The sequence below is a fragment of the Polaromonas sp. P1_A2 genome (assembly GCF_056406895.1).
In genome coordinates this window covers 110,865-165,051 of sequence record NZ_JBFTZI010000005.1, presented here as the reverse complement: position 1 = coordinate 165,051, position 54,187 = coordinate 110,865, and the positions used below count along the sequence as shown (strand labels likewise).

The 54,187-nt window shown below is 65.0% G+C and carries 59 protein-coding genes (2 of these 59 only partly in view); 31 read left to right on the top strand and 28 right to left on the bottom strand.

Annotation, left to right across the window (positions count from 1 at the left end):
* Positions 1 to 461, top strand: the 3' portion of a protein-coding gene (locus AC1D09_RS19360; protein WP_477662489.1) for a J domain-containing protein. The gene continues 271 nt to the left of window position 1, outside the view; only the last 461 of its 732 coding nucleotides appear in the window; its start codon lies off the left edge, out of view; it ends in the stop codon at positions 459 to 461.
* Positions 462 to 485: 24 nt separating this feature from the next.
* Here AC1D09_RS19360 and AC1D09_RS19355 read toward each other — a convergent pair whose 3' ends face one another.
* A complete protein-coding gene (locus AC1D09_RS19355; protein WP_477662490.1) occupies positions 486 to 839 on the bottom strand; it encodes a hypothetical protein in 354 nt (117 codons plus the stop codon).
* Between the two features lie 44 nt (positions 840 to 883).
* Positions 884 to 1,936, bottom strand: a complete 1,053-nt coding sequence (gene queG, locus AC1D09_RS19350) for a tRNA epoxyqueuosine(34) reductase QueG (RefSeq protein WP_477662570.1) — start codon at positions 1,934 to 1,936, stop codon at positions 884 to 886.
* 15 nt (positions 1,937 to 1,951) lie between these two features.
* On the opposite strand from queG, the gene tsaE reads away from it, so the two are divergent.
* The 3 genes from tsaE to AC1D09_RS19335 all read left to right on the top strand — a co-directional run bounded on the left by tsaE (position 1,952) and on the right by AC1D09_RS19335 (position 4,266).
* Positions 1,952 to 2,470, top strand: coding sequence for a tRNA (adenosine(37)-N6)-threonylcarbamoyltransferase complex ATPase subunit type 1 TsaE (tsaE, locus tag AC1D09_RS19345; protein WP_477662491.1), 519 nt, complete (start codon positions 1,952 to 1,954; stop codon positions 2,468 to 2,470).
* A complete protein-coding gene (locus tag AC1D09_RS19340; protein ID WP_477662492.1) occupies positions 2,467 to 3,855 on the top strand; it encodes an N-acetylmuramoyl-L-alanine amidase in 1,389 nt (462 codons plus the stop codon). The genes tsaE and AC1D09_RS19340 overlap by 4 nt, the downstream gene beginning before the upstream one ends.
* Before the next feature lie 198 nt (positions 3,856 to 4,053).
* Positions 4,054 to 4,266 carry a glycine zipper 2TM domain-containing protein gene (locus tag AC1D09_RS19335; RefSeq protein WP_477662493.1) on the top strand — a complete coding sequence of 71 codons (213 nt, stop codon included), beginning with the start codon at positions 4,054 to 4,056 and terminating at the stop codon, positions 4,264 to 4,266.
* Between the two features lie 47 nt (positions 4,267 to 4,313).
* On the opposite strand, the gene AC1D09_RS19330 is transcribed toward AC1D09_RS19335, so the two are convergent.
* From AC1D09_RS19330 to AC1D09_RS19310, 5 genes are read right to left on the bottom strand one after another with little or no spacing between them, the layout of a single operon-like run.
* Positions 4,314 to 4,787 carry an aromatic-ring-hydroxylating dioxygenase subunit beta gene (locus tag AC1D09_RS19330; RefSeq protein ID WP_477662571.1) on the bottom strand — a complete coding sequence of 158 codons (474 nt, stop codon included), beginning with the start codon at positions 4,785 to 4,787 and terminating at the stop codon, positions 4,314 to 4,316.
* 14 nt (positions 4,788 to 4,801) lie between these two features.
* Positions 4,802 to 6,121 carry an SRPBCC family protein gene (locus AC1D09_RS19325; RefSeq protein WP_477662494.1) on the bottom strand — a complete coding sequence of 440 codons (1,320 nt, stop codon included), beginning with the start codon at positions 6,119 to 6,121 and terminating at the stop codon, positions 4,802 to 4,804.
* Positions 6,122 to 6,178: 57 nt separating this feature from the next.
* Entirely contained in the window at positions 6,179 to 7,186 is a 1,008-nt protein-coding gene (locus AC1D09_RS19320; RefSeq protein ID WP_477662495.1) for a PfkB family carbohydrate kinase, read from the bottom strand.
* Positions 7,187 to 7,219: 33 nt separating this feature from the next.
* Positions 7,220 to 7,873 (bottom strand): VTT domain-containing protein, encoded by a 654-nt coding sequence (locus AC1D09_RS19315; protein WP_477662496.1) that lies wholly within the window; start codon positions 7,871 to 7,873, stop codon positions 7,220 to 7,222.
* A 40-nt stretch (positions 7,874 to 7,913) separates the two neighbouring features.
* Positions 7,914 to 8,552, bottom strand: coding sequence for a hypothetical protein (locus AC1D09_RS19310; RefSeq protein WP_477662497.1), 639 nt, complete (start codon positions 8,550 to 8,552; stop codon positions 7,914 to 7,916).
* 108 nt (positions 8,553 to 8,660) lie between these two features.
* On the opposite strand from AC1D09_RS19310, the gene mutL reads away from it, so the two are divergent.
* From mutL to AC1D09_RS19270, 8 genes are all read left to right on the top strand, one after another.
* Positions 8,661 to 10,622, top strand: coding sequence for a DNA mismatch repair endonuclease MutL (mutL, locus tag AC1D09_RS19305; protein ID WP_477662498.1), 1,962 nt, complete (start codon positions 8,661 to 8,663; stop codon positions 10,620 to 10,622).
* Between the two features lie 95 nt (positions 10,623 to 10,717).
* Complete coding sequence (locus AC1D09_RS19300) at positions 10,718 to 11,569, top strand: alpha/beta hydrolase (RefSeq protein ID WP_477662499.1); 852 nt, start codon at positions 10,718 to 10,720, stop codon at positions 11,567 to 11,569.
* 334 nt (positions 11,570 to 11,903) lie between these two features.
* Entirely contained in the window at positions 11,904 to 13,082 is a 1,179-nt protein-coding gene (locus AC1D09_RS19295) for an ammonium transporter (protein WP_477662500.1), read from the top strand.
* A gap of 24 nt (positions 13,083 to 13,106) precedes the next feature.
* Positions 13,107 to 13,460: a hypothetical protein gene (locus tag AC1D09_RS19290; protein ID WP_477662501.1), complete on the top strand. Its 354-nt coding sequence runs from the start codon at positions 13,107 to 13,109 to the stop codon at positions 13,458 to 13,460.
* 54 nt (positions 13,461 to 13,514) lie between these two features.
* Positions 13,515 to 14,759, top strand: coding sequence for a multidrug effflux MFS transporter (locus AC1D09_RS19285; RefSeq protein WP_477662502.1), 1,245 nt, complete (start codon positions 13,515 to 13,517; stop codon positions 14,757 to 14,759).
* Positions 14,756 to 15,718: a tRNA (adenosine(37)-N6)-dimethylallyltransferase MiaA gene (gene miaA / locus AC1D09_RS19280; RefSeq protein ID WP_477662503.1), complete on the top strand. Its 963-nt coding sequence runs from the start codon at positions 14,756 to 14,758 to the stop codon at positions 15,716 to 15,718. The genes AC1D09_RS19285 and miaA overlap by 4 nt, the downstream gene beginning before the upstream one ends.
* 105 nt (positions 15,719 to 15,823) lie before the next feature.
* Positions 15,824 to 17,284 carry a mechanosensitive ion channel gene (locus AC1D09_RS19275; protein ID WP_477662504.1) on the top strand — a complete coding sequence of 487 codons (1,461 nt, stop codon included), beginning with the start codon at positions 15,824 to 15,826 and terminating at the stop codon, positions 17,282 to 17,284.
* Between the two features lie 317 nt (positions 17,285 to 17,601).
* Positions 17,602 to 18,249: an ABC transporter ATP-binding protein gene (locus tag AC1D09_RS19270; RefSeq protein WP_477662505.1), complete on the top strand. Its 648-nt coding sequence runs from the start codon at positions 17,602 to 17,604 to the stop codon at positions 18,247 to 18,249.
* Between the two features lie 19 nt (positions 18,250 to 18,268).
* Here the strand turns inward: AC1D09_RS19270 and AC1D09_RS19265 are convergent, their stop codons facing one another.
* The gene (locus AC1D09_RS19265) at positions 18,269 to 18,805 is read right to left on the bottom strand and encodes a hypothetical protein (protein ID WP_477662506.1); all 537 of its coding nucleotides are present in this window, start codon (positions 18,803 to 18,805) and stop codon (positions 18,269 to 18,271) included.
* Positions 18,806 to 19,119: 314 nt separating this feature from the next.
* Positions 19,120 to 20,091, bottom strand: coding sequence for a threo-3-hydroxy-L-aspartate ammonia-lyase (locus AC1D09_RS19260; protein WP_477662507.1), 972 nt, complete (start codon positions 20,089 to 20,091; stop codon positions 19,120 to 19,122).
* 151 nt (positions 20,092 to 20,242) lie between these two features.
* On the opposite strand from AC1D09_RS19260, the gene AC1D09_RS19255 reads away from it, so the two are divergent.
* The 3 genes from AC1D09_RS19255 to AC1D09_RS19245 all read left to right on the top strand — a co-directional run bounded on the left by AC1D09_RS19255 (position 20,243) and on the right by AC1D09_RS19245 (position 23,881).
* Positions 20,243 to 22,792 (top strand): FtsX-like permease family protein, encoded by a 2,550-nt coding sequence (locus AC1D09_RS19255; protein ID WP_477701180.1) that lies wholly within the window; start codon positions 20,243 to 20,245, stop codon positions 22,790 to 22,792.
* Positions 22,793 to 22,975: 183 nt separating this feature from the next.
* Complete coding sequence (locus AC1D09_RS19250) at positions 22,976 to 23,440, top strand: hypothetical protein (RefSeq protein ID WP_477662509.1); 465 nt, start codon at positions 22,976 to 22,978, stop codon at positions 23,438 to 23,440.
* Positions 23,441 to 23,641: 201 nt separating this feature from the next.
* Complete coding sequence (locus tag AC1D09_RS19245) at positions 23,642 to 23,881, top strand: hypothetical protein (RefSeq protein WP_413329346.1); 240 nt, start codon at positions 23,642 to 23,644, stop codon at positions 23,879 to 23,881.
* A 13-nt stretch (positions 23,882 to 23,894) separates the two neighbouring features.
* Here the strand turns inward: AC1D09_RS19245 and AC1D09_RS19240 are convergent, their stop codons facing one another.
* Positions 23,895 to 24,806, bottom strand: coding sequence for a LysR family transcriptional regulator (locus tag AC1D09_RS19240; protein WP_477662510.1), 912 nt, complete (start codon positions 24,804 to 24,806; stop codon positions 23,895 to 23,897).
* A gap of 79 nt (positions 24,807 to 24,885) precedes the next feature.
* Between AC1D09_RS19240 and AC1D09_RS19235 the strand changes: the two genes are divergently transcribed.
* The 6 genes from AC1D09_RS19235 to AC1D09_RS19210 all read left to right on the top strand — a co-directional run bounded on the left by AC1D09_RS19235 (position 24,886) and on the right by AC1D09_RS19210 (position 28,627).
* On the top strand, positions 24,886 to 25,311 hold the full coding sequence (locus AC1D09_RS19235) for a DoxX family protein (RefSeq protein WP_477662511.1): 426 nt from the start codon (positions 24,886 to 24,888) through the stop codon (positions 25,309 to 25,311).
* An 18-nt stretch (positions 25,312 to 25,329) separates the two neighbouring features.
* Positions 25,330 to 26,001, top strand: coding sequence for a glutathione S-transferase family protein (locus AC1D09_RS19230; protein WP_477662512.1), 672 nt, complete (start codon positions 25,330 to 25,332; stop codon positions 25,999 to 26,001).
* A 54-nt stretch (positions 26,002 to 26,055) separates the two neighbouring features.
* On the top strand, positions 26,056 to 26,289 hold the full coding sequence (locus AC1D09_RS19225; protein WP_477662513.1) for a ribosomal protein L7/L12: 234 nt from the start codon (positions 26,056 to 26,058) through the stop codon (positions 26,287 to 26,289).
* Positions 26,290 to 26,298: 9 nt separating this feature from the next.
* A complete protein-coding gene (locus tag AC1D09_RS19220; RefSeq protein WP_477662514.1) occupies positions 26,299 to 27,333 on the top strand; it encodes a WD40 repeat domain-containing protein in 1,035 nt (344 codons plus the stop codon).
* Positions 27,330 to 28,214, top strand: coding sequence for a hypothetical protein (locus AC1D09_RS19215; RefSeq protein WP_477662515.1), 885 nt, complete (start codon positions 27,330 to 27,332; stop codon positions 28,212 to 28,214). The genes AC1D09_RS19220 and AC1D09_RS19215 overlap by 4 nt, the downstream gene beginning before the upstream one ends.
* A gap of 92 nt (positions 28,215 to 28,306) precedes the next feature.
* Positions 28,307 to 28,627 carry a hypothetical protein gene (locus AC1D09_RS19210; RefSeq protein WP_477662516.1) on the top strand — a complete coding sequence of 107 codons (321 nt, stop codon included), beginning with the start codon at positions 28,307 to 28,309 and terminating at the stop codon, positions 28,625 to 28,627.
* Between the two features lie 105 nt (positions 28,628 to 28,732).
* Here AC1D09_RS19210 and AC1D09_RS19205 read toward each other — a convergent pair whose 3' ends face one another.
* Complete coding sequence (locus AC1D09_RS19205) at positions 28,733 to 29,626, bottom strand: LysR family transcriptional regulator (RefSeq protein WP_477662517.1); 894 nt, start codon at positions 29,624 to 29,626, stop codon at positions 28,733 to 28,735.
* A gap of 135 nt (positions 29,627 to 29,761) precedes the next feature.
* Here AC1D09_RS19205 and AC1D09_RS19200 point away from each other — a divergent pair, with 135 nt between their 5' ends.
* From AC1D09_RS19200 to AC1D09_RS19170, 7 genes are all read left to right on the top strand, one after another.
* A complete protein-coding gene (locus tag AC1D09_RS19200; protein WP_477662518.1) occupies positions 29,762 to 30,028 on the top strand; it encodes a DUF1127 domain-containing protein in 267 nt (88 codons plus the stop codon).
* Between the two features lie 42 nt (positions 30,029 to 30,070).
* The gene (locus AC1D09_RS19195; protein WP_477662519.1) at positions 30,071 to 31,153 is read left to right on the top strand and encodes a PLP-dependent cysteine synthase family protein; all 1,083 of its coding nucleotides are present in this window, start codon (positions 30,071 to 30,073) and stop codon (positions 31,151 to 31,153) included.
* A gap of 8 nt (positions 31,154 to 31,161) precedes the next feature.
* A complete protein-coding gene (locus AC1D09_RS19190; RefSeq protein WP_477662520.1) occupies positions 31,162 to 32,268 on the top strand; it encodes a lipocalin-like domain-containing protein in 1,107 nt (368 codons plus the stop codon).
* 39 nt (positions 32,269 to 32,307) lie between these two features.
* Complete coding sequence (locus tag AC1D09_RS19185) at positions 32,308 to 32,601, top strand: YciI family protein (protein WP_477662521.1); 294 nt, start codon at positions 32,308 to 32,310, stop codon at positions 32,599 to 32,601.
* Positions 32,598 to 33,263, top strand: coding sequence for a hypothetical protein (locus tag AC1D09_RS19180; RefSeq protein ID WP_477662522.1), 666 nt, complete (start codon positions 32,598 to 32,600; stop codon positions 33,261 to 33,263). The genes AC1D09_RS19185 and AC1D09_RS19180 overlap by 4 nt, the downstream gene beginning before the upstream one ends.
* A gap of 83 nt (positions 33,264 to 33,346) precedes the next feature.
* A complete protein-coding gene (locus tag AC1D09_RS19175) occupies positions 33,347 to 33,952 on the top strand; it encodes a hypothetical protein (RefSeq protein ID WP_477662523.1) in 606 nt (201 codons plus the stop codon).
* 68 nt (positions 33,953 to 34,020) lie between these two features.
* A complete protein-coding gene (locus tag AC1D09_RS19170; protein ID WP_477662524.1) occupies positions 34,021 to 34,467 on the top strand; it encodes a PaaI family thioesterase in 447 nt (148 codons plus the stop codon).
* A gap of 92 nt (positions 34,468 to 34,559) precedes the next feature.
* Here AC1D09_RS19170 and AC1D09_RS19165 read toward each other — a convergent pair whose 3' ends face one another.
* From AC1D09_RS19165 to AC1D09_RS19130, 8 genes are all read right to left on the bottom strand, one after another.
* The gene (locus AC1D09_RS19165; RefSeq protein ID WP_477662525.1) at positions 34,560 to 35,465 is read right to left on the bottom strand and encodes a hypothetical protein; all 906 of its coding nucleotides are present in this window, start codon (positions 35,463 to 35,465) and stop codon (positions 34,560 to 34,562) included.
* Positions 35,466 to 35,504: 39 nt separating this feature from the next.
* Positions 35,505 to 36,164, bottom strand: coding sequence for a DUF1281 family ferredoxin-like fold protein (locus tag AC1D09_RS19160; RefSeq protein ID WP_477662526.1), 660 nt, complete (start codon positions 36,162 to 36,164; stop codon positions 35,505 to 35,507).
* 52 nt (positions 36,165 to 36,216) lie between these two features.
* Positions 36,217 to 36,672: a hypothetical protein gene (locus tag AC1D09_RS19155; protein WP_477662527.1), complete on the bottom strand. Its 456-nt coding sequence runs from the start codon at positions 36,670 to 36,672 to the stop codon at positions 36,217 to 36,219.
* A 201-nt stretch (positions 36,673 to 36,873) separates the two neighbouring features.
* Positions 36,874 to 37,323, bottom strand: a complete 450-nt coding sequence (locus AC1D09_RS19150) for an SRPBCC family protein (protein WP_477662528.1) — start codon at positions 37,321 to 37,323, stop codon at positions 36,874 to 36,876.
* A gap of 14 nt (positions 37,324 to 37,337) precedes the next feature.
* Positions 37,338 to 38,906 (bottom strand): DHA2 family efflux MFS transporter permease subunit, encoded by a 1,569-nt coding sequence (locus tag AC1D09_RS19145; protein ID WP_477662529.1) that lies wholly within the window; start codon positions 38,904 to 38,906, stop codon positions 37,338 to 37,340.
* Between the two features lie 77 nt (positions 38,907 to 38,983).
* Positions 38,984 to 40,381 carry an EmrA/EmrK family multidrug efflux transporter periplasmic adaptor subunit gene (locus AC1D09_RS19140; protein ID WP_477662530.1) on the bottom strand — a complete coding sequence of 466 codons (1,398 nt, stop codon included), beginning with the start codon at positions 40,379 to 40,381 and terminating at the stop codon, positions 38,984 to 38,986.
* 60 nt (positions 40,382 to 40,441) lie between these two features.
* The gene (locus AC1D09_RS19135; protein ID WP_477662572.1) at positions 40,442 to 41,914 is read right to left on the bottom strand and encodes an efflux transporter outer membrane subunit; all 1,473 of its coding nucleotides are present in this window, start codon (positions 41,912 to 41,914) and stop codon (positions 40,442 to 40,444) included.
* Positions 41,915 to 41,996: 82 nt separating this feature from the next.
* Positions 41,997 to 42,530, bottom strand: a complete 534-nt coding sequence (locus AC1D09_RS19130; RefSeq protein ID WP_477662531.1) for a MarR family winged helix-turn-helix transcriptional regulator — start codon at positions 42,528 to 42,530, stop codon at positions 41,997 to 41,999.
* Between the two features lie 89 nt (positions 42,531 to 42,619).
* Here AC1D09_RS19130 and AC1D09_RS19125 point away from each other — a divergent pair, with 89 nt between their 5' ends.
* The 3 genes from AC1D09_RS19125 to AC1D09_RS19115 all read left to right on the top strand — a co-directional run bounded on the left by AC1D09_RS19125 (position 42,620) and on the right by AC1D09_RS19115 (position 46,363).
* Complete coding sequence (locus tag AC1D09_RS19125; protein WP_477662532.1) at positions 42,620 to 44,404, top strand: ABC transporter transmembrane domain-containing protein; 1,785 nt, start codon at positions 42,620 to 42,622, stop codon at positions 44,402 to 44,404.
* Positions 44,405 to 44,564: 160 nt separating this feature from the next.
* Entirely contained in the window at positions 44,565 to 45,875 is a 1,311-nt protein-coding gene (locus tag AC1D09_RS19120) for a Glu/Leu/Phe/Val family dehydrogenase (protein WP_477701179.1), read from the top strand.
* Positions 45,875 to 46,363, top strand: a complete 489-nt coding sequence (locus AC1D09_RS19115; RefSeq protein WP_477662534.1) for a hypothetical protein — start codon at positions 45,875 to 45,877, stop codon at positions 46,361 to 46,363. The genes AC1D09_RS19120 and AC1D09_RS19115 overlap by 1 nt, the downstream gene beginning before the upstream one ends.
* Before the next feature lie 9 nt (positions 46,364 to 46,372).
* On the opposite strand, the gene AC1D09_RS19110 is transcribed toward AC1D09_RS19115, so the two are convergent.
* The 9 genes in view from AC1D09_RS19110 to nuoI are tightly spaced (at most 38 nt apart) and all read right to left on the bottom strand, a layout consistent with a single transcriptional unit that may run on beyond the window.
* Entirely contained in the window at positions 46,373 to 46,888 is a 516-nt protein-coding gene (locus AC1D09_RS19110; protein ID WP_477662535.1) for a DUF1178 family protein, read from the bottom strand.
* Between the two features lie 21 nt (positions 46,889 to 46,909).
* The gene (locus AC1D09_RS19105; protein ID WP_477662536.1) at positions 46,910 to 47,530 is read right to left on the bottom strand and encodes an NUDIX domain-containing protein; all 621 of its coding nucleotides are present in this window, start codon (positions 47,528 to 47,530) and stop codon (positions 46,910 to 46,912) included.
* Positions 47,527 to 47,829: a DUF2818 family protein gene (locus AC1D09_RS19100; RefSeq protein WP_477662537.1), complete on the bottom strand. Its 303-nt coding sequence runs from the start codon at positions 47,827 to 47,829 to the stop codon at positions 47,527 to 47,529. Before AC1D09_RS19100 ends, AC1D09_RS19105 begins: the two co-directional genes overlap by 4 nt.
* Positions 47,826 to 49,328, bottom strand: a complete 1,503-nt coding sequence (gene nuoN / locus AC1D09_RS19095) for an NADH-quinone oxidoreductase subunit NuoN (protein WP_477662538.1) — start codon at positions 49,326 to 49,328, stop codon at positions 47,826 to 47,828. Before nuoN ends, AC1D09_RS19100 begins: the two co-directional genes overlap by 4 nt.
* 29 nt (positions 49,329 to 49,357) lie before the next feature.
* Entirely contained in the window at positions 49,358 to 50,833 is a 1,476-nt protein-coding gene (locus AC1D09_RS19090) for an NADH-quinone oxidoreductase subunit M (protein ID WP_477662539.1), read from the bottom strand.
* 30 nt (positions 50,834 to 50,863) lie between these two features.
* Positions 50,864 to 52,888 (bottom strand): NADH-quinone oxidoreductase subunit L, encoded by a 2,025-nt coding sequence (gene nuoL, locus AC1D09_RS19085; RefSeq protein ID WP_477662540.1) that lies wholly within the window; start codon positions 52,886 to 52,888, stop codon positions 50,864 to 50,866.
* 7 nt (positions 52,889 to 52,895) lie between these two features.
* Entirely contained in the window at positions 52,896 to 53,204 is a 309-nt protein-coding gene (gene nuoK / locus AC1D09_RS19080; RefSeq protein WP_007864437.1) for an NADH-quinone oxidoreductase subunit NuoK, read from the bottom strand.
* On the bottom strand, positions 53,201 to 53,851 hold the full coding sequence (locus tag AC1D09_RS19075) for an NADH-quinone oxidoreductase subunit J (protein ID WP_074577072.1): 651 nt from the start codon (positions 53,849 to 53,851) through the stop codon (positions 53,201 to 53,203). The genes nuoK and AC1D09_RS19075 overlap by 4 nt, the downstream gene beginning before the upstream one ends.
* Positions 53,852 to 53,889: 38 nt before the next feature.
* Positions 53,890 to 54,187, bottom strand: the 3' portion of a protein-coding gene (gene nuoI, locus AC1D09_RS19070; RefSeq protein ID WP_477662541.1) for an NADH-quinone oxidoreductase subunit NuoI. The gene runs 200 nt beyond the window's last position; the window shows 298 of its 498 coding nt (coding positions 201-498); its start codon lies off the right edge, out of view — the gene reads right to left on this strand; it ends in the stop codon at positions 53,890 to 53,892.

Genomic DNA, 54,187 nt, shown 5'->3' with positions numbered 1-54,187 from the left:
CGTGGCCCGTGCGGGCGCTGCCAGTCCTGCTGGCGCTGGTCCTCTTGATCTTTGCAACGGGCTACTACGTCAGCTACAAGCGGGAAGCCGCGCGAAAAGCGCAGGCCGAGCTGGAACTTCAACTGAAAGCCCAGGCGGCCGAAGAAGAAAAGAAAGAAGCGGATCGGCTGGCCGCCGAGGAAGCCAGCCGGCAGCAGCTCGCCAGGCGCGCGGAGCAGCAGGAGCGCCAGTTCCGCCAGGAAAGCGAGCGGGCGATCAACAATGCACGTTACACGGAAGCACAGCGCAGCTACCGGGAGATACAGCGGGACAGCATCGAGCAGCGGGAAGCCCAGCGCAAGGACTATGAGGCCCGAGCACGCGAGCAAAGCGAGGCCAGGGCGGCGGAACAGCGCCTTGCCAGGGACAAAGCCCGTATCCGCGAGCTGTGCTACCAGAACTACCGGCGCCCCGACTGCTGAGGCGTTCTTACGGGGCCGAAGGCCTCAGGAAGCGTTCTTCTTCTCGATGAACTCGCCCATCCGGCTCATCAAGCGCCACCACTCCGACCCATCCTCGCGATAAACCCGTATCGCCCCCGCCCGCACCAGGATCTTGCGCAGTTCGTCCTCGTCAAACCCGCCCAGGTGCATCTGCAGGGTTTCAAAGGAGCGGTCGGTATAGCCTTTGTGGCTCAGGAAGTGGCGGGCCGTCTCCTCGGCCATGAACTCGGTCTTGTGCTGCTCGTGCGCCAGTGCCAGCTGGTGTTTGTGCAGCTGGCGGTTCAGGAAAAAAGTGATGCTGCCGCCGACGACTGCGCCAAACAGCGAAGCCAGGGCGCCTGAAATCGTGGGGTCCATGCGGGTGTCCTTTCGTGCACAGGGATATTACAAGCAGACGGAGCCTACTGGCTGAGCGCCCATTCAATGTGTTCGCGAACCAGCTCGCCGCAATCGGCGGCGCGCGCCTGCAGCGCCTCGCGCAGAGGCAGTCCGGCCGCCGCGTCGAGCACACGCAGCGCATTGCCCATGGCCACCGCGATGTTGCGCAGCCAGCGCTCGTGGCCTATGCGCCGTATCGGGCTGCCTTCGGTGAAACGCAAAAATGCCTCTTCGCTCCAGCCGAACAACGTCACCAGCTGCTGGCCCGTCAGGCCGTGCCGCTCGTCGAAATCAGGCAAGGCGCTGCGCTGGGCGAATTTGTTCCAGGGGCAGACCAGCTGGCAGTCGTCGCAGCCGTAGATGCGATTGCCCATGAGCGCACGCAGCTCCAGCGGTATGGGGCCCGCGTGCTCTATGGTCAGGTAGGAAATGCAGCGCCTGGCGTCCAGCTTGTGCGGCGCGACGATGGCCCGCGTGGGGCAGACATCGATGCAGGCCTGGCAGCTGCCGCAATGCGGCGCCACTGGCCCGCTGGGCGGCAGCGCGATGTCCACATAGATTTCACCGAGAAAGAACATGGAGCCGGCCTCGCGGTTGAGCAGCAGCGTGTGCTTGCCGCGCCAGCCCTGGCCGCTGCGGGCCGCGAGCTCCGCCTCCATCACCGGCGCGGAATCGGTGAAAGCACGATGGCCCAGCTGTTCCACATGCTCCGAGATGCGTTCGCTGAGTTTTTGCAGGCGGCCGCGCATGATCTTGTGGTAGTCACGGCCGCGCGCATAGACCGACACAATGCCCTCGGCGGGCCGCTCCAAGCGGCTGAACTCCAGGGCCTGCCACTCGCCGGGCACGGCGGGGGTTGCCGCCGGCAGGTAGTTCATGCGCGCCGTGATCACGCTGACCGTGCCAGGGACCAGTTCGGCCGGCCGGGCGCGTTTGAGCCCGTGCGCGGCCATGTAATGCATGTCGCCGTGAAAGCCCGCCGCCAGCCAGGCCGATAATCCGGGTTCAGCCGAGGAGAGGTCGACGCCGGCGATGCCGATTTGCGAAAATCCAAGCTCGCGCGCCCAAGCCTGAATTTGAGAAACGAACTGATGACTGTTCAAAGCGTTGCTGGCGGACACCCGCCGATTGTAAAAAACATTACCTGGCTGGACGAGGAGGCCACGGCCGATTTCGCGCGGGCCCTGGCAAAGCACCCCGCCATAGGCCGCGCGCTGATCGAACTGCAGGGCGACCTGGGGGCCGGCAAAACCACCTTTGTGCGCCACCTGCTCAAGAGCCTGGGCGTGCAGGGCCGCATCAAGAGTCCCACCTATGCGGTGGTCGAGCCTTACACATTGGCCACGGCCGGAGCGGATGCAGGCCAAAATGGCGGCATGAACATCTGGCATTTCGATTTCTACCGCTTCAACGACCCGCGCGAGTGGGAAGAAGCCGGCTTTCGCGACATCTTCGCGGCTACCGGCCTCAAGCTCGTCGAATGGCCCGAGAAAGCCGGGCCGCACCTGCCGCAACCCGACCTGCTGCTGCGCCTGGAAGTGCTGCCGGACGACAGCCGCGCCGTCACCCTGACGGCCCACACGCCCACCGGCGCGGAACTGCTCGCATGAAGCGCCCCGCCCTGAGCCGCCGCGGCGCCCTGCAACTGGGCGGCGTGGTGCTGTTGCTGGGTGTGCAGCACATCGCGCGCGGCGCCACCATCGTGGCCGTGCGCGTCTGGCCGTCCAAGGACTACACGCGGCTCACCATCGAGTCGGACGGTGAAATCAAGGCGCGGCAGTTTTTTGTCGCCGAGCCGCCCCGGCTGGCGGTGGACATCGAGGGCATAGACCTGATCCCGGCGCTGCGCGAGCTGGTGGCCAAGGTCAAATCAGACGACCCGAACATCTCGGGCATACGCGTGGGGCAAAACGCCCCTGGCGTGGTGCGGCTGGTGATAGACCTCAAGCAGCCCATACAGCCGCAGGTGTTCACCCTGCCGCCCGTGGCCGCCTACCAGTACCGGCTGGTGTTCGACCTGTATCCGACACAGGTCGCCGACCCGCTCGAGGCCCTGATCGCCGAGAAGCTTGCCGACCGGCAATCCGCCGCCGCGCCGCCACCGGCCAGCGACCCTATTGCCGACCTGATCGCGCGGCAATCGGGCAAGCAGGCCGACAGCAAGCCGCCACCGCCGGCATCCGTCGCGGAAAAGGACAAGGACAAATCCCCAGGGCCGGCGGCAAGCCCGGGTGTCGCCAAATCCGCACCGGAGGCGGCTGCCACCGCGAAGAGCGGCAAGACCGACCGCCTCGTCATCGTGGCGCTGGATCCGGGCCACGGCGGCGAAGACCCCGGTGCCGTCGGTCCCGGCGGCACGCGCGAAAAAGACGTGGTGCTGCAAATCGCGCACCGCCTGCGCGACCGCATCAACCAGCAGCCCAATATGCGCGCCTACCTCACGCGCGACGCCGACTTCTTCGTGCCGCTGCATGTGCGCGTGCAAAAAGCGCGGCGTGTGCAAGCCGACCTTTTCATCAGCATCCATGCCGACGCCTTTTTCACGGCGCGGCCGCAGGGCGCCAGTGTCTTCGCGCTCAGTGAAAAAGGCGCCTCCAGCAGCGCGGCGCGCTGGATCGCCGACAAGGAAAATTCGGCCGACCTGGTGGGCGGCATCAACGTCAAGGCCAAGGATGCCCAGGTGCAAAAAGCCCTGCTGGACATGAGCACCACCGCGCAGATCAACGACAGCCTCAAGCTCGGCAGCGCCATGCTGGGCGAGATCGGCAACGTCGGCAAGCTGCACAAGCCCAAGGTCGAGCAGGCCGGCTTCGCCGTCCTGAAGGCGCCCGATATTCCCAGCGTGCTGGTGGAAACCGCCTTCATCAGCAACCCCGACGAGGAAGCCAGGCTGCGCAGCGAGGACTACCAGGTCCAGCTGGCCGATGCCTTGATGCGCGGCATCACGCGCTACTTCGCGCGCAACCCGCCGCTGGCGCGCAACCGCGCCGTCTAGGCCCTCCTTGGCGCACGCTGATGCGCCAAAACTGAACACAAAAGACCGCAGCGAGCCGACAGCCCGCGGTGGCCTTTTCCTACAGCCCCGGGGCAGCGGCCCGCCTACATTGAAGCCACAGGCAAAGCCGGGGCCTTCACACGCTGAAGGCCCGCAGCAAGAAGCGAGCGCCTGGAACTCTTAGCAAAGGCAAACAACATGAATACGAAACTGATGATCTCGGTCGCGGCGGCGGCACTGATAGGCCTGGGCGGCTGCAGCACCAGCCCGACGAATGCGCAGATAGGCACCGGCGTTGGCGCCGTGGCCGGCGGCCTGGTGGGCAATGCCGTCTTCGGCAGCACCCTGGGCACCGTGGGCGGCGCGGCCGCAGGTGCGCTGATCGGTAACGAGGTCGGCAAAAAACGCTGACCCCACGCTCGCCTGGTTCAAGCGCCTGGTTTAAGCCCCAGGCCTTGTCATACCGGGTAGATCAGCGAGTTGAGGATCATCTCGCTGTCGTACACACAAAGACGGCTCCTGAATTTCAGCGAGCCGTCTTTTTGCGTGAGCGCATCGATATAGCGGCCCACGTTGTAGACCTCGCTCACGCCGCCCGGCCTGGTGCGGAACACCGCATAGTTGGCCTCGGCCCGGATGGTGTCGCCCTCCTGCGAGAGGATGCGCGCGGGGCTCACGACATGGCGCGTGTAATACGGCCCGTGGTAAATCGTCTGCGTGACGCCGTACACCCGGTCCTTCATCATGCCGCGGCTTTCCAGCGCCATCAGCGCCAGCGGCAGGCCGCGGTCGAAGTTCTCGCGGGCCTGCACCTTGTAGTGGCCGTCTTCCACAAAAAATTCCGGCCATTCCTCAAAGCGCTTTTCATCGAGTGCCGCCGCGTAGTCCGCGTTGAGCCGGTCCACCTGCATTTGCAGCAGCAGGCGCTCCATTTGTTCGATCGCCGTCATAGTTCCATGACTTTCTTCCAGTAGGCATACATGCTGCGGATCAGGGTTTCGGTGACCATGTGTTCGGTCATCTCGGTGCCCGTGCCGCCCAGCTCGCACAGCGTGGCGCCCTCGCCGGCCTGGGTAAAGCCCGCCTGGCTGAACTCGATCACCTCGCCGTCGTCGGCGCTGACAAAACCCGCCGGGCCGAACAGGTTGGCCTGGCGCAGGCGGCGCTGCGTCATTTCGGGCGTGTCGTCGGCAAAGCCGAAATGCGTCCAGATGAAATCAAATTCGCCCTGGCCGCGCGGCACGATGTGGCGGGTGCTCAGCGAATTGACCTGCTGCTGGATGATCAGGCTGGGAAACAGCGTGATCATGGTGACGGTGGGCGTGATGTCGCTGCCCGGGTTGGACGGGTCGGCCACTTTCCACCAGGGCTCGGGCACCACGTCCAGCAGGCGGTCGTCGTGCAGCGCCATATTGGCCTTGAAAGAGGTCACGCCCTCGGTCACGGCCGTGTTCTGCCCGCCTTCGTTGCGGCGCGAAATCATCACCGCGTGGCGGCCATGAGCGTCCATCACCATGCGGCTTTTCTGGTCGGCGCGCCACAGGCCGAAGGTCACGAACCAGGTGTGCAGCAGGCCGGGGTGGTAGGGGTCCTTGATGTTCTCCATCATCAGCTTCCAGTTGCCCGGGATACGCTGGCGGTTGTAGCCCAGCAGGGTCAGCTTGCGCGCGCCCTCGGGGCCCTTGAAGATGCGGTCCAGCCAGGGCATGAGCTGCGGGCCCAGATAGTCTTCGATCGGTTCGGCGTCCTCGCTGAAAGTGGCGAACACCAGGCCGTGCAGCAGCGCCACGCGCAGCTTGGTCAGGCCGTGGTCCTTCAGGTCAAAATCTTCGGGCATGCCGCCGTTGACGCAGTCGCCCTCCTTCACGCCGTCCTTGAAAGGCAGGCCCGCGAGGTCGCCGTTGAGCTTGTAGGTCCACTGGTGGTAGGGGCAGACAAAGCTGCGCGCATTGCCCTGGAGGTTCTGGCAAAAGCGCACGCCGCGGTGGGCGCAGCGGTTTTCCACCACGCGTATGCCGTGGTCGGTGGCGCGGTCCTTGGGCGCGATGCGGTCGCGCACCATCAGCACCTGGCGCTCGCCCACGTGGCTGAGCTTGTAGTCGCCGACGTTGGGAATCTCGGCCTCAAGCCCCACGTAGCACCAGTGCGCGCCGTAAAAAACTTTCTCCAGCTCGCGCTGGTAGAGCTGGGCGTCGGTATAGGCCCAGAAAGGGACGCGGCTGGAACCGGGCTCGCCCCAGCGTGACAGGGTTTGAGGTGCGTTCATCTGTGTGTCTCCGGGTCGTCTTTCCCTGATTTTTTAGTACGGCATCGGCCCAAGCTGTCAGTCAAACAGGCAACTGGCCTGCCCAACCCTGGCCCGCACCTGCGCCTCGGTCGGAGGCACGCAGCCGCGCCGCAAGACACACAAGCTGGCGCTGGCCACGGCATGGGCCAGCAAGCCATGCCCCGCATCGTCGGGTAGCGCCAGCAGGGCGCGGGCGCCGCCCGTATCGGCTTTTCGCGCGAGCAAGGCGGCCATGAAGCCGGCGAGAAAACAGTCGCCCGCGCCCACGGTATCCACCACCGCCAATGGCCGGGATTCGCGGGCGCGCCACTGCCGGCCATCGCGCGCCAACAGGCAAGCCCCCTGCGGCCCCAGAGTCAAAACCAGCAAGGCCGCGCCGCTCACGTCCAGCAGATGCCGCGCCCGGGCAACGGCATCCGCGCCGGGCACCTGCAGGTTGTCCAGGTCTTCATCGCTGGCCTTGACCACATCGGCGTGCTGCAGCGCGGCGTGCACGTTGCGCCTGTAGGCCTGCAGGTCCGGCATGGCCGACGGCCGCAGGTTGGCATCCACCACCACCACATTGCCGGCCTGGTGCTGGGCACGCAGCCATGGCAGGTAGCGGCCGGCATCCTCGGGCGCAAGGGCCAGAGCGCCGGTGCACACCATCTGCAGCGCGGGAACGCGATGGCATGACTGGATCAAACCGTCCGCCGTGACCGCTCGGTCCGCCACATCCTGCCGGTAAAAAGCGTAATCGGGATGACCGGTGTCATCCAGCCCCACCACGGCCAGCGAGGTGCTTTGCGCCACGGGCTGCGGACAGGCCAGCCGGACAGCATCCCCGGCCAGCGTGGCGGCCAGCTGGCGGCCAAAACGATCACGTGATAAAGGATTGAGGTACAGGGTATTGACGCCCTGCAGCGCCAGTGCGCGCGACAGGTTAAAAACCGCGCCGCCCGGGCAAGCGTCATAACGCCCGTCCGGTTGGGCAATCAGGTCAACCAGCGCCTCGCCGGCGGTTGCAACCTGCACGGCGGCAAGGTCCAGGGAAGTGATACTCATTGGGGTGGTCTTCCTGCCGGCCGCAAAAGCGCTTCAGGCCCCGGCGCTACCGGCCTTGCGCCTGGATTTCCAGGCGCCAAATATGACGATCAGGCCGGGCACCAGGATCAGGGCCCAGATGATCTTGTCGAGATGGGTCTTCACAAAGGGAATGTTGCCGAAGAAATAGCCCACCGTGACGATGCCGCCCACCCACAGGGCGCCGCCCACGAGGTTGAACAGCGTGAATTTGCTGCGCGTCATCTCCGACACTCCGGCCACAAAGGGCGCGAAAGTGCGCAAAAACGGCATGAAGCGCGCGGCGATGATGGTGATGCCGCCATAGCGCTCATAAAACGCGTGGGCCTGGTCAAACGCTTTTTTGTTGAACCAGCGCGAGTTTTCCCACTGGAAGACCTTGGGCCCCAGGGCGCGGCCTATGCTGTAGTTGCACTGGTCGCCCAGCACGGCCGCCACGAACAGCAGCCCCACCGCGAGCGGAAAGCTCATCAGGCCCACGCCGCACATGGCGCCCACCACAAAAAGCAGCGAATCGCCCGGCAGGAAAGGCATGACGACCACGCCGGTTTCCACAAAAATAATGATGAACAACAGGGCGTAAACCCAGGCACCGTAGCTGGTGACGAAGGCCTCCAGGTGCTTGTCGACGTGAAGAATGAAATCGATGAGAAAGGCGGCTAGTTCCATGCCCCGATTCTGACAGGTGCGCCGGCCCGGCTCTGGCGGCTCAGCGTCCGCCGGCGCGCGTCATCACATGCACCAGCCCCTTGCCGGGTGCGTAGATATAACCGTAGCTCAGGCCGCCGCTGGTTTTCCAGCCGTACTGCAGCGCGCCAGGGACGCCTTCATAGGTGCAGGATAGTTTTTCAATCTCCAGGATCGTGGTTTCCTGCCGCGGGCCGCGTGGCGAAAAATAAGTGGTGCTGTAGCGCCGCACCTGCCCTTGCGACCAGCTACCTACGGGAAACTTGCCTTCGTTGCTGGCATTGCCGAAGCGCTGGTCGTAGACGCGGCCTATGGCCGTGCGGTCCGGCGTCAGGGCAAATCGTTCATGGGCGCGCGGCACCTTGCGTTCGTAGATTTCATGGCCCTCCCACGAGAGAGGCCCCTTGAGCGCGGCCTCGCCTTTTCCCAGGGAACCATCCGGTAGTTCATCGACAAAGGGATAGACCCGGTCGACAGGTGCGAACACCAGTTCGCGCGCTTCGGTCATGGGATTGCCGGTCAGCAGTTCCACCGGCACAAAACGTTCCTTGACGCTTTCATCCTGCACACACACCGGGGCGCCCGTGGCTTGCGCCATGGCAACTGGGCCCGCCAGCAGCAGGGTTGCGAGGGCCGCGAAATTGAGGATTTTGAAGGGCATGGTTTTGGGCAGGGAAAAAACAGAAACAGAATATTACAAGCCGCGCGGCCCGCAGGGCTTGCGTCCGGCTTCCGGCTGAAAAATGGGTGACACCCTAAAATCCCTTGCATGAGCCTTGCCACCACCCGCCGCCCCATCCGCGAACTGCCCGATGAACTGATCAGCCAGATTGCCGCCGGCGAAGTCGTGGAGCGGCCGGCCTCGGTGGTGCGCGAACTGGTGGACAACGCGCTGGACGCGGGCGCCACCCAGGTCACGGTGCGTTTGCTGGCCGGCGGCGTGCGGCTGATCCTGGTTGAGGACGACGGCTTGGGCATTCCGCGCGAGGAACTGCCGGTGGCCCTGAGGCGCCACGCGACCAGCAAGATCGCCTCGCTGCAGGACCTCGAAGCTGTGGGCACCATGGGCTTTCGCGGCGAGGCGCTGGCCGCCATCAATTCCATCGCCGACATGAGCCTGCTGTCCCGCACAGCCGACAGCGAGCACGCCTGGCAACTGGACGGCCGCACCGGCGAACTCAAGCCCGCCGCGCGCAGCCGCGGCACCAGCGTGGAAGTGCGCGAGCTGTTTTACGCCACGCCGGCACGCCGCAAATTCCTCAAAACCGACGCCACCGAACTGGCGCACTGCATAGAAGCCGTGCGCCGCCACGCGCTGGTGCGGCCCGACGTCGGTTTTGCCATCTGGCACGAGGGCAAGCTGGTCGAACAATGGCGCGCCGCCAGCGGCGACAAGGCCCATGAGCAGCGCCTGGCCGATGTGCTGGGCAGCGAGTTCGTCGAGCAGTCGGTTACCGTGAATTACGAAAGTTCGGCCTTGCGCCATGACGGCCGGCCCGCCGTGCGCGTCTGGGGTGTGGCCGGCATCCCCGATGCCGCCCGCTCGCGCGCCGATCAGCAGTTCGCCTATGTCAACGGCCGCTATGTGCGCGACAAGGTGCTGACGCATGCGGCGCGCAGCGCCTATGAGGACGTGCTGCACGGCCACCGCCAGCCGGTCTATGCGCTGTATGTCGAGATAGACCCGAGCCGCGTGGACGTGAACGTGCACCCGACCAAGATAGAGGTGCGTTTTCGCGACAGCCGCGAGGTGCACCAGGCGGTGCGCCATGCAACCGAAAACGCGCTGGCGATTCCGCGCTCCTCCGCCACCGCCGATGCGGCCTTCGCCGCGGCCGCAGCGATGCCCGCGGAAGTTTCCGCGGGGCAGCAGGCTTTTTCGCGCCAGGGATGGGCGCAGCCCAGCATGAATTTCGCCGGCAACAGCGGCCTTGGTAACCATGGCGGCAACGGCGGCAGCCGGGTTTCCGACTTTGAGGCCATGTGGCCGGTGCCGGCGCCCTCGGGTGAAGGCCGCACCGAGACAGGCGGTATTTTTCTGCCCGCGTCTTCGCATGCACCCGAACCCAGGCCCGCCCTCGCATCGCCCAGCAACAGTGCGGCCAGCCCCGACTATGCCGTGCCCCTTCCTCCCGGCGACTGGCCGCTGGGCCGGGCCATTGCCCAGCTGCAGGGCATTTATGTATTGGCCGAAAACACCCAGGGCCTGGTCATCGTGGACATGCATGCGGCCCATGAGCGCATTGTTTACGAGCGCCTGAAAACCCAGATGGACGGCGGCGAGGGCGCCAGCCTGGCCAGCCAGCCGCTCTTGATCCCCGCCACCTTTGCCGCCAGCCCTCAGGAAGTCGCCACGGCCGAGGCCTGCGCCCAGACCCTGGCAACGCTGGGCCTGGAGATCACGCCTTTTTCACCCAAGACCCTGGCGGTGCGCGCCGTGCCCACCAGCCTGGCGCAGGGCGACGCGGTGGAGCTGGCGCGCAGCGTGCTGGCCGAACTGGCGCAGCACGACGCCAGCACCGTGATCCAGCGCGCGCAGAACGAGCTGCTGTCGACCATGGCCTGCCACGGCGCGGTGCGCGCCAACCGCAAGCTCACGCTGGACGAGATGAACGCCCTGCTGCGCCAGATGGAAGCCACCGAGCGCTCCGACCAGTGCAACCACGGCCGGCCGACCTGGCGCCAGGTCAGCATCAAGGAACTGGACTCGCTCTTCATGCGCGGACGTTAGCGCCGCGAGCGTGAGGATTGCACGCGCGGGCTGTTACATCTAGGGGAAACACCAGCGTCCAGAACTTTTGGGACGCGGTGTACTCAGTCATGACCATGAAACGCTGGCACCTTTTCGCAAGTTTCGGCACGGCGCTGGCCCTGCTGGCCGGCTGCGCCACCCTCGACGAAAAGCAGCGCGCCTGGATCTTCCAGCCCAGCGACCGCACCTGGAGCGGCGGCGCCGCCGCGGCGGTGGGCATGGACGACGTCTGGATAGACTACACCGCCGCCGGCGACCACCCGGTCCGCCTGCACGGCCTCTGGCTGGCCAGCGACAGGCCCGATGCCGAAAATTCCGCGAAAGCGCCGGTGCTGCTCTACCTGCACGGCGCGCGCTACAACGTCACCGGCTCCGCGCCGCGCATGCGCCGCATGCAGGAGCTCGGTTTTTCGGTGCTGGCCATCGACTACCGCGGTTTCGGCAAGAGCACGCAGGAGCTGCCTTCCGAAAAATCCGCCTACGAAGACGCCCGCGCCGCCTGGGACTGGCTGGCGAAAAAATACCCGGACCGGCCACGCTACATCTTCGGCCATTCGCTGGGCGGGCCCATCGCCATCAACCTGGCGACCGAAGTCAACGACGAGCGCGGCACCATCGTCGAGAGCACCTTCACCTCGATTGCCGACGTGGTGAGCAGTTCCCAGTGGGGCTGGATGCCGGTGTCGCTGCTGATCACCCAGCGCTTTGAGGCCGTGCGCAAGGTGGACAAGATAGGCTCGCCGCTGCTGGTGGTGCATGGCGACGAGGACCGGTTGATACTGCCCGACCTGGGGCGCAAGCTCTATGACGCCGCTGCGCAACCCAAGCAGTTCGTGCTTGTGCCGGGCGGTTCGCACCACAATGCCAACCTTGTCGGACTGCCGCAGTACCGGCAAGCGCTGACGCAGCTGTTCGACCTGAAATAAGCCCACGGGAGGAACTCGGCGGTCTGCGACACCTGGCCGCCGCCAAAATCTTGGTCAAAAAGTGGTAATGCCGCTGTAGGTCAGGCAATATTTTTCAAAAAATAGGTATTTTTAACTTACACACAACATGTAGCTGCATGTAACATCCCTTTTCGAAAACTCCAAAAATCGAGAGGGATCTATGCGCCAACCCCTGGTAATCCGCAGGTTGCCTGCCTTCAACTTGCTGGCGCTTGCCCTGCCGCTATTGGCATCAGCACCGCTACACGCCCAAACAGCCGCAACCACGGCGATGCCCGCGCTTGCAAAATTTAATGGGGCGGATACGGCCTGGATGCTGATCTCCACCGTACTGGTGCTGCTGATGACCATTCCCGGCATCATGCTGTTCTACAGCGGCATGATGCGAGCCAAAAATGCCCTGTCGATCGTGGCGCATACCTTTGCGGCCACAACGGTCGTCACGCTGGTATGGGCGGGCATTGCCTACTCGTTGGCATTCACGCCCGGCAATCCCTGGATCGGGGACATGAGCCGCGCGCTCAGCGACGGGCTGCTGGGCGCCAAGGTCGGTGCGCACCTTTCGGCCCCCACCGTTCCGGAATCCGCTTTTTTCATGTTCCAGCTGGCATTCGCCATCATCACCTTCGCGCTGATCATCGGGGCCACCGTTGAGCGCATGCGCCTGAGCGCCACCATTTTCTTCGCGGCCTTCTGGACCATACTGGTCTATGCCCCGGTAGCGCACTGGATCTGGCAACCTACCGGCTGGCTCGCCGCCATGGGGCATATGGATTTTGCGGGCGGCACGGTGGTGCACATCGCCGCCGGCGCCAGTGGCCTGGTAGCCGCCAAGGTGGTTGGCCCGCGAAAGGGCTTCGGGACCGAGCCCATGGTGCCGCACAACCTGCTGGTGACCATCATCGGCGCCGGGCTGTTGTGGGCCGGCTGGTTTGGCTTCAATGCGGGCTCGGCCTTTGAGGCCAGTTCGCGCGCCGTGGGCGCCTTGCTGGCCACCCAGGTGGCCGCCTGCGTCGGCGCCTTCATGTGGGGCATCTGCGAATACGTCCAGCGCGGAAAGTTCAGCGTGCTGGGCATGGCCACGGGCGCCATTGCCGGCCTGGTCGCCATCACGCCGGCATCCGGCTTTGTCGGCGTCCTAGGCGCATCGGTGCTGGGCGCGGCGGGGGGTGTCGGCTGTTTCCTCGCGGTGACCCGTTTCAAACGCGCGACAGGGATCGACGATTCGCTCGATGTATTTGCACTTCATGGCGTGGGCGGGTTCATAGGCACGGTCCTGACGCCGGTCTTTGCGCTCAAGGAAATTGCGCCCGTCACTGCGACCGTGCTGACCAATCTCATGGGAGCCTGCGCCGTTGCGGCCTACGCGGCCATCATGACCTGGCTGATCCTGCTGGTGGTCAAGCCCCTGGCCGGCCTTCGCGTGACCGCGGAAGAGGAGCAACTGGGGCTGGACCTCGCCCAGCATGGCGAAATGATTTCAGGCGCCTGAGCCCCTGGATCAACACAGTACAGCATGCAGCTCACCATGAATCCGCCGGATTCCGACCTCATGACCTACGCAGTGCGCATGGTTATTCCCATGAAGCGGGAGTTCGGACGCTCACTGAACGTCCACCAATTCCTGCACGACCTGCCCTACGCCACCGAAGTCATTCAGGAGGCACTGGAAAGCAAGGACGAGCGCCTGCGCGGCTATGCCGCTTATGCGCAGACCAAAATTTTCGGCCCTCGCGGCAGCGAACCCTTGCCGCCAAGCGCTTCCGGCGCGGCCGAAGCCTTGCCGGCAGCACCAGCGGCAAGCGAAACGGAAATCAGTGAAGACCTACGGGCCAAGGCCATCGCCCGCTACAAGTCGGGCCTGCGCTGAAACGTGGTGGCGGCTGCGCTGCCGCACCGGCGTTTGTCTGATACGCTCAGTTGAATGGATGTTTCCGTTTCGAAGACCCCGGCGCCTGCCATGCCGGCCGGCCTGGTCGTATTGATCCTCTCAATGCTGCTGGGCATACAGCCCGTCACCACCGACCTCTACCTGCCGGCCCTGCCCGCGCTCACTGAAGGCTTCGACGCGCCCATGTCGCAGGCCCAGCTCACGCTGAGCGCGCTGCTGCTGGCCTTCGGTTCCTCGCAGCTGATCTGGGGGCCGCTGTCCGACCGCTTTGGCCGCAGGCCCATCCTGCTGTGGGGCCTGTCGGCCTACACCCTGGCCTCGGTCGGCAGCACCTTCGCGCCCTCGATGCTGTTGCTGATCGTCTGGCGCGTCGTCCAGGGCGCGGCCATGGGCGCGGTGGTGATGTGCGCGCGCGCCATCGTGCGCGACCTGTACCAGCCGCTCGAAGGCGCGCGTGTCATGTCCAAAGGCCTGAGCGGCCTGGGCGTGCTGGCTTGCGTCAGCGCGCCGCTGGGCGGCCTGCTGTCCGAGCTTTATGGCTGGCGCATCGCGCTGGCGGCGCTGGCCGTGTTCGGCGCGGCCACGCTGGCCCTGGTCGGCCTGCGTTTTGAGGAATCGCTGGCGCAAAAAAATCCGCTGGCTCTGCGCCCCGGCACGCTGCTGCGCACCTGGCTCACCATCCTGCGCCATCCCACCTTCCTGGCTTTTTCGGCCCTCACCGCGGCCTCCTACGGCGGGCTGTTCACTTTCCTTGCGACCTCCTCCTTCGTTTTCATCAAGGTGCTGGGCCTGAGCAAGACGGGCTACGGCCTGGTGATGTTTTCCATGTGTTTTTGCTACCTTGCCGGCACCTTCATCTGCCGGCGCCTGCTGCCGCGCTTCGGCGTGCGCCGCTCGGTGGCGATTGCCGCCTGCCTGAGCCTGACGGGCGGCACCACCATGGGCGTGCTGGCCTGGGCCGGCGTGCAAAACGTCTGGGCCATCATGCTGCCCTATTACCTCTTCATGCTGGGCCACGGCGTGCACCAGCCCTGCGGCCAGAGCGGCGCGGTCGGCCCCTTCCCGCAGGCGGCCGGCGCGGCTTCGGCGCTCAACGGCTTTTTGATGATGCTGGTGGCCTTCGGCATGGGTGGCTGGCTGGGCACCCACATGGACGGCACGGTGCAGCCCCTGACGCACGGCGTCTGGTTCTGGAGCGTCTTGATCGCCACGACGGCCTGGACGGTGGTGCGCAAATACGGCGAGCCTGCGCATGAGGCCGCAGCGAGAAAGACGTGAGCCTTCCCTGCATCTGCATCGCCGGCCCCACAGCGTCGGGCAAAACGGCCGCCGCGATGGCGATCGCGCAACGCCATGAGGCCGAGATCGTCAGCGTCGACTCGGCCCTGGTCTACCGCGGCATGGACATAGGCACGGCCAAACCCACGCGTGATGAACTCGCGGCCGTGCCGCACCACCTGATCGACATCCGCGACCCGCTGCAGGCCTACAGCGCCGCCGAGTTCGTCGCCGATGCCGGCCGCCTGATTACGGACATCCGGGCACGCGGCAAGCTGCCGCTGCTGGTGGGCGGCACCATGCTTTACTTCAAGGCCTTGTTCGACGGCCTGGACGACATGCCCCGGGCCGATGCCGCCGTGCGCGCCGCGCTGGCCGATGAAGCCGCCGCGCGGGGCTGGCCCGCGCTGCATGCCGAACTCGCGCGCGTGGACCCGGTCACGGCCGAACGGCTGGCGCCCAACGACTCGCAGCGCATCTCGCGCGCGCTGGAGGTGTTCCGCGTCTCGGGCCGGCCGCTGTCTTTTTTCCATGCGCAAGGCGCGGCCCGCAAATCCACCGCCGGCACCGCCCAAGCCTTCACCCTGATCTCGCTGGAGCCGCAAGACCGCGCCTGGCTGCATGAACGCATCGCGCAGCGCTTTGACGCCATGCTGGCGGCCGGTTTCATCGAGGAAGTCAAAACCCTGCGCGCGCGCGGCGACCTGAACCGCGACCTGCCGTCCATGCGCTGCGTCGGCTACCGCCAGGCCTGGGAAGCGCTGGACGGCGACTACCCGATGGCGGAGCTGCGCGACAAGGGTGTTTTCGCCACACGCCAGCTGGCCAAGCGCCAGATCACCTGGCTGCGCTCCATGCCGCAGCGCCTGGTGGTGGCCTGCGATGGCGGGCAGCCGGTGGCGCAGGTGCTGCAGGCCATTGCACACAGCCTGGATACGGCCGCCACACGCCCGGCTTGATCGCCGCATCCATAGCTGCAAGAATGGGGCGCGCCTGGCCCCCTGAGGTAACAAGCGCACCCGTCTCGCCTGCCTGAAGTGTCACAACAACAAGGAGAGCGCATCATGGAGCTGTCACCCTTTGCCAACGCCCTGCAAGCCAGCCTGGGCGCGCACATTCCCCAAATCCTGGGCGCCGTCGCCGTGCTGGCGCTGGGCTGGCTGCTGGCCGTGGCCGCGCGCGCGGCCGTGCGGCGGCTGCTGAGGCTGCTCAAGGTCAACGTCCGCATCGAGGAAAGCTCGGGCGTGCAGATGGACGCCGAGTCGCCGGTGGCGGCGGGTGTGTTCTGGCTGGTGCTGCTGGCCACCTTGATCGCGGTCCTCAACGTGCTGGACCTGTCGCTGCTGACCAACCCCTTCGCCAGCATGATGAGCGACATCATCGGCTACCTGCCCAAGCTGCTCGCCGGCGTGGTGCTGTCGCTGCTGGCCTGGCTGCTGGCCACCGTGCTGCGCGCGCTGGCCACCCGCGCGCTGGCGCTGACCACGCTGGACGAAAAGCTCTCCAGCGAAGCCGGCATGGCCCCCATGAGCCACAACGTCGGCAACGTGCTGTTCTGGCTGGTCATCCTGATGCTGCTGCCGGCCATCCTCAAGGCCTTTGAGCTCAACGCCCTGCTGGAGCCGGTGACCCTGATGCTCAACCAGGTGCTGGGCATGGTGCCCAGCGCCTTCGCGGCATTGCTGATCGCGGGGGTCGGCTATGTGGTGGGCCGGGTGCTGAGCGGCCTTGTCAGCAATTTGCTGGCCGCCGCCGGCGCAGACCGCATCAACCAGCGCATAGGCCTGGACAGCTCCATACGCCTGTCGGCGCTGGCCGGCACGCTGGTCTTCATCTTCGTCTTCGTGCCCTCGCTGATCGCGGCGCTGGACGCGCTCAGGATAGAAGCCATTTCCCGGCCGGCCTCGCAGATGCTCAGCCTGATGTTCGCGGCCGTGCCGCGCATCGTGGCCGCTTCGGTGATTTTGCTGCTGACCTGGTATGTGGCGCGTTTCGCCTCGCGCCTGCTCGCCAGCCTGCTGGAAAGCGCCGGCGCCGACAACCTGCCGCAGAAAATGGGCGTGCAGCACCTGCTGTCGGGCGCGGGCCGGCCCTCGCGCCTGGCCTCCACCCTGCTGATGTTTTTTGCCATGCTGTTCGCCGCCACCGAGGCGGCCGGCCAGCTCGGCTTTGAGCAGGTGGGCGTCATGGTGGCCTCTTTCATCCGCTTCGGCGCCGACATCCTGCTGGGCGGTGCCATCCTGGCCGTGGGTTTCTGGATTTCCAACCTCGCCTTCGACGCCATCCAGAAGGCCAGCGGCAAGCACACGGCCGGGTTGGCCGGCGTCGCGCGCGTGGCCATCCTGGGGCTGGTGATCGCCATGGGCCTGCGCGCCATGGGCATCGCCAACGAAATCGTGCACCTGGCCTTCGGCCTCACGCTGGGCTCGGTGGCCGTCGCCGTAGCGCTGTCCTTCGGGCTGGGCGGGCGCGAAGCCGCCGGCAAGCTGATGTCACGGTGGCTGGAACGTTGGAATAAAGACTAGCCCCCACGGTCGCTCACTTCGTGTAGCTCCCGAGGCCTTGCAGGCCCGCGGCTCGCGAGACGCTTCGCCTCTGTCGCCCGTCCAAGCCTGAGCAGGCAGGCTTGGAGCCGCGGGCTCCAGCCCCTCCGGGGCCGCCCGCCTGCGGCCCGGCAAAGCCGGTTCCGCGGCCCCTGCTGGCTTGAAGATTCAGGGCGTAACCCCGGGCGGGATATTCACCAGTGGGGGCCGAGGGTCCGGCTTTGCCGGCCCCAGGCGCCGCCCCCTGAGGGGGGAACGGGCTACACGAAGTGAGCCCGGACGGGGGGTACGATAACCCCATGCTCCAAGTCCGCCACCTCGCCAAACGCTATCTGGATACCCCCGTCTTCAGCGACGTCTCGCTGGATGTCGCGCCCGGCGAGTTTGTTGCCATCGTCGGCGAATCGGGTGTGGGCAAGTCCACGCTGCTCAACTGCATGGCGGGGCTGGACAGCTGGGATGAGGGCTCGGTGCAGCTCAAGGGCCAGGACCTGGGCGTGCTTGGCGACGACGGGCGCGCGCTGCTGCGCCGCCGCCATGTGGGTTTTGTGTTCCAGGCCTTCCATGTGTTGCCGCACCTGGACGTGGCGCAAAACGTGGCGCTGCCCTTGCTGCTGCTCGATCAGCCCGACGCGGCCCGGGTGGAGGCCATGCTGGTAGCCGTAGGCCTGGCCGGCCTGGGCGGGCGCTTGCCGCAGCAGCTCAGCGGCGGCCAGTTGCAGCGCGTGGCCATTGCGCGCGCGCTGGTGCACAAGCCCAGCCTGCTGCTGGCCGATGAACCCACGGGCAACCTGGACCCGTCCACCGCGGCCCGCGTGATGGATGCGCTGATCGCCCAGACACGCGGGCAAGGCGCCTCGCTGGTGCTGGTCACGCACTCGGAAGCCGCCGCCGCGCGCGCCGACCGCATACTGCACCTGAACGCGGGCGGCATACGGGCCGCTTGACATCGCCGACGGCCTGGCATCAGGGCCGCAAGGATTCGGCGGCAAAGGCGGCGGCAAAAAGAAGGGACTCGTGTTCCTTGCCAAGCTTGCTGTTCTGGGGCTCCGGCCATGCCTTGCGCTGGAAGGCGGCATGCACCTCGGCCAAGCCCCGGGCATGCGCTTGCAGGGCCAGCCGCCTGGCCCCTCTCTCGCCATGGGCGCCTACCCGAAAGACCTTGCTCTGGCGCTTGCCCAGCTCGTCGAGCCAGAACGCCTGCCAATAGGGAGCGGGCGGGCCGCCCGGTACTTTGGAAGGCGCCAGGTAACGCGCCACGCCTACCGTTCCCGATGAGTTGCCTCTGCTTTTTTGCGAGCGGCGCCACAGGCGGTGGTCCGCGTCAAAGGTGGCGATATGCGCTTCCAGGGCATCCCGGTAAATCTTGGCCGCGGCCAGTGACTTGCGCTTGCCGCCGTAGCCCAGGTCGGTAAACGACCTGACAATGGTTTGCCCATAGCGGCGGACGGAGACTCGCCAGCTTCGCTCGCGATCGGATTCGACGCGGGTGATGCGGCGCAAAGGATTTTGATAATCGGTTCTAAACATGGTCGGTCTGCCGCGCTGGGTTCAGGCCATGGGGCCAGGTGGGAGAAGCACTTTGATGAAGCACTTTTTTAAGACCCTGAACCGTATGCGAACTCAGCAGGCAGACCCGCGGACATTGTCCTGGCGCGGCCATTGTTTGTTGGATTTTCCGTACTAAAACCGCGTTCAAGTCCGAACGCGGGCAGCCTGGCACGCGCGAGCCAGCGTCCCGGACAGCCGGCAAGCCTCAAAAAAAGCGGGCCCCAGCTGCCCAGGGCAAAGCCTCGCGCCCCTGCCCTTGCGGCGGCTCAGCGCGCGGCCAGCAACTCCGCGTAGCGCGCCAGGTCGACGTTGCCGCCGCTCACGATGATGCCTATGCGCTCGCCCTTGGCGGGCGGTTTTTCTTCCAGCGCCTTGCAGGCGCCGGCAAAAGACAGGCAGCCCGTGGGCTCGACCACCATCTTCATGCGTTCGGCGAAAAATCGCATGGCCTCCACCAGCTGCGCGTCGCTCACGGTGAGGATGTCGTCCACGTCGCGGCGGATGATGCCGAAGGTGTATTCGCCCAGGTACTGGGTCTGCGCGCCGTCGGCGATGGTCTTGGGTGTGGCGATGCGCACGATACGGCCGGCGCGCAGCGATTGCTGGCCGTCGTCGCCGGCTTCTGGCTCCACGCCGTAGACCTTGCACTTCGGTGCCAGCGCGCGCGCCGCCAGGGCCGAGCCACTGGTGAGGCCGCCGCCGCCCAGGCAGATGTAGAGACGGTCCAGCGCGCCGGTTTCCTCAAACAACTCCTTGGCCGCCGTGCCCTGGCCGGCGATCACGTCGGGGTGGTCGTAAGGCGGGATCAGCGTCATGCCGCGCTCGGCGGCCAGGCCTTGGGTGAGCGCCTCGCGGTCTTCGGTGAAACGGTCGTAGAGCACTACTTCAGCGCCGTAGCCGCGCGTGGCGGCCAGCTTGGCGGCGGGCGCGTCCTGCGGCATCACGATCACCGCCGGCATACCCAGCATGCGCGCCGACAGCGCCACGGCCTGCGCGTGGTTGCCCGACGAGAACGCGATCGCGCCGGCCTTGCGCTGCGCCGCGTCGAACTTCGACAGCGCATTGAAGGCGCCGCGAAACTTGAAGGCGCCCATGCGCTGGAAGTTCTCGCACTTGAAAAAGAATTGGGCACCCCATCGTGCCTGGGCGGTGGCCGATGTCAGCACCGGCGTGCGGTGCGCATGGCCTTCAATGCGCGCGGCGGCGGCAGTGACATCGTCGTAGGTAGGGAGTTGCATGGTGGAGCAGGCTTTCATGGGAGGACGAAAAATTCAGGGCCTAGCTTAAACGAAGGCGATGTTTTCCCGGCAGCAACAGGCAAGCCCTTTCTGTACCGGTACAGATGCCTGCTTGCGCAGCATTCGCGGATGCTGAAGGCACAATGAGCCCATGCGCGCCCTGCTCTTTAGCTTCTCCTGGCGGGAATTGAAACACCACCCCTGGCGCAACGCCGCCGCGGCGGCGGCGGTCATGCTGGGTGTGGCGCTGGCGTTTTCGGTGCAGCTGATCAATGCCTCGGCGCTCAGCGAGTTTTCCCAGGCGGTGCGCGCGGTCAACGGCCAGCCCGACCTGGAACTGCGCGCCGTGCAGGGCGGCTTTGACGAAAGCCTTTACCAGCGCGTGGCCGGCGACCCGCGGGTCGCCCTGGCCAGCCCGGTGCTGGAGATCAGCACTTATGCGGCCACACAAAGCGCTGCCGGCAAGACCGAACGCCTGCCGCTGCGCATCATGGGCGTGGACGTGCTGGCGGTCGGTGCCATGGCGCCGGCCCTGATGCCAGTGCCCGCGTCGAACGCCGACCGCTTCGCGCTGTTCGCGCCCGGCACGGCGTTTTTGAATCCGGCCGCGCGGCAGCTGTTCGGCGCCTCTTCGCTGCGCCTGCAAAGCGGCCTCGAACTGCGCGGCGTGAGTGTGGCCGGCAGCGTGGGCGCGGGCGGCGGGCCACTGGCCGTGATGGACATCGCCGCCGCGCAAGACCTGTTCGGCAAGGGCGGCCAGCTCTCGCGCATCGACGTGCGGCTCAAGCCGGGCACCGCGGCACAAGGCTTTATCGCCTCGCTGCAATTGCCGCCCGGCATCACGGCCACCGCGCCGGGCGATGCGGCCGAACGCGTGAGCAGGCTCTCGCGCGCCTACCGCGTCAACCTCACGGTGCTGGCGCTGGTGGCGCTGTTCACCGGCGCTTTTCTCGTTTTCTCGGTGCTCTCGCTCAGCGTGGCCAAGCGCGCGCAGCAGTTCGCCTTGTTAGGCGTGCTGGGACTTACCGGCCGCGAGCGCCTGCGCCTGGTGCTGGCCGAATCCGTGCTGCTGGGCCTGGCCGGCAGCGTGATGGGCATCGCGCTGGGCACGGCGCTGGCCGCGCTGGCGCTGCGGCTGCTGGGCGGTGACCTGGGCGGCGGCTATTTTTCCGGTGTCGCGCCCAGCCTGCAGTGGAATGGCGCGGCGGCTTTCAGCTATGGCGCGCTGGGCGTGCTGGCCGCGGCCGTGGGCGGCTGGTGGCCGGCGCGGGCCGCGCAAAAGCTGCCGCCCGCGCAAACCCTCAAGGGCCTGGGTGCCAGCGGCGGCACCGGCAAGGGCCACTGGCTCAGCCTCGCCCTGGTCGCCGCCGGCGGCCTGCTGGCGCTGGTGCCGCCGCTGTTCGGTATTCCGCTGGCGGCTTATGTGTCCGTGGGCCTGCTGCTGGTGGGCGGCATCACGGCCCTGCCCTGGCTGATCGCGTTGCTGTACGACAGGCTCAGCCCCCACGTCGCCCACCACCTGTTGCCGCTGCTGGCGGTGGAGCGCGCGCGCCGCGTGCGCGAAAGCGCGGCCGTGGCCGTCAGCGGCGTGGTGGCCTCGCTGAGCCTGGCGGTGGCGCTGACGGTGATGGTCGCGAGCTTTCGCGAATCGGTCACGCGCTGGCTGGACGTGGTGCTGCCGGCCGATCTTTATGTGCGCACGGCGCTGGGCAGCTCGGCCAGCGACACCGCCTATTTTTCGCCGGAATTCGTCGAGGCGCTGGGACGCCTGCCCGGTGTGGCGCGCGTGGGCGCTGCGCGCACCGTGCAGCTGCTGCTGGACCCGGCCAGGCCGGCGGTCACCCTGATCGCGCGCCCGCTGGACGACCCGGCCAGCGCGCTGCCGCTGGTGGGCCGGCTGCTGCCGGTGCCGCCCGGGCATATCGGCATCTATGTGAGCGAGCCTATGGTCGACCTGTATGGCGCGCAGCCGGGCACCGTCTTTCGCCCGCTCTCGCAATCATTGGGCGTCACGGCCGCCGGCACAGCAGCGCCGCCGTTTTATGTGGCCGGCGTCTGGCGCGACTATGCGCGCCAGTTCGGCGCCATTGCGATGGCCAGGGCCGACTTCGAAGGCCTGAGCGGCGACCGGCGCGCCAACGACCTGGCGCTGTGGCTGGACGGCAGCGCGGGCGATGCCCAGGTGCAGCAGGCAGTGCGCACGCTGGCAGAGCGCCAGTCGGGCGCGGGCGCACTGCTGGAGCTGGCCTCGGTCAGCGAGCTGCGCGCGACCTCGCTGCGGATCTTCGACCGCAGCTTCGCGGTCACCTACTGGCTGCAGGCAGTGGCGATTGCCATAGGCCTGTTCGGCGTGGCGGCCAGCTTCAGCGCCCAGGTGCTGGCGCGCCGCAAGGAATTCGGCCTGCTGGCCCACCTGGGCCTGACACGGCGGCAGATCCTGGCCGTGGTGGCCGGAGAAGGCGCAGCCTGGACATTGATAGGCGCGCTGGCCGGCCTCACACTGGGGCTGGCGGTCTCCACCGTGCTGGTCTACGTGGTGAACCCGCAAAGCTTTCACTGGACCATGGACCTGATGGCGCCCTGGCTGCGCCTGGGCTTGCTGTGCGCGGCCGTGGTGGTGGCGGGCACATTGACCGCGTGGCTGGCCGGGCGCGCTGCGGCCGGCAAGGATGCGGTGCTCGCGGTCAAGGAAGACTGGTAGGCCGCGGCCGCGCCTGGCCGGGAGGGCGGCTGGGTGCACGCAGCCGCGCCGTCCTACAGCGCGCAAGGCCGGTTTCCCACGCCGCCCGGCCCTGCCGCGCCGCACACTGGTTCACATGCGGACCCGGCACCCGGGTCACACATTCGCCCCCTTCTGTCATTCCTTCACGCACGGGAGCACGCCATGAGCACCACCCTGAACGCCAATCCCGCCTCCCACGCCAACCCTCATACAGGCGCGGCCGGCCAGCGGCCGCCGCAGATGGCAACACGGCTCGCCCACGGCCTGCTGGCCGTGCGCAACGAGGATGGCAGCGTCACGCTGGAGATGGCGCAGCCGCTCACGCTGCAAGCCGAGGAGCTTGAAGACCTGGTGACGGACCTGGCCGGCTTGCGCGCCGAACTGGACCCGCCCTATCCGCTGGACTGCCCGCCGCTGTGCGCGCTGGAGCCCTGCTACACGCCGCGCCACTGGGTGGCCTGCGACCCGCTGACCGGCAAGATTTTGCTGTTCCTGCGGCACCACCTTTTCGGCTGGCTGGGCATCGTGCAGACACCCGAGGCCTCGCTGGAAATGCTCAAGTCGGTGGCCGTGGAGATGAAGAAACTGGAGCTGTCGGAGCGCAGCCCGGGCCAGGGCCTGCACTGAACTAAAGGATTAGCGGCGGGACTTCCCGCAATCACATCGGCTTAGTTTTTGCCAATGCAAGCGCCTTCCGGTGAAGGCGCTTTCTTTTGCTTACGCATGGTCACGTTTTTGTCCCGCAATTGTCATCACGGCGCCGCCCTGCGCTCCTACCATGGAGGCCATAACCCCCCAAACCGAAATCACTTCAAAGAGGTCTTCACCATGGCATACGTCAAAGCACCGCCACATGACTACCGCATTGAAAACGTCGACCCGGTCAAGGGCAGCCTGTTGCCGCCCAGCAGTTCCAACCATGTTTTTGCGGACTATTCCCTGGCGGTCGCCGTCGCCGTCAAAAGCGTCGCCGACCCCACCCGCCAGGAAGTGCGCGTGGTCCACATCCCCAGCGGCGAAGTCGTGTTCCGCACTTCCGGCTCTTCCGGCGCCAGCCAGTCGTTTTGATTTTGCGAACAGCTCAGGCCAGCCGCACGCTGGCCGCGAAATGGTCGTAGACCACCGCGATCCTTCGCAGGTGGCGCGACTCGGCATGCGCCAGCAGCCACAGGTCTGACTCGCAACCTTCCAGCGCGCCGCCCAGCGGCACCAGCGCCGGCTCACCGGCCAGCATGAACACCGGCACAATGCCCACCCCCAGCCCCGCCTTGATCGCATCCATCACCGCCACAATGCCGTCGGCATAGTGACGCGGTGTCACCTTGGGCAGCTGCTTGCGGCGCCACAGCACCGAGGGGTGTTCGGGCAGGGCTTCATCGGGCGCTATCCAGTCAAAGCCGGCGAGCACGTCCAGCGCTGAAGGTTTCTTCGCCGCCGACAAGGCCTTGGCCTGCGCCTTGAGGCCGCACAGCACAAAACGCACCGTGCCCAGCTTGCGCCCCACCAGGTGGTCGGTCGGCTTGCGTGTGGCGCGCAGGGCCAGGTCGGCATCGCGCCGGCTCAGGCTGGCCAGCTCGTTGCCGGTTCGCAGGTCCAGCTGCAGCAGGGGGTGCTGCGCCAGCAGCGGCTTGATGGAGGGCAGCACCAGCCCGCGCAGCACGGCGTCGGTGGTCGTGAGCCGCACCCGGCCGGCCACGCCTTCATGCGGGTGCTGGGCGCCGGCGCGCGCGGCTTCGAGTTCGGCCTCTATGCGCTCGGCATGCGGCACCAGGCCCAGCATGGGCTCGGTCGGCAGGTAACCGAGGCGGGAGCGCTCAAACAGGCGCTGGCCCAGGCTTTTCTCGATCCGCTGCACGGAGCGGAACACCGTGGAGGCGTCGGCACCCAGCCGCCGCGCGGCTTCGGCCAGCGTGGCGCCGCGCACCAGCGCCAGCAGGGTTTGCAGGTCGTAAGCCGTCAAGGCGTATTGCGTTTTTGCAATCGATGTTTTCATGATCGCTAATTTACATTGCTTTCTTGCAAACATACAGTAGCGGCTCCTTCAACTCCCGCCCCTGACCGGGCACCGCACCATGAACACCACCTCTTCTGCTGAAAACCTCGCCGCCAGCCACGGCGCCGCGCTGCTGCGCATCGCGCTGGGCACCATGTGGATCACCCACGCGCTGCTGAAAATTTTCGTCTTCACCCTGCCCGGCACGGCGCAGTTCTTTGAATCGGTGGGCCTGCCCGGTTTTATGGCCTATGCCGTGGTCGCGGCCGAGCTGGCCGGCGGTGCCGCGCTCTTGCTGGGCTTTTACGGCCGCCAGGCCTCGCTGCTGCTGGCGCCCGTGCTGGCGGTCGTGGTCTGGGTGCACTGGCCCAACGGCTGGGTGTTCACCAGCCCCAAGGGCGGCTGGGAATACCCGCTGTTCCTGCTGGTGGCGTCGCTGGCGCAATGGCTGCTCGGCGACGGCGCCTGGGCCGCGCGCCGCAGCAGCCTGCTGGCGCCTCGCTGAATGCACAAGGAGCGCGCCATGAAGCTCACCCTCATCAGCCACGCGCTGTGCCCTTACGTCCAGCGCGCGGCCATCGTGCTCGCCGAAAAAGGCGTGGCCTTTGAGCGCCACGATGTGGACCTCGCCAACAAACCCGGCTGGTTCAAGGCCGTCTCGCCCCTGGGCAAGACGCCGGTACTGCTGGTGGACGAAGACGCGGTTTTTGAATCGGCCGTGATCTGCGAATACCTGGACGACACGCTGCTGCCGCGCCTGCACCCGGGCGATGCGCTCCAGCGCGCACAGCATCGGGCGTGGATGGAGTTCGGCTCCAGCGTGCTGAGCACCATCGCCGCCTTTTACAACGCACCCGATGCGGCCGCGCTGCAAAGCCGGCGCGAAGAACTCACGGGCAAGTTCGCGCAACTGGAGGCCGTGCTGCCGGCGCACGGCCCTTATTTTTCAGGCGACAGTTTCAGCATCGTCGATGCGGTGTTCGGTCCCGTGTTCCGCTACTTCGACGTGCTGGAGAGGGCCGGTGAAACGGGGTTCTTTGAGAAATTATCCAAAGTTCGTGCCTGGCGCGCCGTCCTCGCGGCGCGCCCGTCAATCCAGCAAGCCGTAGGTAGCGCTTATGCCAAAGAGCTGCACCACTTCTTCCTGGCCCGCGGCTCTGAACTCTCGCGCCGCATCGCGGAGCGTGAGGATTGAGCCTGATGCTATAAAGCGAATGGCTGCTATCGGCCAGAAGCGGACATTCGGAATATGGTTCAAATAGTCGAAATCACAGGATGGACAATTGGCATGCAGAAGGTTAGCTGCACCGAATTGCTGCGCGATAGTATGGGTCTTGGCCTGGCGGAAGCAAAGCAACTCACCGACGCGATTTTGATTGGGACCAAGCAACGGCTGGAGGTCAAATCGAAAGCCGCTGCGGAGGAGCTTGCTAGCAAACTCAGCACTCTCGGCGTCACGGCGTCAGTGGCCAGCTTGGGTTAGACTGACCGAATGACTTACAGTCGCCGCATCGTGTGCAACGCACTTGCAGTAACACTAGGCACTTCGGCATTCCGCGACGTCTGGTCTCAGGCAACTAACCAACCCGCCCGGTCGGCGGCAGACGCCCTTCTTCGGCAAGCCGAGCTCGCGATACATCAGCGCGCCGGCGATAGTATTTCGAAAATCGCGTTCGACGCCAAAGGCACGCGGCTTGCGCTGGGTTACGAAAGCGGGACGGTTTTACTGTGGCCTCAACTCGATACGGCCACACCCATCGTGATCGCGGCTCACAAGAGAAGGGCCAACCGCATCCAATTCGGTCCGGAGGGAGATCATTTCTTCACGAGTAGCTCTTCGGACGAAGAGACCCATGTCTGGGACGCTGTCACCGGCAGCAGGCTGCACACCATCCCCAAAGCCCGGGGGCCTGTCGTGGCCACGGACATTCCTGGCACGAGCTTCATAGCCGGGTCATCGATGCTTCACCTCTATCATCAGCCGACTCGACGACTGTCGCCTCCTGCGGTGCCAGTTACTTCGGATGTGCCCCTATCGTTAAGCTACAACGCTGCAACTCGTGCCATCGCTCTGGGGACGGCATCGGGCACCCTTGACATCTGGCGGTTGGACGGCAACGACGTTCGAGCCGAGATTTGGCGAGAGGGCGCAGCGCGACCTTTCAAGATGGGAGAGTGGATCACCCGGACGTGGTTCTCGCGCAATGGCGACCGGCTTTGGCTTGTGTCGTTACGCGCAGTGGAGGAATGGTCGGTTCGGCCACTGGAGCGTCGAAAAGCGCTCGTGCCTGGGCTCAAAGCGTACTGGCATTCAGCTATCGACGACAGCGGGAGCCTTCTGGCGCTTGTAGGCAGTACCGAATCGAGTGGCGAAGGAACTCCCAGCCTCGAGATCGTTTCGATTCCCGAAGGCCGGACAATAAGCCTGCGCCCGATTGGGGGTGTCGAGACTATGGCTTTCCTGCCGGGTACCCGGACACTCGTGGTGACTGGCCAAGGCCGGGTTGTTCGGGTCGAACTGGCATGAAGCTTCTTGGCACACTGGCATTGGCGTCTGTACTGATGGCTTGCTGCCTGCCTGGCGCTCACGCCATTGGTGACAGTGGCGGCTGTGGCGACCCCCTCGGTGGACGCCTTGGCACGGCGCTGAAATCGGGTAATAGCCAGGCCATAGAGGCGGCGCTCAATGATTGGCTTGACTACAGAGAAAAGAGCTTGAGCACATTCAAGCGGCTTTCATTGCAGGCCGGAGGAGCCGACGCACGGCGTACCTGGCGCAACCAACTGGCATTGAATCTCATTGAAGGCAATCATGAGAAGGGAGAAACCTGTGTACCCGGGGCGTTGCTGCCGGTCGCGATGAACGCGGGCAACGTGGAGGGAACTCAGTACCTCCTCAATCAACCTGTCGGGGTCAAGCCCAGCGTTCCGGCTCGTGTTCTTTTCACATGCAACGATGAATACCCGGCTGACGAAAAGCGCGCGCGGCGGCGCCAGGCATTTGCGCTTGTTCTTGATACGGAACGGGTCAACATCAATGCCCGCATAGGAGAGCGCAACCGTACAGCTTTGGAGACGTGCCATGACGTGGCGCTGTTGTCGCTTTTTCTCGAGCGAGGCGCAACCTTGGATACAGAGAGCGAGTTTCGCTTTGAAGTCCTCGATCAGGCGATTGAGTCTGCCGTGACAACGGAGGAAAACAGCTACATTGCACGTCGGGCCAGAGCGCTGGAACGGGCAAAGTTCTTTTCAGAACGAATAACCCGTTCCATCCGGGGCCGAAAAGTAGAAGCGCGGGCGCGCCACTCCTGCAATTTGGTCATACGCGAAAAACGATGGAACCCGATGAGCTGCGCAGAGTTGGCCAAATTCATTGTTGCCGCGCCCGGAACGTTTGGCGATCCTTGACTTGCCTGCCCGGCGGCAACTGCCTAGAGCCCAAAGTGGTCGCTGCCAGCGATGTCAGCGTTCGGCTGGAAGCGGGCATTGGAAGAAGCATCATGAACCCCTTACACCAACACGAAGCTTATTTGGACACACCGGATCCAAAGCTCTACGTGTCGGGTGATTCAATTCGGGGCGAGTTCGACAAGCCAATTTCGGTGGCACTCGCAAGCTGTAGTGACAGGGAGGGCCTCAAAGCAGGTGCTGCAATGGTTTGGGACGCGCTTTCGCAAAACACCATTCCACTGCCAAACAGATACCTTATCCAGCGCTTCATCCGCCTTGCTATCGAAAAGAATGGCTTGGCTATCCGGATGGATGCCGTCATGCTACAGCTCGACCGTGAGTGGGGTACGAACGTATATACGGGCATGTAAGAGCGAGTGGTCTTAGCGCTACTGTACCGGGTGAAATGTCCGCTATGAACCCAAGGCAGGTATGAAAATCAGGCTGCGCTGCATCAGTGCCTTGAGTTACGCAGATCACGCCTGACGAAACTTCGCCAGCGTCTTGAGCAGGTTGCGCGTGGCGCCGTCCAGCGCCTCCGGCGGCCGGTGCACCATGGCCGTGTGGCGCACCAGCGCGGGCTTGAGCGGCAGCAGTTGCACGTCGTGCCGCACATGGGACTCTTGCTCCGATTCCTCCCGCGGCAGCACGGCGGCGCCGTAACCGGCCGCCACCAGGCTCTTGATGGCCTCGGAATAGTTGAGCTCGATCCGCGCGCGCGGCGTGAAGCCCGCGTCGGCAAACCAGGCCATGGTCATGCGGTACATATGGGTGGGCGTCTCATTGAAGATCAGCGGCTTGCCCGCCAGCCAGGCCGGCGTGGCGTGTTTCGGCGCCTTCCAGCGCCTGGGCACAAAAGCCATCATGGGGTCGCTGCGCCAGTGCGTGATCACCATGCCGCGCTGCGCGGGCGGCGGCGTGGCGACCAGGCCCACGTCCAGCGTGCCCTGCGCCAGCCGCTCCAGGGTGTCGGCTGAACCCAGGATGCTGACCTCGACGTCGATGTCGGGATGGGCCAGCTCCATGGCCTTGAGCACCTGCGGCAAAAAATAGACCAGCACCCCGGTGGTGCTGCCCAGGCGCACGCGGCCGGCACGGCCTTCGACGTGGCGCTTGACCGCATCGACCGCATCGTCGGCGTCGCGCAGCAGGCGTCGCGCCCGCTCGACCAGCACGGCGCCGGCCGGCGTGGGCTCGACCTTGCGGCCGCCGCGCACCACCAGCGGCGTGCCCAGGCGGCTTTCGAGTTCGCTCACGTGCAGGCTCACAGTGGGCTGCGCCAGGTGCAAGCCCTGGGCCGCGGCCGAAAAAGTCCCCAGGTCGGTGATGGCCACCAGGGTGCGCAGCTGGTCCAGGTTCAATTCGCGCATGGAAGGTGCTTCATAAGGTTCTCCATCAGGAATACTGATAGTTTTTATCAGAAAACTCAACTTCCACAATACCAGAATAAATTGCACCATGGGCGCCTGGCTTCATCCACACCGTCACACCCCAAGGAGCACCCCATGCCTGCCGCCACCATTCCCACCGTCTCACCGGGACTCAGCCTCACCGTGGGGCTGCAGCGCTTCGCGGGCCTGGCGGCGGCGCTGTGCAGGCTTGGTGGCGCCTGGTTCAGGCCATCGCGCGGCGGCGCACCGACGCCGCCCCGATTGCAGCGGGACGAGCTGATGGCCATGAGCGGCCATGAGCTGAACGACCTGGGCATAGGCCGCAGCGAGATCCCGGCCCTGTTCGGCGAGCCCTCATCCTGGAGGGCCAGCCGGCATTAAAAGCCGGCCACCAGGGCCTTGCTTGCTGCGAGAATCGGGGCCATGGCCGCCCCCCAAACACCCAGCAGCTCCTGGCTCAGCGCCGCCGTCGTCCGCATTGAAGCCGACTACCAGCGCAGCGCTGACACCCACCTGATCCCCCTGCCGCTGCCGGAGTTCGCCGCGCGCGGCATCGATTTCTACCTCAAGGACGAATCCACGCACCCCACGGGCAGCCTCAAGCACCGGCTGGCGCGTTCGCTGTTTTTGCACGCGCTGTGCAACGGCCTGATCCATGAACGCAGCACCATCGTGGAGGCTTCCAGCGGCTCCACGGCGGTCAGCGAGGCCTACTTCGCGCGCCTGCTGGGCCTGCCCTTTATCGCGGTGATGCCGCGCAGCACCTCACCCGAAAAAATCGCGCAGATCGAGTTTTACGGCGGGCGCTGCCACTGGGTGGACAGCGCCGCGCAGGTGTACGACGAAGCGCGCAGGCTGGCCCGGGAAAGCGGCGGCCACTACATGGACCAGTTCACCTATGCCGAGCGCGCCACCGACTGGCGCGGCAACAACAACATCGCCGAAAGCATGTTCAGCCAGATGGCGCGCGAAAGGCATCCCGTGCCGCGCTGGATTGTGGTGGGCGCGGGCACGGGCGGCACCAGCGCCACCATAGGCCGCTATGTGCGCTACCAGCGCCACGACAGCCGGCTCTGCGTGGCCGACCCGGTGGGTTCGGTCTTTGCCGCCTATCACCGCAGCGGGGATGCGGGCCTCACCGGCGCAGGGTCGCGCATTGAGGGTATAGGCCGGCCGCGCGTGGAGGCCAGCTTTATCCGCACCGTGATAGACCGCATGGTGGAGGTCGCCAATGTGGACTCGATCGCCGCCATGCAGGCGCTTTCGCAGCTGCTGGGCCGCCGTGTCGGGCCGTCCACCGGCACCAACCTGGTCGGCATGCTGGCGCTGGCGCACGAGATGCTGGCGCGCGGCGAGCAAGGCTCCATCCTGTCGCTGCTGTGTGATTCGGGTGAGCGCTACCTGCCGACTTACTACAACGCCGAGTGGGTGGCCGGGACCATCGGCGACTGCACGGCCGCCCAGGCGCAGGTCGCCAGGCGGCTGCGTCCCACGGCTGTCGCCTGAAGAAACCCATGCCCTTGCCGCCGTCCACGCGCACCTTGCCCGCCCTGCTGCCCAGGCGCGGCCTGCTGCTGGCCGGCGCCGCGCTGGCCGGATGGGGAGGCATCACCCGCCCGGCCCAGGCCCTGCCCGCCAAAACCCTGGTGTTCCCGCGCGACCGCGGCGCCCATCCTGAATTTCGCACCGAGTGGTGGTACATCACGGGCCAGGCCAGCACCGAAGCGGGCAAGCGCGTGTTCGGCTTCCAGCTCACCTTCTTCCGTTCGCGCGTGGACGCGACCCAGGGCATGGCCTCGAAATTCGCCGCTAAACAATTGCTCTTTGCCCATGCGGCCCTGACTGACCTGCAGGGCAAAAAACTCTGGCATGACCAGCGCATCGCGCGCGACGGCTTTGGCATCGCCACCGCCAGCGAACGCGACATGGACCTCAAGCTGCGCGACTGGTCGCTCAAAGCCCAAGGCGGCAAGTACATCGCAGAGTTGCCGTCCAGCGACTTCGCGCTCAAGCTGGCGTTTGAGGAGACACAGGAGGTGCTGCTGCAAGGCAAACAAGGCCTGTCGCGCAAAGGCCCCGAAGAAAAGCAGGCCAGCTACTACTACAGCCAGCCGCAGCTGGCCACACGCGGCACCGTGCAATTCAAGGGCCGGGATTTTGCCGTGAGCGGCAAGGCCTGGCTGGACCACGAATGGAGCGAAGAAATCCTGCACCCTGATGCCGCGGGCTGGGACTGGATAGGCATGAACCTGAGCGACGGCAGCACCCTCACCGCCTTCCGGCTGCGCGCCAAGGACGGCAGCGCGCTGTGGGACGGCGGCTCCTTCCGTTCGCCCAGGGGCGGCTTGTACAGCTTCAGCCGCGGCGAAGTCATCTTCAAGCCCGTGCGTTACTGGAAAAGCCCGCTGACGCAAACCAGCTACCCGGTGGAATGGATAGTCCGCACGCCGGCCGATTTTTATACCGTGCGCGCCGTCATCGACAACCAGGAGCTCGACAGCCGCCAATCCACGGGCTCCATTTATTGGGAAGGCTTGAGTGAGCTGATCGACAGCAACGGCAAGCTTGTGGGTATGGGGTATCTGGAAATGACAGGGTATGCGCAGCCGCTTCGGATGTGAATTCGCCGTCTCTCTTCAAATTTCAACAGGAGAAAATTCATGCGTTGGGTAGCCATCTTTGACGACAAGCCCGGCATGCTGGCCGTACGCCAGGAGCGAGAGCCCCTGCACCTGGCCTATCTGCTTGCCCATGAAACCGAAATCCTCATCGCCGGCGGCTTGCGTGAGGCGCCGGGCAGCGGCTTTGTCGGCGGGCTCTGGGTGCTGGAGGTTGCGTCCAGGGAACGCGCCGTTGCACTTGTCGAAAACGATCCCTACTTCGTCCCGGCCTGCCGCAGCTATCGGCTGCTGACCTGGGGCAAAGCCTTGGCCGACAAAGAAGCCGTGCTGTGAAACCGGCAGGTTTCAGGACCCTCGCCGTCGCCGTCGCCTGTGTCCTGGGCCTAGGCCTGCCGGGCTCGCCAGCCCTTGCGCAATCCGGCAATGACGCCTGGAGCCAGTCATACGATGCCGCGTCACGGACACGCTACATCCCGCTCGAGCTGATTCTGGGTGCGCCCTGGGACGGAAAGAAGGAACTCGCCCTCCCGAAAGGCCACTTCACCGAAGGCGTGGCGCGCGACCCCAGCACCTGGCGCGGCCCGGTTGAGTGGCAGCACCCGCAGACCGGCGAGAAGCTGATGGTGTACGACCGCTCCCGTCGCGGCGTCTGGCAAAAATTCGCGCTACGTGCTGATGGGAGCGCGATCGGCCGGGTGGCTGACAGCCGTTTTGATATCGATAGCTGTGACCAGGAAGCCAAATACCCGCTGGGCTACTGGACGCAGTCGGAAGTCCGGCAATTTGAATACCGCTGCTGGTATGCGTCGGGGGCGAACCGCATCCCCGCCGAGATGGTCACAACACTCACCATTGAACAGATCGATTTTGACTACCGCGGCTCGCCGCATTCACTGCAAGTTCGCTGGGTACTGAGGCGCAAAAACGACGCGCGTGAAATAGACAACCGGGTTTATATATTTTCTCCCGGCAAAGGCGCAGTGTCGGTGCGCTGAGCGATAAAGCGAACGCCTGGAAACGCCATGCGCCAGTGTGACTACACTGGTACATCCCCCAGCCCCAGACTCAAATCCCCAAAATGGAATTCTTCACCCTGGCGACCTGCGTCGCCATCGCCGTCTACATCCTCAAACTGTCGGAGGAACGCCGGCGCATCGCCCTGCTGGGCAGCCACCTGGGCCAGTACCAGATCGAAAAACTGATGGAGACCCTGACCGACGGCTACCTGCGGGCCCTGGGCGAAAAAGAACCGGAGCGCCGCGAACAGGTCTGGAACCAGCTGGCCGGCAGCGAACTCAAGCTGTGCGAGCAATTCACCCTTTTTGCCGCGGGCTTTTCCAAGGTCGATGAAGTGCAGGCGCGCACCAGCAAGCTGCCGATCACGTTTCCCTTCGCGACCAAGCTGCTGCCGGGCCTGAGCTTCGACATGCGGAAAATGCTGGCAGTCCACGCCCAGGGTATTCTGCGTGCGGCGGAAAACAGCGCCCAGCGCACGCCCAAGGACAAGGCCTTCACCATGTCGGCCGAGCTGTTCCTGATGCAGCACAGCTGCCACTGGTTCTGCAAGTCCAAGGCCGTGGCCTCGGCGCGCATGATGGTGCGGCACAAGACCTCGCATGAGCAGCTCGTGGCATCGGCGTCGCTCGAGACGCGCGAGGCCTATCTCGCCTTGACGGGCCGGTGACGTCACCGGCCACCCGCCTGTCACCCGCGCTACAGCGCGCCACCCCTGTCCGTCCTATATTTCCAGCCATGACGGACTCCACCCTGCTGAACACACTGCAAGCGGTAAACCACACCGCTTCCTTCAACCGCTGGGCCGGCTTTGAGGTTGTTCGCGCCGCAGCCGGCGAGGCCGAGATACGCATGGCCTGGCGCGGGGAGGACATGGGCCAGTACGCGGGCTATCTGCATGCGGGCCTGATAGGCGCCATGCTGGACACGGCCTGCGGCTATGCGGCGGCCACTGTGTCGGGCCGCGTGCTGGCTTCGCACTTTTCAGTGAACTGCTTGGTACCCGCCGTGGGTCGCGGCTTTGTGGCGCGTGGGCGTGTGGTGAAAGCCGGGCGCAAGCAGGTGTTTGCGAGCGCGGAGTTGTTTGCCGAACAGGACGGCGACGAGTTGGTGCTGGTGGCTACGGGCAATGCGATTCTCGTGCCGGTGGAGGCGTCCGCCGGATCGCCTGCTCAAGCAAGCTGAATATCGGCAGTCAATGCGTCGGCAACGGTGCCCGCGCTTTCAGGCGGTGCCGGCCGAAAGATTGAATTTTTGATGTCGTGTGCAGGACGAAATCATGGTTTCAATTCGTTCGGAATACGCCCCTTGCGAAAGACGTTCGGCGCGGCAAACAAGCGCTCGACCGCCTTCCCCTCAAGTACGTAAGCTTCATCCCCACACGTTTGGCGCCAACCAGGATGATATGGAAATGTGAGGAAGAGCTTTTGAGGGCCGTCTATCGATAGCAGGCTCCAATCAAAAGAACGCCAGTTAACACAGGCATTCATGTCATGGTCGTCCAATTGCCTTTCGCAGATCAACTTTGGGTCACGAGACCTGCTCTTCAAGCAAACGGCATATGCGCGCTTGTCCTCCTGGAACGTTTTTTCAATCGCCGTACCAAGAAGAGCATTCAGTTCTTCCTGAGCGTCGGCCTTGAACAGTGATTGAACAGGAACCTGGACTCCCGCTGCGTAGTCGAAAACCAAAGTCTCAATGGCATGCTGCGGCCGGGTACCTCCAAGCCATTCCGTGTACAAGGTAAAGAGAATATAGGGGCCGAAGATATGTTCAGGGAACAACTCAGATTGCGTATTGGCAGAACCGCGGAATTCTTTGTCGCGGCCAAGTTCCGCCAAAACACGCGAGTCCTTCATGGCCCGTGCTCGACGTGAAATCTCCGTGTCACCTTGAAACAACGCTGTCAGCGCAACCGTTCGAGCCCAGCCATTTAGCTTTCCGAGGCGTGTTGCGTTTTTATCCGAGAACACAGGGTATTTCCAGGCTACCGAATAGGCTCCGTTTTCCGGCGGCTCACGAGCATCAGCCGGCCATTCCGGGACCTCGCCTCCCGCATATTTGAAATTCGACGGAGCATCAACGGTCTCGCTTGCTGCTGCAGCAATAGACGTGGCCATTGCGAAAACCAGGATTGCGTTTAGAGCCCAGACTAATGGATTGAAGCGCACGCATGCTGCCATGACTTGGAGGCCTCCATGAAATGTATGTCAGAAGATCTGTCAAGTTCTGATGCCATCGTTCCGAATCTCCCGCAATATGTCCGCCGCGGGCCGATTGAGCTTCTCAATTTCCCGGCCGCCCTTGAGAACATAGCCACCGCCCCAACGCAGATGCTCGTCCGCATACAGGACCCGGACTTCGAGCGCCGGCCACTTCTTCGACAGTGCCTTGACCAGCGGCTTGGGAAAGGCTGATGCGGTGGTGAAGCGGACGGTGATCTGATCAGGCCCTGCTTCAATCTTTGAATCTTCGGCGTTCCACTTCGAGCCCCAATGCTTTTTGCACCAGTCGTACCAGGACCCAAAGCCGTGCTTCTCGATGTTCTCCTTGTACTGGCGCGCGGGCGCCAGGTACATCTCCGCGCAATCAAGGCTGCGAATGCATGCCAGCAGCTGTTCGCGGGACTCGAGCGGAAACGGATGGCCGAGCTTCGCGGCCGATTCCTTCCATGTCCAGTACTTGGCGGGCTCTGTCCAGTCGCCGTACAGCGCGTCGTAACCCGTCGTCACCGCGCTGCTTTCTTCAATCTCAAGTTCCGGCGGCATCGGAATCACCGAATTGAAATCGAAGGCTTCCGCGCTGAAATGGGCATCGCGGCAAGATGCCAGCGAATCAGGGTCTCCTGAAAGTCGCAGCAAAGCGAATACGGCGTCTGACATGGCAGCCTAGACCTGGCGGGTGAAGGGCAAGGTGGGGGTCGGGAACAGGCGTTTATTTCAACTCGGCGTAGCTCATCTCGCCAATCTTCTTGGCAAGCGTGTCTATCCCCAGCCAGGCGTTCCGGTAGTAGTCTTCAACGGAGTAGGTCCTTCCCTGGTAGGCAATGACGGCCTTGATCTCGTCCTTGCCGGCGAACGCCCCGGCGAGGAAACGCGAGGCGTCCTCGCGGGCCGTGTACGACTTGACAGTCAGGCTTGCCTCTTTCTGCGTCGTTACCTTGCGCCCCGCCTTGGCGGCGGCTTCGTTGTAGCCGGCAACAATAAGGGAAGGAATCTGCGGTTTGACCACGCAGGGACCGCAATCCAGGGTCACTTTGAGGGCAGGCAGCTCAGCCATGGGAGCAGCGCTGGCCTGGGGCGCCGAGCCGGTTTGAGTCGTGGTGGCACAGCCCGAGATGACGGCCGCACCGGAGATGAGAAAAAGGCCCAGGTGATTTTTTATGCTCAAGGTAACTCCTTCGTGTGGTGATGGGGTTGACGAAGCCTGGGCTAGTGTAAGGGGCCAGACTGCGGCGCGGCCTGGCGGGCATGCGCTGGCCCGCACGTCAAACACCGATTGCAACACGACCGTGCAAGCCCTTGCGTGGGCGAGCCGGAGCTGTCAAAACACCAGCGAAACCACCATAGAGGTTCGCGCCTGCGGTGCTACTCAGGCATCGCGGCAATAACACCGCTCTGCGAACTGCTTCAGGATACCCAGCGTCCCGGCCCAGTAAAACTGCAGGTGCTTGAAGATGCTGACCGTCGGGAAGCCTGCCGCCATGAGTGTCAGCAATGTGGCATCCCCTTGGGGTGCCAGGCTGAACGTCAAAGTCGTGAAATTTTCGGGTTCATCGGGAAGCTGTGACAGGGAGCTCAAATGGGTGTAGCTGAGCCGCTCCATGGGCTTGCACTCCAGGACCACACCGATATTCCGGAAGGGCAAATGGTGGAGGCCACTCACCACCATAGCGCTGCCGACCTGCCAATCGGTCTCTATGCCGATTTCCATCTCTGGCTCGCCCATCCACAGCTTCATTTTCCCGGTATCGATCAGGCTGTCCCACACAAGCGGCCTTGGTGCCTTGATAAGCGTGTTGAGTTCGAAGGACTGCGTCACGGGAATCACACCGGCTAGTGCGCCCCGGCCGCCGCGTCCGCACTCCCCGCCCCCGCCTTGGTATGCCGCGTCAAGAACACCAGCGGAATCAGCAGCAGGAAGATCAGCGCCGAGACATAAAACACGTCGTTGGCCGCGAGCATATAAGCCTGCTGGTCGGCCAGGCGGTTGAGGGTGCCCAGGGCCTGTTCGGGCGTGAGGCCGGCGCCGGCCAAACCATTGAGCGCACTGTTGGTGGCGCTGCTGCCCTGGTTCACGTATTCGCTGATCTGCGCATGGTGCATGGCGGCGCGGTCCTGCCAGATGGTGGTGGCGATGGAGGTGCCGAAGGAGCCGGCCGTGATGCGCACAAAATTCGACAGGCCCGATGCCGCCGGGATCTTCTCAGGCGCAATACCCGACAGCGTGATGGTGACCAGCGGGATGAAGAAGAAGGCCATGGCCACGCCCTGGATGATGGTCGGGATCATGATGGTCTGGAAGTCGGCCTGGGTGTTGAAGTGCGAGCGCATCCACAGCACCAGCGCGAACACCATGAAGGCAAAGGCGGCGAAGCGGCGCGGGTCGACCTTGGCGATGTTCTTGCCGACCACGGGCGACAGCAGCAAGGCAAAAGCCCCCACGGGCGCCAGCACCATGCCGGCCTGCGTGGCGGTGTAGCCCATGTACTGCTGCAGCCACAGCGGCAGCAGCACCACGTTGCCGAAGAACAGGCCGTAGCCCACCGACAGCGCGAGCGCGCCGGCCCAGAAGTTGCGTTTCTTGAACAGCGTGAGGTCCACCACGGGGTGTTCTTCGGTGAGTTCCCAGATCACGAAGGCCGCCAGGCCGACCAGCGCGATGATGCCCAGCGCAATGACTTCACCGGAATGGAACCAGTCGAGCTCCTGGCCCTTGTCGAGCATGATCTGCAAGGAGCCGACCCAGACCACCAGCAGCGCCAGCCCCACGGAGTCGATGGGCAGCTTTTTGGTGGGGCTTTCACGTTTGTGGAAGATGCTCCAGGTGATGAAGGCCGCGCCGAAGCCGACGGGAATGTTGATGTAAAAAATCCAGGGCCATGAGATGTTGTCGGTGATCCATCCGCCCAGCAGCGGGCCCATCACCGGCGCGATCAGGGTCGTCATGGACCATAAGGCCATGGCCAGCCCGGCCAGCGCTTTCGGGTAGCTCGACAGCAGCAGCGCCTGCGACAGCGGGATCATGGGCCCGGCGACCAGGCCCTGCAGCACGCGCAGAAAGATCAGCGTGGTCATATTGGGCGCCAGGCCGCACAGCCAGGAGGTCAGCACAAACAGCATGACGCTGGCGGTGAAGAGACGCACCTGGCCAAAGCGCTGCGACAGCCAGCCGGTGAGCGGCACGGCGATCGCGTTGGCCACGCCAAAACTGGTGATGACCCAGGTGCCCTGGTTGGGGCTCACGCCCAGGTCGCCGGCGATGGCGGGCAGCGACACGTTGGCGATGGAGGTGTCCAGCACGTTCATGAAGGTCGCGGCCGACAGGGCCAGCGTGCCCCAGAGGCGCGCCGACCCCGTCAGCGGCGGGGGTGGGATATAGGCGGAAGCAGGTGCGGAAGCCATGAATGCCTTGCGAGGAAAGAGCGGATGGAAACCGCGATGGGGGTTGACCGCGGTTGCGCTTGTTTGGGGTGAGCGGCTTAAGGTGCTGTGCGGTTGCCGGCCAGCGACAGCGTGTGGCTGAACGCAAGGGTCTGGGCATCGCCGACGGCCTGGGCCGGCAGAGCTGCGCCGCCCGGCTGCGGCGCCGGCCTGGCCGCGTTGGCGGCCTTGGCCGACTTCACGGCGGCCTTGCCGGTGTTGGCGGCAATCACGCGCTGCACATCCTTGTCGGCCGCGTCATCCTGCGCGCCGTAGGTCTGGCTGTGCGCCAGGGCAGCGTCGCGCGGCGCATCGGCCAGGGTCTTGCCGTCCTTGTTGCTCACGTCGACTTCGGCTTCCATGGAGAGACCCACGCGCAGCGGGTTCTCCGCCAGTTGCTTGGCGTCCAGCGCGATGCGCACGGGCACGCGCTGCACCACCTTGATCCAGTTGCCGGTGGCGTTCTGCGCGGGCAACAAGGCGAAAGCCGCGCCGGTGCCCACGCCCAGGCCCGCGACGGAGCCCTTGTATTCGACCTTCTTGCCGTACAGGTCGGCGACCAGCGTGACGGGCTGGCCTATGCGAATATTGCGCAGCTGCACTTCCTTGAAGTTGGCATCGACCCAGACCTGCTTGAGCGGGATGATGGACATCATGGGCGTGCCGGCGGCCACGCGCTGGCCCAGCTGCACCGTGCGTTTGGCGACGTAGCCGTCGACCGGCGCGAGCAGGCCGGCGCGCTGCGTGGCCAGGTAGGCTTCACGCACCTTGGCGGCGGCCACCTGCACGCTGGGGTGCTGCTCGATGCTGGTGCCTTCGGTCAGGGCCTGGTTGCTGGCGAGCTGCTCGCGCGCGGCGGTCACACCGGCCTGCGCGGCGGCCAGCGCGCTTTTGGCGGTGGCCAGCTGCGTCTGGGCGTGGTTGAGTTCTTCCTTGGAAACCGCGCCGTTGCCGGTCAGCGACTGGCGACGGTTCAAGTCGTCATTGGCGCGCGCGATGTCGCTTTGCGCCTTGACCACATCGGCGTCGCGCAAGGCGATCTGCGCGGCCAGCGTTCCGTTGTTGGCGTAAAGCGTGCGCACCTGGCGCACGGCCTGGGCCAGCGCGGCCTCGGCCTGCTCGAGCGCGACCTTGGCGTCGGCCGGGTCCAGTTGCACCAGCGCCTGGCCGGCTTTCACAAAGTCGGTGTCGTCGGCCATGATGGCCATGACGGTGCCGCCGATCTGCGGCGTGATCTGGATCACATTGCCCTGCACATAGGCGTTGTCGGTGGACTCATAGTGGCTGGCCACCAGGTATTCATAGGCGGCCCAGCCCAGGCCGGCGACCACCACGACGGCGGCCAGCGCTGTCAGCGCCTTTTTGCGCTTGGGATTGCCCGCGGGTGCCTGCACCGGTGCGGCAGCGGGCGTGGATGCTGGGGAGGCTGCGGAATTGGAAGATTCAGGAGTGCTCATGATGTTTGGGTCTGCTGGTGATCTGTTGGTGTTTGTATCTGGGGGTCGTCTGCGGCTGGCTCAGAAGGCTGCGGCGCTGGCATGGCGGCCCGCGGTCATGGCGGGGCCGGGGGTGTAGCCGCCGCCCAGTGCGCGTATCAGCGCCACCTGCGTGTCCAGCGCGCGGGCCGACAGGTCGACCGCGAGCCGGCGCTGGGCCAGCACGCTGGTTTCCGCCGTGAGCACATTGAGGTAGTTGCCCAGGCCGGCCTTGTAGCGCTGCACGGCGATTTCGTAAGCGCTTTCGGCGGCGTCCTGAGCGGCGCGCTGCTCGGTTTGCTGGCGAACAATGGCTTGCGAGGACGCGACCTGGTCGGCGACGTCGCGCACCGCGTCGATCACGGCGGCGTTGTAGCTCTCCACCGCGGCGTCGAGGTCGGCGGTCTTGCCGCGCAGGTTGGCGCGCAGCCGGCCCGCGTCAAAAATCGGCAGGCGCAGCGCCGGGCCCACGCCCCACTGCCGGCTGCCCGAGTCGAGCAGGTTGCCCAGGCCTATGCTGGAGAAACCGGCAAAGGCGACGAGGTTGATGTTGGGATAGAACTGGGTCTTGGCGTTGGCCACGTCCCTGGACGAAGCCTCGACGCGCCATCGCGCGGCGGCGACGTCGGCGCGGCGGCCCAGCAGGTCGGCGGGGATGGTGGCGGACACCGCGACGTTCTTGATCGCGGCTTGCGCGGAAGGCGCCAGTGCGGCGGCGCCGTCGGGCTGGCCGACCAGCGCGCCCAGCGCATTGCGCGTGAGCGCCATCTGCTCGAGCAGGGTTTCAAGCTGCAGGCGGGCTTCAGGCAGGCCGCCCTCGCTCTGGCGCAGTTCGAGGCGGGTGTCCAGGCCGGCGTCCACGCGGTCGCGCACCAGCTTCAGGGTCTCTTCACGCTGCGCCAGCGTGCGGCGCGCCACGTTAGCCTGTTCATTGAGGCGCACCAGCTGGAAGTAGCTGCGCGCGACATTGCTGGCCAGCAGCAGGCGCGCGGCCTGGGCGTCGGCCTCGGCGGCATTGGCGCTGCCCAGCGCGGCGTCGAGCGCCGCGCGGTTCTTGCCGAAGAAATCCAGCTCCCAGCTGGCGTTGAGCTGGGCCGTCCCGCTTTCGCGGATGGAGCCGGCCAGCGGCGGCGGCACCGCGCCGTTGGCGGTGTAGCGCTGTCGAGTCAGGTCGAGCTGGCCGGTGAGCTGCGGCAAAGTGGCGGCGTCGGCCACCTCGATCACGGCCTGCGCGCGCGCCAGGCGTGCCTGCGCGAGCTTGAGGCTGGGGCTGGTTTGCAGGGCTTGGGCGACCAGGGTGTTGAGCTGCTCGTCGCCGAAATCGCGCCACCATTCAGCGGCCAGCGGCGCCTGCGCAGTGGCCTGCGCGCCGGAATCCGGGTTGGCCTTCAGGCCCAGCGAGGGCGCGTCGCGCAGGCTGGCTTGCGGCGCGATGCCGGACATGTCGGCACAGCCGGCAAGGCCGGTCGCCATCAGGCCCACGGCCACCACGCTGGCAGCAGCCACCAGGGCCATGCGAAAGGATGCCTGCCAGACCGGCAGCTTGGGGCCCGCATCGGGCGTCATACCGGGGACGGCCCGGGGAAAGTCACAGGTGTTATTTGTCATCTTGTTCATTCGCTGCTTGGAGGGTGTGCGCGGTTTCAAGGATGCGGCGCAGATAGCCTTTGAGGTTTTGCCACTCCTCGACCGAGAAGCCGGCCAGGTGGGCGTTCTGCACACGGCTGAGCACGGCGGGGATTTCCTTGGCGGCTTCGCGGCCTTCGGACGTGAGCTCGATGTTCACCACGCGCCTGTCGTCGCTGGAGCGGATGCGGCGGCAAAAGCCCTTGGCTTCGAGCCGGTCCAGCAGGCGGGTCATGGAGCCGGCGTCAAGCTGGCATTGGCGCGCCAGTTCGGCCACGGTGGAGGCCTTGCCGAGGTAGAGCTTGAGCATGGGCACCCATTGGGCGTTGGTCAGGCCCTGGGGCTCGAGTTCGCGCGCGACCTGCTGGGAGACGCTGTTGATGATCTGGCGCATCAAATAACCGGTGCTTTGGCCGGCGTCGTAGTCGCTCGCGCAGTAAAACTCGGCCGGCAGGCCGCAAAGTGCGGGGCCGGGAGCTACCGGGCGGGGGGATTTGGCATTCATGGGGCCGAATAATACATGCCTAGACAAATAATGTCAAGGCTGTGTTTGTTTTGGCAATTTTCTGACCTATTTTTGACTAAACTCCCTGGATGGCGACACTTCCCCCCTCCTCCGGCCCCAAGGGCTCACCACGTTCCCTCTCCGGTTTGCTGCCTTTTCTGCGGCCCTATCGCGGCCGCATCCTGCTGGCCGCGCTCTTCCTGGTGCTGGCCGCGGTGGCTACCCTGGTGTTCCCGCTGGCCTTGCGCGGCCTCATCGACGGCGGCTTCAGCGCGGCCGGCAAGGGCGAGCAACTGATGGCCTTGCGCACGCATTTCTTCGAGCTGTTTGCCGTGGCCGCCGCGCTGGGGCTTTTTTCCGCCGGCCGTTTTTACATGGTGAGCTGGCTGGGCGAGCGCGTGACGGCCGATTTGCGCAATGCGGTCTATGCCCATGTACTACGGCAAAGCCCGGAATTTTTTGAGACCACGCAGACCGGCGAGGTGCTGTCGCGCCTGACCGGCGACACCACGCTGGTGCAGACCGTGGTGGGTTCATCGCTCAGCATGGGCCTGCGCAATGCCGTGATGGGCGTGGGCGCGCTGGGCATGCTGGTCTATACCAACCCCTATCTGATGGTGCAGGTGCTGGGCGTGCTGGTGCTGATCGTCGCGCCCTCGGTGTGGTTCGGGCGGCGCGTGCGCAAGCTCTCGCGCGCCAGCCAGGACCGCGTGGCCGACTCCAGCGCAATCGCCGCCGAAGTGCTCAATGCGATTCCGGTGGTGCAAAGCTACACGGCCGAGGCGCGTGAAGCCGGGCGTTTCGACCAGTCGACCACCCGGGCCTTCAACACCGCCGTGCGCCGCGCCGGGGCGCGTTCGGTGCTGGTGGCCTTCATCATCATCGCGACCTCGGCGGCGCTGCTGTGGGGCCTGTACCAGGGCACGCAGGCCGTGATGCGCGGCGACATCACGGCGGGCCACCTGGGCCAGACCGTGGTCTACGTCATCATCCTGGCCAGCGCTTCGGCGGTGCTGGGCGAGGTCTACGGTGACCTGCTGCGCGCGGCGGGCGCCACGGAGCGGCTGATGGAGCTGCTGGCCTCGCGCTCGCCCGTCAGCTCGCCGGCCCAGCCGGTGCCGGCCCGGCTGACGCAGGCGGGCAGCGCGGTCCGGTTCGAGGCGGTGAACTTTCACTACCCATCGCGCCCGGCGCAAGCCGCGCTCAGCGATTTCAGCCTGAGCGTGGCGCCCGGTGAAACCGTGGCCATCGTCGGGCCCAGCGGCGCGGGCAAGAGCACGGTGTTCCAGCTGCTGCTGCGTTTTTACGACCCGGCTTCGGGCCGCATAGAACTCGACGGCGTGCGCACCGACGCTATGGCGCTGGAGGACCTGCGCCAGCGCATAGGCATGGTGCCGCAGGACGCGGTGATCTTCTCCACCAGCGCGCTGGAAAACATCCGCTACGGCAAGCCCGGGGCCAGCGATGAAGAAACCCGCGCCGCCGCGAAAGCGGCCTTCGCGCACGAGTTCATCACGGCCCTGCCCGAGGGCTACGACACCTTTCTGGGCGAGCGCGGCGTACGCCTGTCGGGCGGGCAGCGCCAGCGCATCGCGATCGCGCGGGCCATGCTGAAGAACTCGCCGCTGCTGCTGCTCGATGAGGCCACCAGCGCGCTGGACGCTGAAAGCGAACGCATGGTGCAGGCGGCGCTGGAGTCGGCCATGAAGGGCCGCACCACGCTGGTGATCGCCCACCGCCTGGCCACGGTGCAGCAGGCCGACCGCATCCTGGTGCTGGACCACGGCCGGCTGGTGGAACAGGGGACCCACACCGAACTGGTAGCCCGTGGCGGTGTTTACGCGCGGCTGGCCGCCCTGCAGTTCACGGTATGAGGCCCGTCGAAACGGCCGCCCCGAGCCGGTTGCCGAATTCAAGTCCGGCGTTATGCATTATTTGCATAGATCGTGGTGCACAATGCCTTGGACTATTCGGGAGCGGGCTTTTAAGCTCCGTGCACTGAGTTTCACCAAGAAATCCCACAAGGAGTTTTTCATGTCGCACGCCTCAACCGGCCCCATCCCCGCGGGCTCCCACCCCCTGCCCTCCTACCTCCAGGCCGACAACCTCGGCCCCTGGGGCAACTACCTCCAGCAAGTAGACCGGGTCATCCCCCACCTGGGCAGCCTGGCGCGCTGGGCCGAGACGCTCAAGCGTCCCAAGCGCGTGCTGATCGTCGACGTGCCCATCCACATGGACGACGGCACCGTCGCCCACTTCGAGGGCTACCGCGTGCAGCACAACGTCTCGCGCGGCCCCGGCAAGGGCGGCGTGCGTTTCCACCAGGACGTCACGCTGTCGGAAGTGATGGCCCTGTCGGCCTGGATGTCCGTCAAGAACGCGGCGGTCAACGTGCCTTACGGCGGCGCCAAGGGCGGCATACGCGTGGATCCCAAGAAGCTTTCCCGCGGCGAACTCGAGCGCATGACGCGCCGCTACACCAGCGAGATCGGCATCATCATCGGCCCCAACAAGGACATCCCGGCGCCCGACGTCAACACCAACGACCAGATCATGGCGTGGATGATGGACACCTACTCGATGAACACCGGCTCCACCTCGACCGGCGTGGTCACCGGCAAGCCGGTGGACCTGGGCGGTTCGCTGGGCCGGCGTGAGGCCACGGGCCGCGGCGTCTACACCGTGGGCGTGGAAGCGGCCAAGCACATAGGCCTGGACATCGCGACCTCGCGCATCGCGGTGCAGGGTTTCGGCAACGTGGGCGGCGTGGCGGGCAAGCTGTTTGCCGAAACCGGCGCGCGCGTGGTGGCAGTGCAGGACCACGGCGGCACGATTTACCGCGAAGCCGGCCTGGACGTGCCGGCGCTGCTCAGGCATGTGGAAGCCAACGGCAGCGTGGCCGGTTTCCAGGAGGCCGAAGTCATCGCCAACGACAAGTTCTGGGACGTGGACTGCGACATCCTGATCCCCGCCGCGCTCGAGCAGCAGATCACCGAAGCCAACGCCGGCCGCATCAAGGCGCGCATGATCATCGAAGGCGCGAACGGCCCGACCACGCCGGCCGCCGACGACATCCTGCACGACCGCAACATCCTGGTGCTGCCGGACGTGATCGCCAACGCCGGCGGCGTGACGGTCAGCTACTTTGAATGGGTGCAGGATTTCTCCAGCTTCTTCTGGGACGAGGAAGAAATCAACAAGCGCCTGGTCAAGATCATGAAGGACGCCTTCGCCGGCGTCTGGCATGTGGCCCAGGACCAGAAGGTCAGCCTGCGCACCGCAACCTTCATCGTGGCCTGCAAACGCATACTGCACACGCGCGAGCTGCGCGGCCTCTACCCCTGATGGAGCATGCGCCCGACGGCCCCGGCGACGGGCGGTCCGCGATGGCCGCTTTTCGCCGGCCCGCGGCCGCCTTGTTTCTGGGTGCCCTGGTGGCGGTCCTCGCGGCGCTGCTGGGGCCTTTGCTCGACGGCCCGGCTGTGGCGCGCTGGAGCGTGCAAAGTTATGAAGACGAAAACCTGCGGGCCGCCTTCGCGCTGATCGCCATCCGCCACCTGCCGATGTTCCTGCTCGCGATAGCGGCCGGCAATGGGGTGTTCAGGCTGCTCAAAAACACCTCGCTCACCCTGGTGGCGATCAGCAGCCTGCCGTGGCTGCTCTACGTCGCCGTGACCGGCACCCTGGACTCCATGGCCGTCGGTGAAAGCCCGTTCAGCTGGGTCAGTTATGAGCCGGCCTATTTCATCTGGCCGCATTTTGTCGCCATCCCGCTGGGGCTTTATGCGGCGAGCCGCATGGTGCGGCGCCGCCGGACGGCAGTGCCCGGCTGAGCGGCCAGCCTACTGCAGCGTTTCCTTGACCGCCGCCGGCAGCGGCAGGGGCATGACCTCAATGCCCTCTTCCAGCAACTCGACGGCTTCACGCACGCTGGTCTGGCCGCGTATGCTGCGCGCTTCCTGCTCGCCGTAGTGCATGCGGCGCGCCTCGTCGGCAAAACGCGTTCCCACATCCTCGGTATTGGCCAGCACATGGCGCAGGGCCTGCAGGAATGCGGCCTGCTGCGCCTGGCCGGCACCGGCCGGCATGCCCGCGACGGCGGCCATGTTGCGCCCCGCAGCGCCCTCCTGCGCATTCACGGCGGTGGAAGGCGATGGGGACTGTTTTGCGGACGCATCCGGGTCCTGGCGGCCGCCGAGGTTCAGGCGCGGTGCACTCGGGAGTTTTTGCACGCTTTTGTCGGCGCACAGCGGGCATTCGACCAGGCCGCGTGACAGCTGGCTCTGGAAATCGTCTTCGGACGCAAACCAGCCTTCAAATACATGCTGGTGCGAACACTGGAGATTCAGGACCTTCATGGGCGGATTATCGCCGGGGCGTCAGGCAATGGCAGGCTGCCAGTCCAAAGCCCATGCGCCCGACAGCACGTTTTGCAGCCACAGCGCGCCCGTCAGTGTTTTGGCGTCGGTCACCTGCCCGTTCGCGCACCAGGCCAGCAATTCGGCGGGCGTGGCGGTAAAAACATCGAGGAATTCACCGGCATCGAGCTTGCGGGCGCCCTGTGCCAGCCCGCGCGCGAACCAGATGTCGATGAACTCGGTTGAATAGGAGATCACCGGGTGCAACACACCGGCGCGCGCCCACTCGCGCGCGGTGTAGCCGGTTTCCTCGAGCAGCTCGCGCTGCGCGCAGGCCAGCGAGGCTTCACCCGGGTCCAGCTTGCCCGCGGGGAACTCGACCATGACGGCCTGCACCGGGTAGCGGTATTGGCGCTCCAGCACCAGGCGGCCGTCGTCGCATTGGGCCACGATCATCACGGCGCCGGGGTGGATGATGTATTCGCGCGTCGCCTGCGTGCCGTCCGGCAGGCTGACGGTGTCGCGCATGGCGTGGAGGAAATTACCCTTGAGGATTTCCGTGGAAGCCAGCCGGGTCTCCACAAGATGCGCATCGGCCGGCTTGCCGGCTTCAGGGTCGCCCGGTAGCGCGGCTTTTTTCATGGCCGGTGCTTGAACAGGTAGCGCCAGGTGAAACCGGGAAAGGCGAAGGTGATGAAGAGCGCGCCGGTGATGGCGTAGAACTCCCAGCCTTGCGGCGCGATCTGGCCGCCGCGCTGCTCGAGGTAGAGGCCCAGGCCGCCTATGAGTAAATACCAGACGACCATTTCACCCAGCCGGACCGCGAGGTTCTTGGGCTGCTTGAGGGCGTAGACCGCGAACAGGCGGTTGCTGACAAAAGGCAGGTTGGCCGCCAGCAGGGCCAGCAACACCACCAGCCAGACCGAAGCCGTTTGTGTCATGAACCCAGGGACTTGACGATGCTGCTGATCGACTGGGAACACAACGTCATCAGGCCGCCGGGCAGCATGCCCAGGATCAGGATCATCGCGCCGTTGATCGCGAGCACCACCTTGGCGTCCGTCGGTCCGGAAACCGGCTGGGCGTTGTGGGCCAGCGGCGCGTCAAAGTACATGACCTTGACCACGCGCAGGTAGTAGAAGGAGCCGACCAGCGACATGACCACGGCAAACACAGCCAATGCGATGTAGCTGGCTTGTTGCGACGAAACCAGCGCCTGCAGGACGGACAGCTTGGCATAAAAACCCACCAGCGGCGGCAGGCCGGCCAGCGAGAACATGCAGATGGCCATCACGCCCGCGTACAGGGGGCTGCGTTGGTTCAGGCCGGCCAGGTCGACGATGTCCTCGGACTCGTGGCCGGCGCGCGCCAGCAGCATGATGATGCCGAAGGCGCCCAGGGTGGTGAGCACATAGGTCAGGGCATAGAACATCGCCGCGCTGTAGGCGGACTCGGTGTTGAGCTGGTTGCCGTTGACCACGCCGGCCAGCAGGCCGAGCAGCAGGAAGCCCATCTGGGAGATGGTCGAGAAGGCCAGCATGCGCTTGAGGTTGGACTGGGCGATGGCGGCCAGGTTGCCGACCAGCAGCGAGCCTATCGCCATCAGGGCCAGCATCTGCTGCCAGTCGATCGCCAGCGGCAGCAGGCCCTCGACCAGCAGGCGTATGCAGATCGCGAAGGCCGCGAGCTGGGGCGCGCCGCCTATCAGCAGCGTCACCGCCGTGGGTGCGCCCTGGTAAACGTCGGGCAGCCACATGTGGAAAGGCACGGCCCCCAGCTTGAAGGCCAGGCCGGCCACAATGAAGACCAGGCCGAAAATCAGCACCTGGTGGCGGACCTGGCGGCTGGCGATGGCGTTGAACACGTCGTTGAGGTCCAGGGAGCCGGTCGCGCCGTACAACATGGACAGGCCGTACAGCAGGAAGCCCGAGGCCAGCGCGCCCAGTACAAAATACTTCATGGCCGCTTCGGTGGCGACGGCGTTGTCGCGGCGCAGGGCCACCAGCGCGTAGCTCGACAGCGTCAGCAACTCCAGGCCCATGTAGATCACCAGGAAGTTGTGGCCCGAGATCATCACGAACATGCCCACCAGCGCGAACAGGCTCAGCGTGAAGAATTCGCCGCCACGCAGCATCTCGCGGTCCGCGGCGTAAGGCCGGCCGTACACCAGCGTGATCATCAGGGTGATGCAGGCAAAGCATTTGAGCCAGCTGCCCATGGGGTCGACGACCACCATGTTGCCGAAACCGTAGAAAGTCTGCCCGCCCACCGCGTAGGCGGCTTCCATGGCGGCCACCACGGCCAGCGTCAGCAGGGTGAGCACATAGGTGAGCGTGCGCTGCGGCGTCTTGACGCCCAGGTCCACCAGCGCGATCACGCAGGCCATGGTCAGGAGTATGAGTTCGGGATAAACCGCGATCCAGGAGAGTTTGTCTATCATCTGAATTCTTTGTAGTTGCTCGGTCGGCTTCAGTTCAGCTTGGAGACTGCGACATGCTTGAGCAGGTCGGCGACCGACGTGTTCATCACGTCCGTGAAAGGCTTGGGATAGATGCCCATGTACAGCACGGCAATGGCCAGCATGGCCAGCATCAGGAACTCGCGGCTGTTGATGTCGGTGAGCGCCTTGACGTCTTCATTGGCCACGGGGCCCAGGTAAACGCGCTTGTACATCCACAAGGTATAGGCCGCGCCGAAAATCAGCGCGGTCGCCGCGGCTCCGCCTATCCAGAAGTTGGTCTTCACGGCGCCCAGGATCACCATCCACTCGCCGACAAAACCCGCCGTGGCCGGCAGGCCGCAGTTGGCCATGGCGAACAGCAAGGCAAAAGCCGCGAACTTGGGCATGGTGTTCACCACACCGCCGTAGCTGGCGATTTCACGCGAATGGACGCGGTCGTAGAGCACGCCTATGCACAGGAACATGGCGCCCGAGACAAAACCGTGGGCGATCATCTGAACCAGGCCGCCCGAGACGCCCAGGTCGTTGAAGATGAAAAAGCCCAGCGTGACAAAACCCATGTGGGCCACCGACGAGTAGGCCACCAGTTTTTTCATGTCCTGCTGCACCAGGGCCACCAGACCGACGTAGACGACCGCGATCAGCGACAACGCGATCATCAGCCAGGCCCATTCGTGCGAAGCGTCCGGGGCGATGGGCATGGAAAAACGCAGGAAACCGTAAGCACCCAGCTTCAGCATGATGGCCGCCAGCACCGCGGAGCCGCCGGTGGGCGCTTCGACGTGCACGTCGGGCAGCCAGGTGTGGACCGGCCACATAGGCACCTTGACGGCAAAGGCCGCGAAGAAGGCAAAGAACAGCAGCGTCTGTATGGTGCTACCCAGCGGCAGCTTGTGCCAGGTCAGGATGTCGAAGCTGCCGCCCGACTTGTTGTACAGGTAGATCAGCGCGACCAGCATCAGCAGCGAGCCGAGCAAGGTGTAGAGGAAGAACTTGAAGGCCGCGTAAATCTTGTTGGGGCCGCCCCAGATGCCGATGATCAGGTACATCGGGATCAGCGTGGCCTCGAAGAACACGTAGAACAGGATGCCGTCCAGCGCCGAGAACACGCCGATCATGAGCCCGCTCAGGATCAGGAAAGAGGCCATGTATTGGTTCACGCGCGTGGTGATGGCTTCCCAGCTGGCGATGACGACCACCACGTTGATGAAGGCCGTGAGCAGCACGAACCACAGCGAGATGCCGTCGACACCCAGGTGGTAATTGACGTTGAAGCGCTGGATCCAGCTGCCCTTCTCCACGAATTGCATGGCCGAAGTGCCCAGCTCGAAGCCGCCGTACAAAGGCAGCGTGACCAGGAAACTGACGACCGCGCCTATCAGCGCAACCCAGCGAACGCTGCGCGCCTGCTCGTCACGGCCCAGCGCCAGCAGAACCACACCGAAAACAATCGGTGTCCAGATCGCAAGACTCAACAAACCCATTCTTGTTCTTCCTTGATTTTGTTGAACTGATCAGCGATTGAGCCAGACGAAATACGTCATCAACACAAACACGCCAACAATCATGCCGAAGGCATAGTGGTAGATGTAGCCGGACTGCAGCCGGCGCACCACGCCGGAGACCCAGCCGACCAGCTTCCACGAACCGTTGACCAGCGCGCCGTCGATCAGCTTCTGGTCGCCACCCTTCCAGAGGGCTGTGCCGAGCAGGCGTGTGCCGCGGGCCAGCACGTTTTCGTTGAACCAGTCGAAGTAGTACTTGTTGTCGAGCAGCGTGAACACGGGCATGAACATGCGCTTGATCGCGGCCGGCAGGGCCGGGTTGACCATGTACATATACCAGGCGAGTACCGAGCCCGACAGAGCCAACCAGAACGGCGCGGCGGTGAGGCCGTGCAAAGCCATCTGGGCCGGGCCGTGGAACAACTGCTTGAGCTCTTCCATGGCGGGGTGTTTCTCGAGGTTCACGAAGATGGCGTCCTTGAAGAACCCGCCGTACAGCATGGGCTCTATCGTCATGAAGCCAATCACCACGGACGGAATCGCCAGCAGGATCAGCGGCACCGTCACCACCCAGGGGGATTCATGCGGCTCGTGGTGCTCGCCATGGTGGCCGTGGTCGTCGTGGCCATGGTGGTGTGCGTCGGGGTTCTGGTCGTACCGCTCCTTGCCGTGGAACACCAGGAAATACAGGCGGAAGGAATAAAAGGCCGTCACGAAGACGCCCGCGAGCACCGCGAAATACGCAAAACCGGAGCCGGCCAGGTGGCTTTCATGCACGGCCTCGATGATGCTGTCCTTGGAGTAGAAACCCGCGAACAAAGGCGTGCCTATCAAGGCCAGCGTGCCCAGCAGCGAAGTGATCCAGGTGATGCGCATGTACTTGCGCACGCCGCCCATCCAGCGGATGTCCTGGTTGTGGTGCATGCCGATGATGACCGAGCCCGCCGCCAGGAACAGCAGTGCCTTGAAGAAGGCATGGGTCATCAGGTGGAACACCGCGACGGAATAAGCCGACGCACCGAGCGCCACCGTCATGTAACCCAGCTGCGACAGCGTGGAATAGGCGACCACGCGTTTGATGTCGTTCTGGATGATGCCGAGAAAGCCCATGAACAGGGCCGTGATGGCGCCTATCACCATGATGAAGCTGAGCGCGGTGTCGCTGAGCTCGAACAGCGGCGACATGCGTGCCACCATGAAGATACCGGCGGTCACCATGGTGGCCGCATGGATCAGCGCGGAAATCGGGGTCGGGCCTTCCATGGAGTCCGGCAGCCAGACATGCAGCGGAAACTGCGCCGACTTGCCCATGGCACCAATGAAAAGGCAGATGCAGGCCACGGTCACCAGCATCCAGCCGGTACCCGGGAAGGTCAGCTTGGAGAGTTCATCGGCCTTGGCAAAAGCCTCGGCGTAGTTCAGCGTGCCGGCATAGGCGGCGATCAGGCCGATGCCGAGGATGAAGCCGAAGTCGCCCACACGGTTGACCAGGAAGGCCTTCATGTTCGCGAAGATGGCGGTCGGCTTGTTGTACCAGAAACCGATCAGCAGGTAGGACACCAGGCCCACGGCTTCCCAGCCGAAGAACAGCTGCAGCATGTTGTTGCTCATGACGAGCATCAGCATGGAGAAGGTGAACAGCGAGATGTAGGCAAAGAAGCGGTTGTAGCCCTCGTCTTCTTCCATATAGCCTATGGTGTAGATGTGCACCATCAGGGACACAAAGGTCACCACGCACATCATCATGGCCGTGAGGCCGTCGACCAGGAAGCCGATTTCCATTTTCAGGCCGCCGACGTTCATCCAGGTGTAGAGCGTTTCGTTGAAGCGCGCGCCGTCGACGGCCACGCTCTTGAGCGTCATGGCCGAAATGATGAAGGCCACCAGCACGCCGAGAATCGTCAGGCTGTGCGACAGGCGCCGGCCTATCCAGTTGCCGCCGAAGGAAGTGCCGAGAATACCGGCCGCCAGGGCGCCGGCCAGCGGCGCCAGCGGGACGGCCAGCAGGGCCGATGCGGAGAGGGTTTGGCTCATCTTGTTTTTAGCCTTGGAGCGTGTTGAGTTCGTCGACGTTGATACTGGACTTGTTGCGGAACAGCAGCACCAGGATGGCCAGGCCTATGGCCGATTCGGCCGCGGCGACGGTCAGGATGAAGAACACAAAAACCTGGCCGGCCATGTCGTTCAGGTAATACGAGAAGGCCACAAAATTCATGTTGACGGCCAGCAGCATGAGCTCGATGGCCATGAGCAGCACGATGAGGTTCTTGCGGTTCAGGAAGATGCCGATGACCGACAGCGCGAACAGCATCGCGCCCAGCGAAAGAAAATGTCCCAGGGTGAGCGTCATGCCTTCTTCTCCTCGGCGGGTACGGCCGCGACAACCGGCGGTGCGGCCACGACGGATTTCATCTTGACCAGGCTCACGCGATCCGAGCGTTTGACCCGGATCTGCTCCGACGGGTTCTGGTATTTGGAGTCCTTGCGCGCGCGCAGGGTCAGCGCGATGGCGGCAATGATGGCCACCAGCAGGATCACCGCGGCGACTTCCAGCGGGTAGAGGTATTCGGAGTACAGCAGCTTGCCGAGCTCCTTGGTGTTGGAAAGCTGCGCGCCTATCTGGCCCGCGCCGGACGCGACCTTGGGCGGCTCACGAAAGCCGCCCATCAGCACGTAAGACATTTCCAGCGCGATGATGGCGCCGACGGAGCCGGCCAGTGGGAAATGCTTCCAGAAGCCCTTGCGGACACTGTCGATGTTGATGTCCAGCATCATCACGACGAACAGGAAGAGCACCATCACGGCGCCCACGTAGACCAGCACCAGCGTGATGGCCAGGAACTCGGCCTTGAGCAGGATCCAGACGGCGGACGCCTGGAAGAATGCCAGCACGAGGTACAGCGCCGCATGCACCGGGTTGCGCGCGGTAATCACCTTGAATGCCGCAAACAGCAGCACCGCGGCGAAAACATAAAAAAGACCTGTTTTAGCGTCCATGTTGTTGTGGATTCTTTCTTGAGCCAGCGGCCTGGGGTTCAGCGGTACTTGGCATCCGCCGCGCGGTTGGCGGCGATTTCGGACTCATAACGGTCACCCACGGCCAGCAGCATCTCTTTGGTGAAATACAGGTCACCGCGTTTTTCGCCGTGGTATTCAAAGATGTGGGTCTCGACGATGGAGTCAACCGGGCAGCTCTCTTCGCAGAAACCGCAGAAGATGCATTTGGTCAGGTCGATGTCGTAGCGCGAGGTGCGGCGGCTGCCGTCTTCACGCACGTCGGATTCAATGGTGATGGCCATGGCCGGGCACACCGCTTCGCAGAGCTTGCAGGCG

Coding starts and splice junctions, on each gene's coding strand:
- AC1D09_RS19290 (WP_477662501.1), top strand. CDS start 13,107: ATGCAGCTCACCATGAATCCGCCGGATTCCGACCTCATGACCTACGCA.
- AC1D09_RS19165 (WP_477662525.1), bottom strand. CDS start 35,465: ATGGCAGCATGCGTGCGCTTCAATCCATTAGTCTGGGCTCTAAACGCA.
- AC1D09_RS19215 (WP_477662515.1), top strand. CDS start 27,330: ATGAAGCTTCTTGGCACACTGGCATTGGCGTCTGTACTGATGGCTTGC.
- AC1D09_RS19115 (WP_477662534.1), top strand. CDS start 45,875: ATGGAGCATGCGCCCGACGGCCCCGGCGACGGGCGGTCCGCGATGGCC.
- AC1D09_RS19220 (WP_477662514.1), top strand. CDS start 26,299: ATGACTTACAGTCGCCGCATCGTGTGCAACGCACTTGCAGTAACACTA.
- AC1D09_RS19335 (WP_477662493.1), top strand. CDS start 4,054: ATGAATACGAAACTGATGATCTCGGTCGCGGCGGCGGCACTGATAGGC.
- AC1D09_RS19270 (WP_477662505.1), top strand. CDS start 17,602: ATGCTCCAAGTCCGCCACCTCGCCAAACGCTATCTGGATACCCCCGTC.
- AC1D09_RS19170 (WP_477662524.1), top strand. CDS start 34,021: ATGACGGACTCCACCCTGCTGAACACACTGCAAGCGGTAAACCACACC.
- AC1D09_RS19355 (WP_477662490.1), bottom strand. CDS start 839: ATGGACCCCACGATTTCAGGCGCCCTGGCTTCGCTGTTTGGCGCAGTC.
- AC1D09_RS19330 (WP_477662571.1), bottom strand. CDS start 4,787: ATGGAGCGCCTGCTGCTGCAAATGCAGGTGGACCGGCTCAACGCGGAC.
- nuoK (WP_007864437.1), bottom strand. CDS start 53,204: ATGACGCTCACCCTGGGACATTTTCTTTCGCTGGGCGCGATGCTGTTC.
- AC1D09_RS19205 (WP_477662517.1), bottom strand. CDS start 29,626: ATGCGCGAATTGAACCTGGACCAGCTGCGCACCCTGGTGGCCATCACC.
- AC1D09_RS19315 (WP_477662496.1), bottom strand. CDS start 7,873: ATGGAACTAGCCGCCTTTCTCATCGATTTCATTCTTCACGTCGACAAG.
- AC1D09_RS19100 (WP_477662537.1), bottom strand. CDS start 47,829: ATGACACAAACGGCTTCGGTCTGGCTGGTGGTGTTGCTGGCCCTGCTG.
- AC1D09_RS19135 (WP_477662572.1), bottom strand. CDS start 41,914: ATGGCCCTGGTGGCTGCTGCCAGCGTGGTGGCCGTGGGCCTGATGGCG.
- AC1D09_RS19145 (WP_477662529.1), bottom strand. CDS start 38,906: ATGGCTTCCGCACCTGCTTCCGCCTATATCCCACCCCCGCCGCTGACG.
- AC1D09_RS19285 (WP_477662502.1), top strand. CDS start 13,515: ATGGATGTTTCCGTTTCGAAGACCCCGGCGCCTGCCATGCCGGCCGGC.
- AC1D09_RS19130 (WP_477662531.1), bottom strand. CDS start 42,530: ATGAATGCCAAATCCCCCCGCCCGGTAGCTCCCGGCCCCGCACTTTGC.
- AC1D09_RS19160 (WP_477662526.1), bottom strand. CDS start 36,164: ATGTCAGACGCCGTATTCGCTTTGCTGCGACTTTCAGGAGACCCTGAT.
- AC1D09_RS19190 (WP_477662520.1), top strand. CDS start 31,162: ATGCCCTTGCCGCCGTCCACGCGCACCTTGCCCGCCCTGCTGCCCAGG.
- AC1D09_RS19295 (WP_477662500.1), top strand. CDS start 11,904: ATGCTGATCTCCACCGTACTGGTGCTGCTGATGACCATTCCCGGCATC.
- AC1D09_RS19275 (WP_477662504.1), top strand. CDS start 15,824: ATGGAGCTGTCACCCTTTGCCAACGCCCTGCAAGCCAGCCTGGGCGCG.
- AC1D09_RS19230 (WP_477662512.1), top strand. CDS start 25,330: ATGAAGCTCACCCTCATCAGCCACGCGCTGTGCCCTTACGTCCAGCGC.
- AC1D09_RS19255 (WP_477701180.1), top strand. CDS start 20,243: ATGCGCGCCCTGCTCTTTAGCTTCTCCTGGCGGGAATTGAAACACCAC.
- AC1D09_RS19225 (WP_477662513.1), top strand. CDS start 26,056: ATGGTTCAAATAGTCGAAATCACAGGATGGACAATTGGCATGCAGAAG.
- AC1D09_RS19320 (WP_477662495.1), bottom strand. CDS start 7,186: ATGAGTATCACTTCCCTGGACCTTGCCGCCGTGCAGGTTGCAACCGCC.
- AC1D09_RS19240 (WP_477662510.1), bottom strand. CDS start 24,806: ATGAAAACATCGATTGCAAAAACGCAATACGCCTTGACGGCTTACGAC.
- AC1D09_RS19125 (WP_477662532.1), top strand. CDS start 42,620: ATGGCGACACTTCCCCCCTCCTCCGGCCCCAAGGGCTCACCACGTTCC.
- AC1D09_RS19260 (WP_477662507.1), bottom strand. CDS start 20,091: ATGCAACTCCCTACCTACGACGATGTCACTGCCGCCGCCGCGCGCATT.
- AC1D09_RS19310 (WP_477662497.1), bottom strand. CDS start 8,552: ATGCCCTTCAAAATCCTCAATTTCGCGGCCCTCGCAACCCTGCTGCTG.
- AC1D09_RS19300 (WP_477662499.1), top strand. CDS start 10,718: ATGAAACGCTGGCACCTTTTCGCAAGTTTCGGCACGGCGCTGGCCCTG.
- AC1D09_RS19120 (WP_477701179.1), top strand. CDS start 44,565: ATGTCGCACGCCTCAACCGGCCCCATCCCCGCGGGCTCCCACCCCCTG.
- nuoN (WP_477662538.1), bottom strand. CDS start 49,328: ATGATAGACAAACTCTCCTGGATCGCGGTTTATCCCGAACTCATACTC.
- AC1D09_RS19245 (WP_413329346.1), top strand. CDS start 23,642: ATGGCATACGTCAAAGCACCGCCACATGACTACCGCATTGAAAACGTC.
- AC1D09_RS19250 (WP_477662509.1), top strand. CDS start 22,976: ATGAGCACCACCCTGAACGCCAATCCCGCCTCCCACGCCAACCCTCAT.
- AC1D09_RS19340 (WP_477662492.1), top strand. CDS start 2,467: ATGAAGCGCCCCGCCCTGAGCCGCCGCGGCGCCCTGCAACTGGGCGGC.
- AC1D09_RS19235 (WP_477662511.1), top strand. CDS start 24,886: ATGAACACCACCTCTTCTGCTGAAAACCTCGCCGCCAGCCACGGCGCC.
- AC1D09_RS19195 (WP_477662519.1), top strand. CDS start 30,071: ATGGCCGCCCCCCAAACACCCAGCAGCTCCTGGCTCAGCGCCGCCGTC.
- AC1D09_RS19200 (WP_477662518.1), top strand. CDS start 29,762: ATGCCTGCCGCCACCATTCCCACCGTCTCACCGGGACTCAGCCTCACC.
- AC1D09_RS19105 (WP_477662536.1), bottom strand. CDS start 47,530: ATGAAAAAAGCCGCGCTACCGGGCGACCCTGAAGCCGGCAAGCCGGCC.
- AC1D09_RS19185 (WP_477662521.1), top strand. CDS start 32,308: ATGCGTTGGGTAGCCATCTTTGACGACAAGCCCGGCATGCTGGCCGTA.
- AC1D09_RS19140 (WP_477662530.1), bottom strand. CDS start 40,381: ATGAGCACTCCTGAATCTTCCAATTCCGCAGCCTCCCCAGCATCCACG.
- nuoL (WP_477662540.1), bottom strand. CDS start 52,888: ATGAGCCAAACCCTCTCCGCATCGGCCCTGCTGGCCGTCCCGCTGGCG.
- AC1D09_RS19090 (WP_477662539.1), bottom strand. CDS start 50,833: ATGGGTTTGTTGAGTCTTGCGATCTGGACACCGATTGTTTTCGGTGTG.
- AC1D09_RS19175 (WP_477662523.1), top strand. CDS start 33,347: ATGGAATTCTTCACCCTGGCGACCTGCGTCGCCATCGCCGTCTACATC.
- mutL (WP_477662498.1), top strand. CDS start 8,661: ATGAGCCTTGCCACCACCCGCCGCCCCATCCGCGAACTGCCCGATGAA.
- AC1D09_RS19075 (WP_074577072.1), bottom strand. CDS start 53,851: ATGGACGCTAAAACAGGTCTTTTTTATGTTTTCGCCGCGGTGCTGCTG.
- tsaE (WP_477662491.1), top strand. CDS start 1,952: ATGACTGTTCAAAGCGTTGCTGGCGGACACCCGCCGATTGTAAAAAAC.
- AC1D09_RS19110 (WP_477662535.1), bottom strand. CDS start 46,888: ATGAAGGTCCTGAATCTCCAGTGTTCGCACCAGCATGTATTTGAAGGC.
- AC1D09_RS19210 (WP_477662516.1), top strand. CDS start 28,307: ATGAACCCCTTACACCAACACGAAGCTTATTTGGACACACCGGATCCA.
- AC1D09_RS19325 (WP_477662494.1), bottom strand. CDS start 6,121: ATGAACGCACCTCAAACCCTGTCACGCTGGGGCGAGCCCGGTTCCAGC.